General features: G+C 65.5%; 41 protein-coding genes and 2 rRNA genes. 6 read left to right on the top strand and 37 right to left on the bottom strand.

The genetic code is table 11. The features are described 5' to 3' along the window. The 10 genes from ACMUOY_RS15845 to ACMUOY_RS15800 all read right to left on the bottom strand — a co-directional run. Positions 1-281 (bottom strand): DsbA family protein (locus ACMUOY_RS15845; RefSeq protein ID WP_413893702.1); only part of this gene is annotated, 281 nt, incomplete at its 3' end. Then, entirely contained in the window at positions 278-424 is a 147-nt protein-coding gene (locus ACMUOY_RS15840; protein WP_413893701.1) for a DUF1289 domain-containing protein, read from the bottom strand. The genes ACMUOY_RS15845 and ACMUOY_RS15840, both read right to left, overlap by 4 nt. 86 nt (positions 425-510) lie before the next feature. Continuing rightward, entirely contained in the window at positions 511-1,017 is a 507-nt protein-coding gene (locus tag ACMUOY_RS15835; protein WP_413893705.1) for a YbaK/EbsC family protein, read from the bottom strand. Further along, positions 1,017-1,925: a hydroxymethylglutaryl-CoA lyase gene (locus ACMUOY_RS15830; protein WP_413893700.1), complete on the bottom strand. Its 909-nt coding sequence runs from the start codon at positions 1,923-1,925 to the stop codon at positions 1,017-1,019. Before ACMUOY_RS15830 ends, ACMUOY_RS15835 begins: the two co-directional genes overlap by 1 nt. A gap of 38 nt (positions 1,926-1,963) precedes the next feature. Further along, entirely contained in the window at positions 1,964-2,884 is a 921-nt protein-coding gene (locus ACMUOY_RS15825) for a 2-hydroxyacid dehydrogenase (RefSeq protein WP_413893699.1), read from the bottom strand. A gap of 67 nt (positions 2,885-2,951) precedes the next feature. Further along, positions 2,952-4,985, bottom strand: coding sequence for an acetyl/propionyl/methylcrotonyl-CoA carboxylase subunit alpha (locus tag ACMUOY_RS15820; RefSeq protein ID WP_413893698.1), 2,034 nt, complete (start codon positions 4,983-4,985; stop codon positions 2,952-2,954). After that, complete coding sequence (locus tag ACMUOY_RS15815; protein ID WP_413893697.1) at positions 4,985-5,704, bottom strand: DUF4126 domain-containing protein; 720 nt, start codon at positions 5,702-5,704, stop codon at positions 4,985-4,987. Before ACMUOY_RS15815 ends, ACMUOY_RS15820 begins: the two co-directional genes overlap by 1 nt. 27 nt (positions 5,705-5,731) lie before the next feature. Next, complete coding sequence (locus ACMUOY_RS15810) at positions 5,732-6,523, bottom strand: enoyl-CoA hydratase/isomerase family protein (RefSeq protein WP_413893696.1); 792 nt, start codon at positions 6,521-6,523, stop codon at positions 5,732-5,734. A gap of 14 nt (positions 6,524-6,537) precedes the next feature. Then, positions 6,538-7,677 (bottom strand): acyl-CoA dehydrogenase family protein, encoded by a 1,140-nt coding sequence (locus ACMUOY_RS15805; protein ID WP_413893695.1) that lies wholly within the window; start codon positions 7,675-7,677, stop codon positions 6,538-6,540. A gap of 8 nt (positions 7,678-7,685) precedes the next feature. Beyond that, entirely contained in the window at positions 7,686-9,293 is a 1,608-nt protein-coding gene (locus tag ACMUOY_RS15800) for a carboxyl transferase domain-containing protein (protein WP_413893694.1), read from the bottom strand. Between the two features lie 181 nt (positions 9,294-9,474). Here ACMUOY_RS15800 and ACMUOY_RS15795 point away from each other — a divergent pair, with 181 nt between their 5' ends. Together ACMUOY_RS15795 and ACMUOY_RS15790 are read left to right on the top strand one after the other, a co-directional pair. Beyond that, complete coding sequence (locus ACMUOY_RS15795) at positions 9,475-10,464, top strand: AraC family transcriptional regulator (RefSeq protein ID WP_413893704.1); 990 nt, start codon at positions 9,475-9,477, stop codon at positions 10,462-10,464. Positions 10,465-10,486: 22 nt separating this feature from the next. After that, on the top strand, positions 10,487-11,161 hold the full coding sequence (locus ACMUOY_RS15790) for a glutathione S-transferase family protein (protein ID WP_413893693.1): 675 nt from the start codon (positions 10,487-10,489) through the stop codon (positions 11,159-11,161). 235 nt (positions 11,162-11,396) lie between these two features. Here ACMUOY_RS15790 and ACMUOY_RS15785 read toward each other — a convergent pair whose 3' ends face one another. From ACMUOY_RS15785 to ACMUOY_RS15760, 6 genes are all read right to left on the bottom strand, one after another. Next, positions 11,397-12,056, bottom strand: a complete 660-nt coding sequence (locus ACMUOY_RS15785; RefSeq protein WP_413893692.1) for an HAD family hydrolase — start codon at positions 12,054-12,056, stop codon at positions 11,397-11,399. 51 nt (positions 12,057-12,107) lie between these two features. After that, entirely contained in the window at positions 12,108-12,521 is a 414-nt protein-coding gene (locus tag ACMUOY_RS15780) for a YchJ family protein (RefSeq protein WP_413893691.1), read from the bottom strand. 10 nt (positions 12,522-12,531) lie between these two features. Beyond that, positions 12,532-12,957 carry a rhodanese-like domain-containing protein gene (locus tag ACMUOY_RS15775; protein WP_413893690.1) on the bottom strand — a complete coding sequence of 142 codons (426 nt, stop codon included), beginning with the start codon at positions 12,955-12,957 and terminating at the stop codon, positions 12,532-12,534. 88 nt (positions 12,958-13,045) lie between these two features. After that, the gene (locus tag ACMUOY_RS15770) at positions 13,046-13,486 is read right to left on the bottom strand and encodes a hypothetical protein (RefSeq protein ID WP_413893689.1); all 441 of its coding nucleotides are present in this window, start codon (positions 13,484-13,486) and stop codon (positions 13,046-13,048) included. Then, the gene (locus ACMUOY_RS15765; protein ID WP_413893688.1) at positions 13,483-15,048 is read right to left on the bottom strand and encodes a DUF3482 domain-containing protein; all 1,566 of its coding nucleotides are present in this window, start codon (positions 15,046-15,048) and stop codon (positions 13,483-13,485) included. Before ACMUOY_RS15765 ends, ACMUOY_RS15770 begins: the two co-directional genes overlap by 4 nt. Next, positions 15,041-16,510: a DUF2868 domain-containing protein gene (locus ACMUOY_RS15760; RefSeq protein ID WP_413893687.1), complete on the bottom strand. Its 1,470-nt coding sequence runs from the start codon at positions 16,508-16,510 to the stop codon at positions 15,041-15,043. The genes ACMUOY_RS15765 and ACMUOY_RS15760 overlap by 8 nt, the downstream gene beginning before the upstream one ends. Positions 16,511-16,687: 177 nt before the next feature. Between ACMUOY_RS15760 and ACMUOY_RS15755 the strand changes: the two genes are divergently transcribed. Continuing rightward, positions 16,688-17,083 carry a hypothetical protein gene (locus ACMUOY_RS15755; protein WP_413893686.1) on the top strand — a complete coding sequence of 132 codons (396 nt, stop codon included), beginning with the start codon at positions 16,688-16,690 and terminating at the stop codon, positions 17,081-17,083. Positions 17,084-17,219: 136 nt separating this feature from the next. On the opposite strand, the gene ACMUOY_RS15750 is transcribed toward ACMUOY_RS15755, so the two are convergent. From ACMUOY_RS15750 to ACMUOY_RS15675, 16 genes are all read right to left on the bottom strand, one after another. Then, on the bottom strand, positions 17,220-18,347 hold the full coding sequence (locus tag ACMUOY_RS15750) for an acyl-CoA dehydrogenase family protein (RefSeq protein WP_413893685.1): 1,128 nt from the start codon (positions 18,345-18,347) through the stop codon (positions 17,220-17,222). Positions 18,348-18,382: 35 nt separating this feature from the next. Continuing rightward, the gene (locus ACMUOY_RS15745; RefSeq protein ID WP_413893684.1) at positions 18,383-19,063 is read right to left on the bottom strand and encodes an SDR family oxidoreductase; all 681 of its coding nucleotides are present in this window, start codon (positions 19,061-19,063) and stop codon (positions 18,383-18,385) included. A 64-nt stretch (positions 19,064-19,127) separates the two neighbouring features. Continuing rightward, positions 19,128-20,309, bottom strand: coding sequence for an acetyl-CoA C-acyltransferase (locus ACMUOY_RS15740; RefSeq protein ID WP_413893683.1), 1,182 nt, complete (start codon positions 20,307-20,309; stop codon positions 19,128-19,130). Between the two features lie 91 nt (positions 20,310-20,400). Continuing rightward, a complete protein-coding gene (aceK, locus tag ACMUOY_RS15735; RefSeq protein WP_413893682.1) occupies positions 20,401-22,248 on the bottom strand; it encodes a bifunctional isocitrate dehydrogenase kinase/phosphatase in 1,848 nt (615 codons plus the stop codon). A gap of 16 nt (positions 22,249-22,264) precedes the next feature. Continuing rightward, positions 22,265-22,930 (bottom strand): carbonate dehydratase, encoded by a 666-nt coding sequence (gene can / locus ACMUOY_RS15730; RefSeq protein ID WP_413893681.1) that lies wholly within the window; start codon positions 22,928-22,930, stop codon positions 22,265-22,267. Between the two features lie 70 nt (positions 22,931-23,000). Continuing rightward, positions 23,001-24,182 (bottom strand): isovaleryl-CoA dehydrogenase, encoded by a 1,182-nt coding sequence (locus tag ACMUOY_RS15725; protein ID WP_413893680.1) that lies wholly within the window; start codon positions 24,180-24,182, stop codon positions 23,001-23,003. A gap of 81 nt (positions 24,183-24,263) precedes the next feature. After that, positions 24,264-24,689, bottom strand: a complete 426-nt coding sequence (locus ACMUOY_RS15720; protein WP_413893679.1) for a PaaI family thioesterase — start codon at positions 24,687-24,689, stop codon at positions 24,264-24,266. Further along, positions 24,686-25,123 carry a MerR family transcriptional regulator gene (locus tag ACMUOY_RS15715; RefSeq protein WP_413893678.1) on the bottom strand — a complete coding sequence of 146 codons (438 nt, stop codon included), beginning with the start codon at positions 25,121-25,123 and terminating at the stop codon, positions 24,686-24,688. The genes ACMUOY_RS15720 and ACMUOY_RS15715 overlap by 4 nt, the downstream gene beginning before the upstream one ends. A 223-nt stretch (positions 25,124-25,346) precedes the next feature. Continuing rightward, a complete protein-coding gene (locus ACMUOY_RS15710) occupies positions 25,347-26,303 on the bottom strand; it encodes a M48 family metallopeptidase (RefSeq protein ID WP_413893677.1) in 957 nt (318 codons plus the stop codon). Positions 26,304-26,395: 92 nt separating this feature from the next. Then, complete coding sequence (gmhB, locus tag ACMUOY_RS15705; protein WP_413893676.1) at positions 26,396-26,950, bottom strand: HAD family hydrolase; 555 nt, start codon at positions 26,948-26,950, stop codon at positions 26,396-26,398. Positions 26,951-27,053: 103 nt separating this feature from the next. Further along, entirely contained in the window at positions 27,054-29,183 is a 2,130-nt protein-coding gene (gene glyS / locus ACMUOY_RS15700; protein ID WP_413893675.1) for a glycine--tRNA ligase subunit beta, read from the bottom strand. 17 nt (positions 29,184-29,200) lie between these two features. Then, entirely contained in the window at positions 29,201-30,130 is a 930-nt protein-coding gene (gene glyQ / locus ACMUOY_RS15695; protein WP_413893674.1) for a glycine--tRNA ligase subunit alpha, read from the bottom strand. 130 nt (positions 30,131-30,260) lie between these two features. Further along, positions 30,261-31,868 (bottom strand): apolipoprotein N-acyltransferase, encoded by a 1,608-nt coding sequence (gene lnt / locus ACMUOY_RS15690; protein WP_413893673.1) that lies wholly within the window; start codon positions 31,866-31,868, stop codon positions 30,261-30,263. 15 nt (positions 31,869-31,883) lie between these two features. Beyond that, entirely contained in the window at positions 31,884-32,762 is an 879-nt protein-coding gene (locus ACMUOY_RS15685) for an HlyC/CorC family transporter (RefSeq protein ID WP_413893672.1), read from the bottom strand. A 122-nt stretch (positions 32,763-32,884) separates the two neighbouring features. Further along, positions 32,885-33,634, bottom strand: coding sequence for a GNAT family N-acetyltransferase (locus tag ACMUOY_RS15680; protein ID WP_413893671.1), 750 nt, complete (start codon positions 33,632-33,634; stop codon positions 32,885-32,887). 228 nt (positions 33,635-33,862) lie between these two features. Beyond that, the gene (locus ACMUOY_RS15675; protein ID WP_413893670.1) at positions 33,863-34,339 is read right to left on the bottom strand and encodes an Lrp/AsnC family transcriptional regulator; all 477 of its coding nucleotides are present in this window, start codon (positions 34,337-34,339) and stop codon (positions 33,863-33,865) included. 111 nt (positions 34,340-34,450) lie between these two features. Here ACMUOY_RS15675 and hppD point away from each other — a divergent pair, with 111 nt between their 5' ends. After that, positions 34,451-35,569, top strand: coding sequence for a 4-hydroxyphenylpyruvate dioxygenase family protein (gene hppD / locus ACMUOY_RS15670; RefSeq protein ID WP_413893669.1), 1,119 nt, complete (start codon positions 34,451-34,453; stop codon positions 35,567-35,569). Positions 35,570-35,593: 24 nt separating this feature from the next. On the opposite strand, the gene ACMUOY_RS15665 is transcribed toward hppD, so the two are convergent. From ACMUOY_RS15665 to ACMUOY_RS15655, 3 genes are all read right to left on the bottom strand, one after another. Further along, positions 35,594-38,980, bottom strand: a complete 3,387-nt coding sequence (locus tag ACMUOY_RS15665; protein ID WP_413893668.1) for a response regulator — start codon at positions 38,978-38,980, stop codon at positions 35,594-35,596. Between the two features lie 16 nt (positions 38,981-38,996). Then, complete coding sequence (locus ACMUOY_RS15660) at positions 38,997-40,097, bottom strand: response regulator (protein WP_413893703.1); 1,101 nt, start codon at positions 40,095-40,097, stop codon at positions 38,997-38,999. A 112-nt stretch (positions 40,098-40,209) separates the two neighbouring features. Next, positions 40,210-41,112 carry an esterase/lipase family protein gene (locus tag ACMUOY_RS15655; protein ID WP_413893667.1) on the bottom strand — a complete coding sequence of 301 codons (903 nt, stop codon included), beginning with the start codon at positions 41,110-41,112 and terminating at the stop codon, positions 40,210-40,212. A gap of 251 nt (positions 41,113-41,363) precedes the next feature. Between ACMUOY_RS15655 and ACMUOY_RS15650 the strand changes: the two genes are divergently transcribed. Both ACMUOY_RS15650 and ACMUOY_RS15645 read left to right on the top strand, forming a co-directional pair. Continuing rightward, positions 41,364-42,110: an FFLEELY motif protein gene (locus ACMUOY_RS15650; protein WP_413893666.1), complete on the top strand. Its 747-nt coding sequence runs from the start codon at positions 41,364-41,366 to the stop codon at positions 42,108-42,110. A 43-nt stretch (positions 42,111-42,153) separates the two neighbouring features. After that, positions 42,154-43,836, top strand: a complete 1,683-nt coding sequence (locus ACMUOY_RS15645; RefSeq protein ID WP_413893665.1) for an AMP-binding protein — start codon at positions 42,154-42,156, stop codon at positions 43,834-43,836. Between the two features lie 78 nt (positions 43,837-43,914). On the opposite strand, the gene rrf is transcribed toward ACMUOY_RS15645, so the two are convergent. Together rrf and ACMUOY_RS15635 are read right to left on the bottom strand one after the other, a co-directional pair. Further along, positions 43,915-44,027, bottom strand: a 5S ribosomal RNA gene (rrf, locus tag ACMUOY_RS15640). A gap of 115 nt (positions 44,028-44,142) precedes the next feature. After that, a 23S ribosomal RNA gene (locus ACMUOY_RS15635) occupies positions 44,143-44,469 on the bottom strand; the annotation flags it as partial.

Genomic DNA, 44,469 nt, shown 5'->3' with positions numbered 1-44,469 from the left:
GCCAGGCGAAGCAGGCCAAGCGGGTTGAACGGGTGGCTCGCCGGCAGTTGCAGCGCCACGCCGTGCACGTGGGCCTGCCACGCGACCTGGCGGTAGGTCCAGTCCCGCTTCGATGCGATTTCCGCGGGGCCCAGTTGCCCATGATGTTTGAGCAGGGCCGCAAACAGCACCGGCTTGTGCGTCACCCGGTAGCTGATGCCCTTCAGTGCCTCGGGCAGCTTTTCGAACGCCAGATAGGCGTAGGGCGAGATGAAGTCCAGATAGAACTCGATGTGTTTCATGGCAGGGTTTCCTGGCGGGCGGCAACCCGCTGGCCGATCAGCGTCCAGACGGCGCGCTTGCTGCTTTCCGGCATCGTGCTCCAGCGGGCAATTTCGTCGAGTGTGCGCAGGCACCCTTCGCACAGGCCGCTGACAGCGTCCATGCGACAAACCGAAACGCACGGCGAAGGCACATTTTCGGCACTTCCCATCGCCAAATGGACCTTGTCTGCTATCGTTTTCAAATCATTCACGCGGCAAGCACCGGTTGATCCACGTCGGCCACGGGCGCGCCGGTCAGCGCCACCAGATCCTGCGGACGCAGCTTGAAGACGCCATGGGGATGGCCGGCGGCCGCCCAGATTTCCTCGAACCGGAACAGCTCCCGGTCGATCAGCGTCACCGGCGGGCTGGCATGGCCTATCGGCGAAACGCCCCCGATCGCAAACCCGGTTTTCAAGCGGACAAAGTCAGCGTCGGCGCGACCGACCTTGCCCACCAGCGCTTCGACCTTCTTCTCGTCCACGCGCCGGTCGCCGGAGGTGATCACCAGCACGGCCGCATCGTCGGACCTGCGCCGAAAGATGATGCTCTTGGCAATCTGGCCGACGCCCACGCCCAGCGCGTCGGCGGCCTGCTGCGCGGTGCGCGCGGCGTCATCCAGCATCACCGGCCCATGCGGGTGCCCCGCCGCCTGCAGGGCGACGGCCACCCTCTGCACGCCCTCCGGCAGGGACTTCAATTCCGAGCCGCACATCATGCCGCGCGCTTGTTCAGGATCGCCGTGGCCGCCCGCGAATTCGGCTTGCGCTCCAGGAAACCGCTGATGAACGCGCCCGCATCCACCAGCAAGTCCAGATCGATGCCGGTCTCGACACCCATGCCGTGCAACATGAACACCACGTCCTCGGACGCCACGTTGCCGGTGGCACCCTTGGCATAAGGGCAGCCGCCCAAGCCGGCCACCGACGTGTCGAACTGCCACACCCCCAGCTGGAGCGCCATCAGCGTGTTTGCCAGCGCCTGGCCGTAGGTATCGTGGAAGTGGCCTGAAACGTCGTCCACGCCGTAATGCTGCAGCGTGGCCTCGATGGCGCGCGCCACTTTCAGCGGCGTGCCCACGCCGATGGTGTCCGCCACGCCGATGTGCTGCACGCCGATGCCCTTCATGAGAGCGGCCAGGTAGCCCACGCGCTCGGGGGCGATCTCACCCTCGTAGGGACAGCCGACCGTGCACGACATGGCGCCGCGCACGAAGATGCCCGCCGCGCGCGCCGCCGCCACCACCGGCGCAAAGCGCTCGATGCTCTCGGCGATCGAACAGTTGATGTTGCGCTGGCTGAAGGCCTCGCTCGCCGCGCCGAAGACCACAATTTCGTCCGGCTTGGACTTCAGCGCCGCCTCGAAGCCGGTCATGTTCGGCGTCAGCACCGAGTAGCGCACGCCGCTCTGGCGCTGGATGCCCGCCATGACCTCGGCGTTGTCCGCCATCTGCGGCACCCATTTCGGCGACACGAAGCTCGTGACCTCGATCTCTGTCAGACCGGCCGCCTGAAGCCGGTGCACGAGCTCGATCTTGACGGCCGCCGGCACTGGCTGCTTTTCGTTCTGAAGGCCGTCGCGCGGGCCGACATCGACCAGTTTGACGCGGGAAGGGATGTTCATTTCGGTTTCCTCAAGGCTCGGTCGGCGCGGCGATGCCCTCAATAGCCGCGCACGGGGTCAACGATACCGGCAATCGGCTCGCCCTGTTCCAGCGCCCGGATCTTGCCCGCAATCTGGGCGATGCTTTCGTCCCGCAGGGTCCGCGCCGAGGTGTGGGGCGTGACCGTCATTCCGGGGTGAGTCCAGAACGGATGTCCGGCCGGCAGCGGCTCGGTGCGGAACACATCCAGCGTGGCCCCCGCCAGATGGCCTTCGTCCAGCAGCGCCAGCAGGTCTTCGTCCACCAGATGGGCGCCGCGCGCCACGTTGATCACATAGCCGCCAGGCTGCAGGCGCGACAGCGTGTCGCGGTTGAGGATGTCCTGCGTGTCCGGCGTCAGCGGCAGCAGGTTGACCAGCACGCGGCTGGCCGCCAGGAAGTCGTTGAAGCCCTCCCGGCCCGAAAAGCCGCGCACACCATCCAGCGCCTTGGGGCTTCGGCTCCAGCCGTTGACCGGAAACTCGAACACCCGCAGCGCCTGGGCCACCCGTGACCCCAGCACACCCAGCCCCATCACGCCGACCGCAAAATCAGCCCGGCTTCGCGGCTTGCGGTACGACCAGCGGCCCTGCCGCACGTCGGCCTCGTAGCCATCGAACTCGCGATAGTGCCGGATCACCGCGTGGCAGACGTATTCGGCCATCTGCACCGACATGCCGGCATCGTCCAGGCGCACCACCCGCGCCGTCGGCGGCAGGCGGAGTTTCAGCAGCGCATCAACTCCGGCGCCGATGTTGAACACGGCCCTGAGCCCTGGCTGCTCATCCAGGAAGGCCTGAGGCGGCGCCCAAACCACCGCATAGTCCGCAGCCGGCGCACCGGGCTCCCAGACGGCCACGTCAGCAGCGGGCAGCGCCGCCCGAAGGCCAGCGATCCAGGGCTCCGGCTTGGTGCCGGCACAGCAGAATAAGAGCTTCATGCCTGAATTCTGGCAGCGCGCCCGGCCGTCGGCATCCCACCGGCCATGCGACAACGGGCCGGCGCGCTCAAGCGACGGCGAGCTTCAGGAGCTCCGCTCCCTCGGCCACCTGGTCGCCCGGCGCGTACAGCAGCTCAACCACCGTGCCGTCGGCCGGCGCGGCGATGGTGTGCTCCATCTTCATGGCGTCCATCACCGCCAGCGGCTGGCCTGCCTTGACCTTGTCGCCCGCTTTCACCGAGAACGACACTACCTTGCCCGGCATCGGCGCGGTCAGGCGTCCGCCTTCCACCGCCGCCTCACCGGCATGGGCCAGCGCGTCGATCTCCACGATCTGTGTAGCACCCAGGTCGCAGAAGACATGCACGGTTTCGCCCCGCTGCCAGGTCTGCACGGTCTGGCGCTGGCCGGCAAAACGCAGGTCGATGCGCCCGCCCTCCACCGCCGCGAACTGCAGGGGGCCGCTGACTTCGCCCACCGTCAGCACGAGCACGCCGTCGTGCCCACTGACCAACTGGGCGATCAGGCCCTCGCCCTTGAATTCAAAGTCAAACCGGCGCGTGGCCACGCCGTGCGAGCGCCAGCTGTCGCGGCGGCTGAACGGATCGGCGCCCTCGCCCGCGCGCTCGGCCAGCAGCGTCTGCGCCACGGCGGCCGCCACCGCCAGCGGCAGCCCGACCTTCTCCTGCTTGAACAGGACATCCGCCTCACGCGGGATCAGCGCCGTGTCCAGATCGGCCTGGCTGAACGAGCGGCTGCCCACCACATGGCGCAGGAACTGCACGTTGGTTGCCAGGCCCACGATGCGCGTGGCGGCCAGCGCGGCGTCCATCCGGGCCAGGGCCTGCTCGCGGGTGTCGCCGTGCACGATCAGCTTGGCCACCATCGAGTCGTAGAACGGGCTGATGACATCGCCCTCGCGCACGCCGGAATCCACGCGCACGTCCTGCCCGCCGCGCGCCGCATTCTCGCCACCGACGAAGGGCGGCAGGAACTCCACAGACTCCGGCAGGCGGTACACCTGCAAAGTGCCCGTGGCCGGCAGGAAGTTGTTGTCGGGGTTCTCGGCGCAGATGCGCGCCTCGATCGCATGGCCATGGATCCTCAGCTGGTCCTGCGCCAGCGGCAACGGCTCGCCGGCGGCCACGCGCAGCTGCCACTCCACCAGGTCCTGGCCGGTGATGGCCTCGGTCACGGGGTGTTCCACCTGCAGCCGGGTGTTCATTTCCATGAAGAAGAAGTTCATCGAGCCGTCCTCGCGCTGCTCGACGATGAACTCCACCGTGCCCGCACCGACATATTTCACGGCACGCGCCGCCGCCACCGCGGCCAGGCCCATCTGGGCGCGCATCTCCGGGCTCAGACCGGGCGCCGGTGCCTCTTCCAGCACCTTCTGGTGGCGGCGTTGCACCGAGCAGTCGCGCTCGAACAGGTAGACGTAGTTGCCCTGCGTGTCCCCGAACACCTGGATTTCGATGTGGCGCGGGCGCAGTACGTATTTCTCGATCAGCACCGCCTCGTCGCCGAAGCTGTTCTTTGCCTCGCGCTGGCAGCTCGCGAGGGCCGCCAGAAAGTCCTCGGCCTTGTCCACCGCGCGCATGCCCTTGCCACCGCCGCCCGCGCTGGCCTTGATCAGCACCGGGTAGCCAATGCGGTCGGCCTCGGCCTGAAGCAACGCGGTGTCCTGGTTGGCCCCGTGGTAGCCCGGCACCAGCGGCACGCCGGCGCGCTCCATGAGTTGCTTGGACTCGGCCTTCAGGCCCATGTCCTTGATGGCCGACGGCGGCGGGCCAATGAAGACCAGACCCGCCTCGCCACAGGCACGTGCGAAGTCCTCGTTTTCGCTGAGGAATCCGTAGCCGGGATGAATCGCCTGCGCGCCGGTGGCCTGGGCGGCCTCGATGATGCGTTCCCAGCGCAGGTAGCTGTCTTTCGGCGCATTGCCGCCGATATGGACCGATTCGTCACAGGCCGCCACATGCTTGGCATGGGCGTCGGCGTCGGAGTACACGGCCACGGTGCGGATGGCCATGCGGCGCGCGGTGGCGGCCACACGGCAGGCGATCTCGCCACGGTTTGCAATCAGGATTTTGTTGAACATCAGACAGCCTTTGGAGAACCGGAAAGAAAAACGGACAGGCGGCGCCAGGCCGCCCGCAGGAACTTGAACAGGGTGACGGTGACCCACGCCATCAGCACCAAGGCGATCAGCAAAGCGACGCCGAAGACAAAGGGATGGGTCACGGCCAGCCATACGGCGCCAACCACCAGCCCGTCCTCGATCAGGCTGGCCAGCAGATTGGAGAAAGGCTCAGGCGAGGTGTTGATGGCCGCGCGAGTCGTGGTCTTGGCGGCCTGGCTGGTCGCTGCCAGCGTGCCACCCAGCAGCGCCGCGATGGTGGCCGCGGTGGCGCCATCGGCACCCAGAGCCCCGGCCGCCAGGGCCGCGCCCGCCGGAATGCGGATCACGCTCTGCATCAGGTCCCAGAGCGAGTCCACACCGGGAATCTTGTCGGCAAAGAACTCGACGCACAGCAGCACGCCGCTGGCGATCAGCAGGGCCGGATGCTGCAAGACTGCCAGACCCGGCGGCAGCGCGATCCAGCCCGCCTGCCCGGCGGCGCCAACCAGAAACACCACCGCATACAGGCGAAAGCCGCTGGCCCAGCCCAGCGCCGCCGCCAGCGCAAGCAGACTGGGCAGGTCCATGGCGCCGCTGACCTGGGTGCCCGCCGCGGCGATCGAACCGGCCGCGCGGTCATCCAGGTGGATGCCGATGCCGTGCAGCCCCTGAACGATGCTGTGCCAGAGAGGTTCCACGGCGCGCTCTCGTGTGATGCCGGCGGCTCAGGCCACCAGCCAGTTCGGCTTGCGCTTGTTCAGGAAGGACTGCACGCCTTCCCGTCCTTCGTCGCTGGCGCGGATGTCCGCGATGCGGTGCGCGGTCTCGGCACGCAGCACGTCATCCAGCGGGCGGGCCGCCACGTCGCGGACCAGCCGCTTGCAGGCGCGCACCGCGGCGGGGCCGTTGTCCACCAGAGCAAAAACGATGTTTGCCACACGGGCATCCAGTTCCTCCGGGCTGCACAGCTCATGCACGAAGCCCATCGCCTGGGCCTGTGCGGCACTGAAACGCTCCGCCGTGGTGAAGTACCGGCGCGAGGCCTGTTCGCCCATGGCGCGCACCACATAGGGCCCGATGGTCGCGGGCAGCAGGCCCAGGCGCGCCTCGGACAGGCAGAAGGTCACGTTGTCGCAGGCCAGCAGCACGTCGCAGACCGAGGCCAGGCCCATGCCGCCGGCATAGCAGTCGCCGTGCACACGCCCGACGACAGGCACCGGGCACTGGTCCAGCGTCCACAGCATGTCGGCCAATTTCTGCGCGTCAGCGCGGTTTTCCTCCCAGCTGTAGTCGGCCATGGCGCGCATCCAGTTCAGGTCCGCGCCGGCGCAGAAGGCCTTGCCGTGGCCAGCCAGTAGCACCACGCGCAGGTCCGCGTCCTGGTTCAGGCGCGCGAAGGCCTCGGTCAGCGCGGCGATCACGCCGTCATTGAAGGCGTTGCGCACATCGGGGCGGTTGAGCCAGACCTCGGCCACATGGGGCGACGGCCGGCGGATGTCGAGAACAGGTTCACTCATGGTGTTGATCCGCTTCAGTAACGTTTGGCGACTTCTTCCAGCATGACTTCGGTGGCGCCCCCTCCGATGCCCAGCACCCGCGCGTCGCGCCACAGGCGCTCGATCGCGGTCTCGCGGATAAAGCCCATGCCGCCATGGAACTGCTGGCAGGTCTGCACCACTTCGTTGACGAGTTCACCGGTGAGCGCCTTGAGCATCGAGACGTCCTGCACGATGTCGTGGCCCTGGGTGACCCGCCAGGCGCAGTGGTACATGAAGGCGCGTGCCGCGCGGGTTTTCGCGTCCAGCATCGAAATGCGCTGGCGGATGGTCTGCTGGTTCCACAGCGGCCCGCCAAAAGCCTGGCGCTGGCGCACGTAGTCCAGCGTCAACCGGATCGCCTGCGTGCAATGGCCCACGGCCATGGCCGCCAGCGCGATGCGCTCGGTCTGGAAGTTCTTCATCACCGAGTAGAAGCCCTTGCCCTCCTCGCCCAGCAGGTTGCCAGCCGGGATGCGCACGTTGTCGAAGATCAGCTCGGCGGTGTCGGACGACAGCCAGCCCGTCTTCTTCAGCGCGCGCCCCACGGTGAACCCCGGCGTGCCTTTCTCGACGATGAACATCGACATGTCGCGCTTGCCGGCGCCTGTCTTGGCGGCCACGAAATACAGGTTGGCGTGCACCCCGTTGGTGATGAACATCTTGGTGCCGTTGAGCACCCATTCGTCCCCCTCCCGCCGCGCCGAGGTGCGGATGCCCGCCACGTCAGAGCCGGCGCCAGGTTCGGTGATGCCCACCGCGGTGATCCGCTCGCCGGCGATCACCCTCTGCAGGTACTTCGCCTTCTGCGCCTCGTTGCCGGCGTGGTGCAGGTGCGGGCTGGCCATGTCGGTGTGCACCAGCACGGTGATGATGAAGCCGGCGAACGTGGACTGGCTCAGCGCTTCCGCAAACACCAGGTTAGTCAGCGCGTCCGCGTCGCCACCGCCATAGCGGCCCTCGTACATCAGCCCGAACAGGCCGGCCTGGCCCATGCGGCGCAGCACCTCGCGCGGCACGAAGCCCTGCTCCTCCCAGGCCGCGGCGTGCGGCTCGACCTCCCGCGCCAGGAAACGTGCCACCTGATCCCGCAGCAGTTCGTGCTCGGGGGTGGTGTAGATGGACTCGGCGATCATGGCGCGCCTTACATCCGGAACACGCCGAACTTCGGCTCGCCGATCGGCGCGTTGAGCGCGGCTGACAGGCCCAGCGCCAGCACACGGCGGGTGTCGGCCGGGTCGATCACGCCATCGTCCCAGAGGCGGGCGCTGGCGAAATAAGGATGCGACTGGTGGGCAAACTGGTCCAGCAGGGGCTGCTTGAACGCGGCTTCTTCCTCGGCGCTCCAGTTGCCGCCCTTGGCCTCGATACCGTCGCGCCGCACCGTGGCCAGCACGCTGGCGGCCTGCTCGCCGCCCATCACCGAGATGCGCGCGTTCGGCCACATCCACAGGAAACGCGGCGAATAGGCGCGGCCGCACATGCCGTAGTTGCCGGCCCCGAAGCTGCCGCCGATGATGATGGTGAACTTGGGCACGCTCGCGGTGGCCACGGCCGTGACCATCTTGGCGCCATGGCGCGCGATGCCTTCGCTTTCGTACTTGCGCCCGACCATGAAGCCGGTGATGTTCTGCAGGAACACCAGCGGGATTTTCCTCTGGCAGCACAGCTCGATGAAGTGCGCGCCCTTCTGCGCGCTCTCGGAAAACAGGATGCCGTTGTTGGCGATGATGCCCACCGGCATGCCTTCGATGCGGGCAAAGCCGGTGATCAGCGTGGTGCCGAAGCGGGCCTTGAACTCGTCGAAATCGCTGTCATCGACGATGCGGGCGATGATCTCGCGCACGTCGAAGGGTTTGCGCGCGTCGGTCGGGATCACGCCGTACAGCTCCTGTGCGGCATGGCGCGGCGCTACTGGCTCGTGGGTGGCGATCGGCGGCACCTTGCGCGCATTGAGGTTCTTCACGGTCTGACGGGCCAACGCCAGCGCATGCAGGTCGTTCTGCGCCAGGTGGTCGGCCACGCCGGACAGGCGGGTGTGCACGTCGCCGCCGCCCAGGTCTTCGGCGCTGACGATCTCGCCCGTGGCGGCCTTCACCAGCGGCGGGCCACCCAGGAAGATCGTGCCCTGGTTCTTCACGATGATGGTCTCGTCGCTCATCGCCGGCACGTAGGCGCCGCCGGCGGTGCACGAACCCATGACCACCGCGATCTGCGCAATGCCCTGCGCGCTCATGTTGGCCTGGTTGTAGAAGATGCGGCCGAAATGGTCGCGGTCCGGGAAGACTTCGTCCTGGTTCGGCAGGTTGGCGCCCCCGGAGTCCACCAGGTAGATGCAGGGCAGGCGGTTCTGCTGGGCGATCTCCTGCGCCCGCAGGTGCTTCTTCACCGTCATCGGGTAGTAGGTGCCGCCCTTCACCGTGGCGTCGTTGCAGACGATCATGCAGTCCACACCACTCACGCGGCCGATGCCGGCCACGATGCCGGCGCCCGGCGCGTCGTTGTTGTACATGTTCAGCGCGGCCAGCGGCGCCAGTTCCAGGAACGGCGTGCCAGGGTCCAGCAGCATCTGCACCCGGTCGCGCGGCAGCAGCTTGCCGCGTCCGGTGTGGCGATTGCGGGCCACCGTGCCGCCGCCTTCGGCGACTTTCGCGAGTTGCACCCGCAGGTCGTCGACCATGGCGCGCATGGCAGCGGCGTTGGCCTGGAAATCGGCGGATCGGGCGTTGAGTTTGCTTTCCAGAACGGGCATGTTCATCCTCTTGTGGTGGCGCTCCATCATGGCGCCAGGGTGCAAGCATAGGAACAGGGATTCCCCGGTGGGGGTCGTTGAGGTTGCAAATCCTGCCACGCTGTGGCAGTCTTGCCCGGTGCCTGTGCGTTCCTTCACCATCACCGATGCCCCACCCACTGCGGGTGCCGCGGTGACCCCCATTGCTTTTGCGAGCACCATCGTGGCTGCCTACCAGCGCGCCGGCCGCGACCCAGGCAACGCGCTGCAGCTGGCACAGATTCCGCCAGCACGGCTCATCGAAGCCGACGGCCGCATGACGGCGCGCCAGATGGAGGTGCTGTCCGGCGCGGCCATGCAGGAGCTTGATGATGAGGGCCTGGGCGCGTTTTCCCGCCGCCTGCCCTGGGGCAGCTACGGCATGCTGGCGCGCGCGTCGCTCAGCGCGCCCGACTTGGGCGTGGCGCTCAAGCGCTGGTGTCGCCACCACGGCCTGCTGACCGGCGACATCCGGTTGAGCGTGGTGAGCGCCGGCGCGCAGGCCGCCATCGTGATCGACGAGCACGCCGACCTCGGCGCCGCGCGCGAGTTCACGCTGGTGCACGTGCTGCGCAACATCCACGGTCTGGCTTGCTGGTACGTGGATTCGCGCATTCCACTGCAGGAGGCCCGCTTTCCGTTCCCGGCGCCGCCTTATGCCGAGGTCTTCCCGATCCTGTTCACTCCGGCGGTCAGTTTTGGCACCCAGCGGGCCGAACTGCACTTTGACGCGCGCTACCTGGCGCTGCCATTGCGCCGTGACGAAGCGGCCCTGTCGCAGATGCTGCAGCGCGCCTTGCCACTGACGGTTCTGCAATACCGGCGCGACCGCCTGCTGGTGCAGCGGGTGCGCCAGGCCCTGTCCGCGCAGCCGCTGCAGACCCACAGCGCCGAGGCGCTGGCGGCGCTGCTGGCCGTGTCGTCGCGAACGCTGCACCGCCAGCTGAAGGACGAGGGCGCCACCCTGCAAGGCCTGAAGGACGAGGTGCGCCGCGCCCGCGCCACCGAGTTGCTGCTGCGCACCAACCGCCCGATCAAACAGGTAGCCGCGGCGGCCGGCTTTCTGAACGAAAAGAGCTTCATCCGCGCCTTTCGCGGCTGGACGGGACAGAGCCCGGCCGAGTTCCGCCAGCAGGCGATGCCCCCGGCCTGAACGGCCGCCTACACTCGGCGCCATGATCACCCTGCACCACTGTGTCAGCGCCCGCTCGTTTCGCCCCCTTTGGCTGCTCGAAGAACTGGGCCTGCCCTACACCCTGCGCATGCTGCCGTTTCCGCCGCGCGTGCACGCCCGGCATTTCCTGGCCGACAACCCGCTGGGCACGGTGCCGCTGCTCGTGGACGGGGCGGTGCGTTTGACCGAATCGGCCGCCATCTGCCAGTACCTGGCGGCACGCCACAGCCCGGGCAACCTGGATGTTCCGGTGGCCGACCCGGCTTATGGCGCGTACCTGAACTGGCTGCACATGAGCGACGCCACGCTCACCTTCCCGCAGACGCTGGTGCTGCGCTACACCCACATGGAGCCGCCGGATCGCCTGTCGCCGCAGGTGGCCACCGACTACGCCCGCTGGTTCCTGGCGCGGCTGCGCGCGGTGGATGGCACCTTGCAGCAGCAGGATTTCCTATGCGCTGGGCGCTTCACTGCGGCCGATGTCGCCGTGGGCTACGCACTGTTGCTGGCCGAGCACCTCGGCCTGGCAAAGCAGTTTCCCGAAGCGGTCACTCACTACTGGCAGCGCCTGCAGACCCGTGATGCCTTCCAGCGCGCGCTGACGACCCAGCACCTGGCCGCGCTGGACCAAGGCGTACCGACGACGCCGGCGCCCGACGTGCGGCCGCTCGCCTGAGCCCGGCCAAAAAACTCCTGAATCCATAGCGTCTTGTGTCCCATCGGCACTGGGATGGTGCCTTTTTGGCTCGATTTTTCGCGACCCGAGCCTGCCTCCGGCGTTTGATCCCCAGCTTCTGTGGACAAGTCTGTGCAGGTCCCCCGGGACAAGCCGCCAAAGCCCCATCCGGCGCGGCCTGCGACGCGGTGCCTGCCAAACAGGCAAGTCCGATCCTGCGGCCGGCGGCGAAGGCTCAGCCGGTGGCCAGCAGCGCGGCCAGCTCCCCCATGTGGCCGAGCAGCCGGGTGGCACCGGCCGCCTCCAAGGCGCTCGCCTGCGCAGGCACGGTACACAGGGCCCAGACCGTGGCGCCTGCCGCGACGCCGGCCGTCACGCCGGTGGGCGTGTCCTCCACCACCAGGCAGTGCGCGCCGGCGGCGCCCAGGTGGTCGGCGGCGGCCAGGTACACATCGGGCGCGGGCTTGGAGCGCGGCATCTCGTGGCCGCTGAACACCCGGCCGTCGAAATACGGCAGCAGCCCGACCTGGGCCAGCTGCATCTCCACCTTGAATCGGTCCGCCCCGGACGCGCAGGCGATGCGCCCGTCCACGCGGGCATGGGCCGCCGCCACGGCCTCGTGCGCGCCGTCGATCGCGGCCAGCCCCTCGCGCAGGGCCAGGTTGCGCCGTTCGTAGAAGGCGGACAGCCAGTCGTCGGTCAGCGGCCGGCCGGTGCGCGCCGCGATGAGGGCGCGCTCGTCGCGCACCGCCTTGCCAACAAAGGTGGCCATGCATTCCGCCAGCGTCATCGCCCAGCCGGCCTCCTCGAGCATGTCGCGCAGCACGCCGTTGACGATGGGCTCGCTGTCCACCAGCACGCCGTCGCAATCGAACAGGATGGCTTCAAATTTCATAGCTGTCGATGACCGATAGACGATGGGAAAGAGCCATTTCAACTCAAAACGTCACCCGAGCAGGTCGCCATCGAGGTACAGCCAGCGCGCCACGCCATCGACGGGTTCGCGCACAAAGCGGCTGCGCTCGTGCAGGCGCACCGCGCGCCCGCCCACGCGGTGGCGCGCGACAAACTCGACCTCGGCCGTGTCGGCCCCGGTAACGCGGTGGCCACGCACCTCCAGGCCCAGCCACTTCGCGCCGGGCTCGAAATCCAGCGCCGCCGGGCGGTGCGCCGGATGCCAGGTGGCCAGGAGGTAGCCGGCCCGCTGCCGCACGAAGGCGGTGTAGCGCGAACGCATCAGGTGTTCGGCGTCGGGCACCGGGAGGTCGCCATCAAGGTAGCGCCCACAACAGGCGGCGTAGGGCACGGCGCGCCCTTTGGCATCGGTACGGCCACAGGGGCAGGCGTCGGGCACGCTCACCGCAGGCCGCTCACTTGGCCGGGTGCCGGCGGGCGCGGTGCGCCTCGTAGTTCTCCACCGGCGCGGCCTGCTTCACCCATTCGGCGAAGCCACCGTCGATGTGGGCCACGTTGGTCATGCCCATGTCCTTCAGCGCCTTGGCCGCCAGTGCACTGCGCCAGCCGGCGCCGCAGAACAGGATGTACTCCCGGCCCTCGTCGCCGAACACCGGCTTGTAATAGGGCGAAGCCGGGTCCACCCAGAACTCCAGCATGCCGCGTGGCGCATTGATGCAGCCGGGCACCGTGCCTTCGCGCTCCAGTTCGCGCACATCGCGGATGTCGACGATCTGCACAGTAGGGTCGTCCAGCCGCGCGCGGACCTGTTCGACGCTGTAGGTGGTGATCTGCGCATTCGCCTCATCGACGAGCTGGCGGAAGCCTTTGGTGATCGGCATGGGAGTCTCCTGATTTTTCGGTGTGTGGGCACAGATTTTCACCCACGCGGGCGCAGGTGCGTGGGTCTCGTTGAAAGAGGTCTTGCGGCTACGGGCGATCGCGATCGATGACGCCCACCACGATACCCGCCACGACCGCCGGCGGCACCAGCCACTTCATCTTGGCCACCCAGGCCGCGCCCATGCCGGCGGCGGCGCCCGGAAACAGCACGGCCAGCACGCCGGCGACTACAGCGCCCGCCGCCAGCCCGGCCAGCGCCCCCACCACCGGGCTGCCCGTGCGGGCTGCCCAATAGCCGGCAAAAGCCCCCAGCACCGACGACGCCGCCGCCAGGGCCACGACGACCGAGGCCGTCAAAAGAAACACGACCGGCGCCAGCAGATCCATCGCGCCGGTGTCGGCCGTTCGCGTCCCGCCCGAGCGCGGCTCCAGCGCATACCAGACGGCCGCCAGGCACACGAAAACGACTCCATGGACCAGCGCCCCGAAGCGCACGCCCGGAACTTGAAGCCAGCGTTGCAGATTCATGATGACGACTTTTCCTTTATTGGCAGATTCAACTGCGCGGCCGACTTGCCTGCGCCGAACCGCTCTTCTGGCAGGACTGTTCTGGACTCTGGATAAAGATGCCGCAGCACCTCTCGCAAGAAATGGCGGACCTCGGTCTCGCATTCCCCTTCTTCACGCTGCGAACTCGCAGGCGCGCCAACCTTGGCCCACAACCGCTTCAGCCTTTCACCGTCACGCTGGAGCACCTCGTTTGCAGCAATGGTCCAGTTCGTGGGATCTTCCTTGCGGCGCCACTGGCCCTGACCGCGTCCGAAATGCGCGATGGAGATATACAACATCACCGACTTTCCAAATGCTTCTGTCAGCGATTCACCGCTCCAGCCGACCATCTTCATGTTCTTGTGGGTGTAGACGTTGTAGCCCTTGGCCAGCGCCGCAGCTCCCATCGCGCCCAGAACACCGCCGACCAAAGCACCCGAGCCCAGTGTCAAGCCACCGGTGAGCAGATCAGCGCCGAGACCCGTAAGGATCCCCGAAATCACCCCACCGACAAGGGCAGAACTCCCTCCGTCCACGGGCTTATCGGTCACCAGCTTGGCATCTGCAGTTTCCACGATCTCCGAAGCAGACACGCCGTCCAGTCGGTTAATGGCAATCAGCTTGTCAGTCACAGCCTTGGTTCCTTCGGCATAACGTTGCGCCAATCCCTGCATCGCCACTTCAAACGGGGTCATATCCTTGGACTTGCCCCACGGGATGGATTTCCGCAAAGAAGTCCAGACGTCTTTTATCCCTTCAAACCAGCCAGCTTCAAGTTCTACCTTATCCGTCGCCAGGCGCAGCAAGTAAGCCGATAGGGCTGACACCGACGCATCGAAACGATTCGAATAGCTTTGACCGAGCACGGCCTCCAGCTTGCTGTAGGTTGCTCTTTCCGTTTCAGGCAGAACATGGCTGATTTCGCGATAAAGCGCCAACTCTTGCAGCCAGCAGCGCGTGTAGGCATCTAGGCGCAGCACACTCCTTACTGCCGGGAATCCCGACAAATGACGTTGCCACTCATTGACTCGCTCGACCTCCGACGCTTGGCTCTGCAGTCCAACGCCCTGGTTGAAGATGGCCAGTACCGGTTTGCCCACCCAGGCCATTATTTCCAGTTCAGGCGCCACGTACACCGCATCGACGGGTCGCTCCAGCAGGCTCACGGGATAGAGAATCACGCTCGCCCGTGTCCGAAGATCAAGGACAAGGCGCTGACCGCGCCACAGTTTCTGGTTGAAGGCGCGGTCCCAACACTCTCGAATCGCCCAGGCGACCCAGCGATGTCGCTGCCGGAACCGTCTGGCCAGGCGGAAGCTGTCGCCGAACCCCGGGGTGTCCCACAACCGCAAGGCGCCGGCGGTTCGATCGACGACCAGATCGTACGAAGTCACGGCTTTGGTTACGTCCGGCGCGTCCTCGATCTCGCCGACGTCCTTGCCCAGCAACGTGCGAATCAGCGTTGTCTTGCCGACGTTGGTATGCGCCACCAGGAAGATGCCAAACTCAGGCAGGTGTGGCGCGGCAGCGGATTCAGTCATCTTGGTTCAGCCGGTTGTCCAGCGTTTTCAGGTCGTCTTCTGCGGCCTTGTGGAGATCCAGAAACAGTGGCTTGAACTTTAGTCTGTCCAGAATTTGCCGCCACTGATTGCAGCGTTGCCGAAAACGTTCGGGATCATCCTGGCGATAGGCACCCGTGTCCACGATGGGGACGACAGGTGTTCCGTCTTCGATGCTCTTGCGCAATCGCTGCAACAGGGCACCGTGCGCGTCGGCCTCCGCCGTTGCCGCCAGATTGAAGATCACGATGACGGCAACGTGGCCTTCGCGTTTGACCGTCTTCTTCCAGTCCGTGGCGTCTTCGCCCATCAGGACGGCTTGCTCGACGGTGATGTCCACCGCCAGGCCATAGATGCGTTCCAGCATGGCGCCGAGATTGCTGCGCAGCGCCGGGGACAACTCATACCGGAACGGTACGACCGAAACACCGATGCGTTGACCGCGCCAAGCGGCGCGCAGCGTGGTGAAGTAGGCGCCATTCATGGGCAAAGGGAAATCGCGGCACATCCGCCAGCGGGAGAAGGCGTTCAGTGCGACAAGGTAGAGCCGTGGGATGATGACCCAGGCCAACACGGAAGCAACGTACAGATAGAGCCACTTATATGCAACCTCTTCGTTGCTCAGAGGCAAGCGCCAGCTGTTTATGTGTTGGGCATCAGGTATCGGGATGTTTGTCAGCCAAGCTCCGGGCGCAAGGACACGACTGACGACACAATGCATAGACGTGCCATTTATCCAGGGGTAGGTGGTTGCCCAGCCCATCCGGATTTCCTTGCCGAAGCCTTGGGCGATTAGGCCGACCATCGCACCGGCTGTAAAAAACAACGATGCCATGCTCGCCACCATTTTGAGACGAGCCTCGTTAATAGGACCCGATAGCTGGCTCCAGGTTTCCTTGAAGCTGGTGACCCAAGGTGTCCGACGCACTTTGTCGAACCCGAGAGACTCAGAGGCGCGCAGTCTCCCGAACAATTCAATCAATGGGCCGGTCGGCTTTTTGTGGCCCTTGAAAAGGTGCAAAATCCATTGGAAAAAAAACCAACCGAAGAAAAACAAGTTCCACCCAATTAGCGCCAACACAGCCGGTTGAATGACGTGCATGTACCCGTAAACGTAGCCGGGCATGAGCAATGTTCCCAAGAGGTGCGCGCAGAATCCGGCAAGGATTGCGATCGCAAATATTGCCTGGCCGGCAACCAAGGGCCACTTTGGTGCTTGAAGGTTGAAGGCCCGATCAGGTGATCGACGGTTAATTTCCTCCAGCGCCCATTGCGCCCTGCGGGCGACGAACTCGGTAAAGGATGCTCTTGTGCCCACCAAATCCCTGGCGGCGCGGGTCGCTTCCTTGGCATCGCTGGCTGACCAGACGGACCCATTGTTTGGCGTCTGTTCGAGAACGCGAACAAGGGTGACCTGCTGCGCTTGATGTTCAGTCAACGGCATACTTGGACGCCCTGGAAGGAATGGCAAGTTTGGTGAGGCACTCGAGAACTTCGTGTGAGAGAAAGATCTGAGGAGAGGCCTCCATTCTGGCGCACAAAGTCATCTTCTAGCGCTCTTGGGCTGGTGTTTTGCCAAGCAGATGAGTACAGTAAATGCGTCGTCCGTCGAAAGGGAAATATGAGCAAGATTCTTGTCTACCTGCTGGCAATTGCGGGCTCCCATATCGCCAGCGCTGCAGTCTGCGATTACGCACCGAGCAAACTTGTAGGCGCTCCCGTCGCGGGCTCAGTCGCCACGGGTGCCGGTGCTGCGGCGGCGGTTGGCGTAGGTATGAAAGCGGCCGGTTTGTACGCCATTACCAATGGGGTTACCGGCGCTGCGATGCTTGGGTCTACTGCGGCGGGCGCCTCAGCAGCCGGGACGGCAGGGATCTTGGCGGGTACCGCTGGCACCATTGGCAGCGTCGGGGCCGTCCTTCTGTCGCCGTTCGTCATCATTCCTGCAGCAATAACGGCAGGAGCCATCGTTACCTATGAAGGTGGCTGCTATTTGGCCGAAAAAGACAAGAAATAACGCAGTCTTGCAGCCAGCCACCGGGTCTCGCTCGGGGAAATGAGTCTGAGGTTAATGTAGCCGAAGCTGTTTGAGTGACTAAAAATCATCCACTCAACGGTTGGTTTTCAACCATCAATCGCAGGACTTCCGCCCCTCACAGCCCCCGCTGGATGATGATCTTCTGCACGTCGGACGTGCCTTCGTAGATCTGGCACACCCGCACGTCGCGGTAGATGCGCTCGACCGGGAAGTCGCTCACGTAGCCGTAGCCACCCAGGGTCTGGATGGCGGCGCTGCAGATGGCCTCGGCGGTTTCGCTGGCGAAGAGCTTGGCCATCGCGGCTTCCTTCAGGCAGGGGCGGCCGGCGTCGCGCAGGCTGGCGGCGTGCCAGATCAGCTGACGCGCAGCCTCCAGCCGCGTGGCGCACTCGGCCAGGCGAAAGCCCACCGCCTGGTGGTTGAAGATGGCGGTGCCGAAGCTCTGGCGATCCTTGGCGTAGGCGATGGCCACATCGAGCGCGCTGCGGGCCATGCCCACGCTTTGCGCGGCGATGCCGATGCGCCCGCCTTCCAGCGCCGACAGCGCGATCTTGTAGCCTTCGCCTTCCGCGCCGATCAGGTTCTCCACCGGGATGCGGCAGTTGTCGAAGTTGATCTGTGCGGTATCGCTGCTGTGCTGGCCCAGCTTGTCTTCGAGCCGCGCCACCACGTAGCCGGGCGCGCTGGTGGGCACGAAGAAGGCGCTCATGCCTTTCTTGCCCGCGCCCTTGTCGGTGACGGCGATGACGATCGCCACGTCGCCGTTCTGGCCGCTGGTGATGAACTGCTTGACGCCGTTGATGACGTAGCCATCGCCCTCCTTCACCGCCGTGGTGCGCAAGGCCGAAGCGTCACTGCCCACGTGCGGCTCGGTGAGACAGAAGGCGCCGAGCAGCTCGCCCTGTGCCAGCGGGGTCAGCCACTGCTGCTTCTGGGCCTCGTTGCCGTAGCGCATCAGGATGGCGTTGACCGGGCAGTTGGTCACGCTGATGGCGGTGCTGGTGCCACCGTCACCCGCGGCGATTTCTTCGAGCACCAGCGCCAGCGTCAGGTAGTCGAGGTGCGCGCCGCCGTATTCCTCGGGCACGCAGATGCCGTAGGCGCCGAGTGCTGCCAGGCCCCGGTGCACATCCTTCGGGAAGTGGTGTTCCTTGTCCCACCGGGCGGCGTTCGGCCACAGCTCTTCCTGGGCAAACGCGCGCACCGCGTCGCGGATCATTTCCTGGTCTTGGGTCAGCAGCATGGAGTTACTTTCGTCTGGTGGTGGATGGGGGACGCCTACCAGCCCAGGTAAGGCGTGCCGTCGTGTTGCAGGAAACGGCCACGGTCGGCCGGGGTCAGGGCATCCAGCGTGCGGATCATGGTGCGCACGCTGTCGGTCACGCCCAAGGGCGCACCGGCGCCACCCATGTCGGTCTGCACCCAGCCGGGGTGCATCGCCACCATCGTCACTCCGGGGTAGCTGGGCTGGGCGGAGGCCACCGCCATGTTGAGCGCGGCCTTGCTGACGCGGTACAGCCAGCAGTCGCTGCTGGCGACGGTGCCGATCTGCCCCATCACGCTGGAGAGGAAGACAAAGCGGCCGCCCCGGCCCTGGCTGGCCGCGGCCACCAGCGGCGCTACCTGCGGGATGACCTGCATCGCGCCGAGCACGTTGGCGTGCATGACGCGGTCGAACTCGGGCTGGGTGGGCGGCTCGGTGGCGCTGCCACGGCTCATGACACCGGCCACGTACAGCGCGATGTCGATGGCCTCGCCATCGAGCTGCCAGGCCAGGCCGCTCACGCTGGCGGGCTGGGCCACGTCCACCTTCAGCACCTGCGCGCCCAGGGCCTGCAGCTGCTGCCGCGCCGGGTCGTCACGCACGGTGGCAATGACCCGCGCGCCGCCCGCAAGGTACTGCCGGACGAACTCCAGGCCGATGCCGCGCGAGGCGCCAATGACCAGAACGGTGCTCATGAGCGAACTATTGAATCAAAACATGACCATCCAAGCGTGGAATGGCCACAATTTGCTATCAATATCAAAGCAGTTCCAGCGCCACAGCAGTGGCTTCGCCGCCGCCGATGCACAGCGTGGCCAGGCCTTTCTTGAGGCCGCGGGCCTTCAGCGCGTGGATCAGCGTGACCATGATGCGCGCACCACTCGCGCCGATCGGGTGGCCCAGCGCGCAGGCGCCGCCGTTGACGTTGACGATCTCGTGCGAGAGGTTCAGCTCCTTCATCAGCGCCATCGGCACCACGGCAAAGGCCTCGTTGACTTCCCACAGGTCCACGTCGGCCACGCTCCAGCCGGCCTTGGCCAGCGCCTTCTGCGTGGCGCCCACGGGGGCGGTGGCAAACCATTCGGGTTCCTGCGCGTGCACCGCGTGGCTGACGATGCGCGCCAGCGGCTTGAGGCCGAGCTTGGTAGCGGTGGCGGCGGTCATCATCACCAGGGCGGCGGCGCCGTCGTTGATCGAGCTGCTGGAGGCAGCGGTGATGGTGCCGTCCTTCTTGAACGCGGGTTTGAGCGTGGGGATCTTGTCCAGCTTGACCTTGCCGGGACCTTCGTCGATGGAGACCACGGTGTCCCCGCCGCGGCCCTTGACTGTCACCGGCGCGATCTCCGCCGCGAAGGCGCCGGTCTCGGTGGCGGCCTTGGCGCGCTGCACGCTGGCGGTGGCGAAAGCGTCCTGCTCGGCGCGGGTGAAGCTGTACTTGGCGGCGCAGTCTTCGCCGAATGTGCCCATGGAGCGGCCCGGCTCGTAGGCGTCTTCGAGGCCGTCAAGCATCATGTGGTCGAAGATGCGGTCGTGGCCGATGCGGTAGCCGGCGCGCGCCTTGGGCAGAAGGTAAGGCGCGTTGGTCATGCTCTCCATGCCGCCAGCCACCACCACGTCCGCGCTGCCCGACAGCAGCATGTCGTGGGCAAACATGGCCGCGCGCATGCCGGAGCCGCACATCTTGCTCAAGGTGACGGCGCCGGCGCTCTTGGGCAGGCCGCCCTTGAAGCCGGCCTGGCGCGCCGGGGCCTGCCCCTGCCCGGCCATCAGGCAGTTGCCGAAGATCACTTCATCGACCAGAGCGGGCTGGATGCCGGCGCGCTCGACCGCGGCCTTGATGGCCGCACCGCCGAGGTCGTGCGCGGCGAGGGAGGCGAAGTCGCCCTGGAAACTGCCCATGGGGGTGCGGGCAGCGCTGACGATCACGATGGAATCACTCATTTCAGGTCCTTTCAGTCAAATTTTCAGAAAAAATGGCACCTTCCCGGCGTGGGATGGTCATGGTCAGCTATCAAAACAGAAGTTCTTCCTTTCAGATCGAGGCCGCCAGCTGGGCGTCGGTGGGCAGCGGGCGAAAGCGCTTGTGCTGTTCGTAGGGAAACACATCGTAGACATGGCCTTCGCGGATGCGCGCCTGGTGGCTTTGCCAGAAGACCACGTCCAGCAGGTCGGCATGGTGCTGCATGAACACCTCCCGCACGCGCGGATTGCCCAGCAGGAAAGGCCCGAAGGTCTCGGGGAACACATCCTTGGGGCCGACGCTGTACCAGATCTCGCCGCTCATCTCGTCCTCCTCGTTGCGCGGCGCGGGGACCCGGCGGAAGTTGCAGTCGGTGATGTACTCGATCTCGTCATAGTCGTAGAACACCACCTTGCCGTGGCGCGTGATGCCGAAGTTCTTCCAGAGCATGTCGCCCGGGAAGATGTTGGCCGCCACCAGGTCCTTGATCGCGTTGCCGTATTCGACGACGGCATGTTCGATCTGCGCCTGGGCGCGGCGCAATGCGCCGTCGGGGGCGCCAATGCCGGGACGCAGCACGTCGAAGGCTTCCTGCAGGTAGATGTTGAGCGGAATCATGCGCCGCTCGATGTAGAGGTGCTTGAGGATCAGCTCGGTCTGGCCGTCGCCGTCACGGTCGGAAATTTCCAGCTGGCTGGGCGCAAATTTCTGAAGCTCGGCGACCAGCTCGGGCTCGAAGCGGTCGAACGGGAAAGCCACCTCGGAAAACTCCAGCGTGTCGGCCATGCGGCCCACGCGGTCGTGCTGCTTCACGAGCAGGTATTTGCCGCGGATCTGCTCGCGCGAGGTGTCCTTTTGCGACGGATAGAAGTCCTTGATGACCTTGAACACGAAGGGGAAGCTCGGCAGGTCGAACACCAGCATGACCATGCCCTTGATGCCGGGCGCGATGCGGAAGCGGTCGGTGCTGTGGCGCAGGTGCGAGAGAAAGTCGCGGTAGAACAGCGTCTTGCCCTGCTTGGCCAGGCCCAGCGCGTTGTAGAACTCGGCGCGCGGCTTGCGCGGCATCAGGCTGCGCAGGAACTGCACGTAGGCCGACGGAATCTCCATGTCGACCATGAAGTAGGCGCGCGCGAAGCTGAACAGGATCAGCAGCTCGTCCTCGCCATCGAGCAGCGCATCGATCACGAGCTTGCCCGAGGGCGCATGCAGGATGGGCAATGCGAACGGCAACTCCTGAAAGCCGTTGATGACCTTGCCCACCACATACGCACCCTTGTTGCGGTAGAACAGGCTGGACAGCACCTGAATCTGGAAGTTGGCGCGCAGGTGCCCGTGGTCGAACAGGCCCATCAGCGCCTCGTGCACGAAAAGGGTGTCGCGCTCGAAATCATCGAAATCGACACGCAGGCCGAAGTCACGCACCATGCGCCGGATCTCGGCGAGGATGGTGTCGCGGCGCGGGTAGTAGGCGCGGTAGGTGGCGCCGCGGGCCGGGTCCTCGGGCTCGATGTACTCGGTGCTGATGGCCGGACGCACGAAGATGAAGTCGTTCTGGAAATAGCTGCGGTGCAGGATCTTGGTCGTCACCGAGTTGAAGAAGGTTTCGGCCAGCTCGGGCTGGCGATGGTCGACCAGCATGCCGATGTACAGCAGCTTGACCTGTTGCCACACCTCCATGGGCTGCTCGGCGGCCTTGAACTCACGCTCAAGCCGCCGCGAGCATTCGCGCACGCGCAGGTCGTAGAACTCGATGCGCTCGCGCTGGCCGCGCTGCTGGCCGTGCCAGTCCGATGTCTCGAAGCGGTGGCGTGCGCGCGCCGACTCGGTGCGAAACAGCTGGTAATGCCGGTTGAACCCGTCGATCATGGCCCGGGCGATGTCCCCGGCCAGCGGCGAATCGAGTTTCTGCAGCAGCATGGACGGCCGGGCGTGGTCAGGGGCGGATGGCGGCCGCCCGGGGATAGCGCTTGAGCGCGTTGCGGAACGTTTCGACCACGGACTCTGCACGGGCCATCGACACCCCAAGGTCCTTGAGCAGGCCGTCCGACAGGCCGTAGACCAGACCATGCACGGCCACGTTCTGGCCACGCGCCCAGGCGTCCTGCAGGACCGTGCTGGTGGCCACATGCCCGACCTGCTCGATCACGTTCACGTCGATCAGCGCGTCTTCCTGGGCCTGGGGGTCCAGGTGGTCCAGCCGTTTGCGGTGGCGCAGGCGCACGTCACTGACGTGGCGCAGCCAGTTGTCCACCAGCCCCACCCGCGTGCCACGCAGGGCCGCACGCACACCGCCGCAGCCGTAGTGGCCCACCACCATGATGTGCTCCACCTTGAGGTGGTCCACGGCGAACTGGATCACCGACAGCGCGTTCAAGTCCGAGGGCACCACCACGTTGGCCACGTTGCGGTGCACGAACACTTCGCCCGGCTCCAGCCCGGTGATCTGGTTGGCCGGCACCCGGCTGTCCGAGCAGCCGATCCACAGGTATTTGGGTGTCTGCTGTTGCGCCAGGTCGCTGAAGAAGTTGGGGCGTTGCTGCACCATCTGGGTGGCCCAGGCGCGGTTGTTGTCGATGAGGAGCTGGATATTGGAGGTCATGCGCGCATGGTAGCGAAAGGCCGGCCCCGCCGGGGTCGACGGGATGCCAGGCCCAAGGTCGGGGCGGGTCTTACATCGTCTCGCCGAACAGCTCGCGGCCGATCAGCATGCGGCGGATCTCGCTGGTGCCGGCGCCGATCTCGTAGAGCTTGGCGTCGCGCCACAAGCGGCCCAGCGGGTACTCGTTGATGTAACCGTTGCCGCCAAAGATCTGCACGCCCTCGCCCGCCATCCAGGTGGCTTTCTCGGCGCACCAAAGGATGACGCTGGCGCAGTCCTTGCGCACCTGGCGCACGTGCTCGGTGCCCAACAGGTCCAGATTCTTGGCCACGGTGTAAGCAAAGCTGCGCCCCGCCTGCAGGACGGTGTACATGTCGGCCACCTTGCCCTGGATGAGCTGGAACTCGCCGATGCTCTGGCCGAACTGCTTGCGGTCGTGGATGTAGGGGATCACGTTGTCCATCACCGCCTGCATGATGCCCAGCGGACCGCCGGTGAGCACGGCGCGCTCGTAGTCCAGGCCGCTCATCAGCACCCTGGCGCCGCTGTTGAGGCCGCCCAGGATGTTCTCGGCCGGCACTTCCACGTTCTGGAATACCAGCTCGCCGGTGTGGCTGCCGCGCATGCCGAGCTTGTCGAGCTTCTGCGCGATGGAAAAGCCCTTCATGCCCTTCTCGATCAGGAAGGCCGTGACGCCGCGCGCGCCGAGCTCGGGCTCGCTCTTGGCATAGACCACCAGGGTGTCGGCGTCGGGGCCGTTGGTGATCCACATCTTGCTGCCGTTGAGCAGGTAGTAGCCGCCCTTGTCCTCGGCCTTCAGTTTCATGCTGATGACGTCGGAACCAGCGCCGGGCTCGCTCATGGCCAGCGCGCCCACGTGCTCGCCGCTGATCAGCTTGGGCAGGTACTTCTGCTTCTGCGCCTCGGTGCCGTTGCGGTTGATCTGGTTCACGCACAGATTGCTGTGCGCGCCGTAGGACAGGCCCACCGAGGCGCTGGCGCGACTGATCTCCTCCATGGCCACCATGTGGGCGAGGTAGCCCATGTTGGCGCCACCGTACTGCTCGGGCACGGTGATGCCCAGCACGCCGAGCTCGCCCATCTTGCGCCAGCAGTCCATCGGGAACTGGTCGTCGCGGTCGATTTCGAAGGCGCGCGGGGCGATCTCCGCCTGGGCGAATTCGCGCACCGCATCGCGCAGCGCGTCGATGTCTTCGCCAAGCTGGAAGTTGAGTCCGGGCAGGTTGGTCATGAGGGTCTCCTTTTCAAAATAGTCGGCTGGATGGGGACAGCGCCATGCGCCCGCGCGCGGATGGCGCTGTCCCGCAGGGTTTCAATAATTCTTGGGCACCGGAACCAGGGTCTGCTGCATCACGGCGCAGGGCGAGGTCTTGCCCTCGTCGTCCACATGCACCACCTCGGCGGTGGTCACGATGATGCGTTTGCCACCCTTGACCACGCGGCCGGTGGCGCGCAATTCGCCGCCCTTGAAGCTTCCCAGGAAGTTGATCTTGTATTCCACCGTCACCACTTCCGATCCCTCGGGTGTGACGGTCAGGGCGGCGTAGCCGCCTGCGATGTCGGCCACGGCCCCCATGGCGCCGCCATGAAAGCCGTCCTGCTGCTGCGTGACCTTGTCCGAATAGGGCAGCACCAGCTCGACCAACCCGTGCTCGACCTTGACCAGGCGCGCATCGAGGTGCTGCATCATGCCCTGGCGCTCGAAACTTTTCTGCACGCGCTCGAAGATGGCGGTCATGGCGCAACCCCGGCCAGCTTGCCGGCGGCGCCAGCGGGCAATGCGGCCTTGTCGGTCCGCGCCAGCAGCGCGCGGGCCTCTTTTTCGTGCACCTTCACCTCGTCGAGATTGGCCTGCACCTCGGCCAGTTGCTCCTCGAGCTGCTGGCGGTGCGCCGCCAGCACGACCAGGAACTTGCGCAGCTGCGGGCCGGTGTCGCGCGGGCTGTCGTACATGTCGATCAGCTCCTTGGCCTCCGACAGGGACAGACCGAGCCGTTTGGCGCGCAAGGTCAGCTTCAGGCGCGTGCGGTCACGCGGGGTGTACACCCGGCTGCGCCCGCCGGGACCGGAGCGTCCGGGCTGCAGCAGGCCCATGTCCTCATAGAAACGGATCGCCCGCGTCGTCAGGTCAAATTCCCGCGCGAGATCACTGATGCTGTAAGTGGTGGCCATGCCAGCGTTCCGGAGAAGGGGTCAACAAGGTGCCTGCCGCGCCAACCTGCACTGCCTGGATCGGCCGCGCATGGTTGACGTTTACGTAAACGTCAATTATGGACGAAAATCTGCGGGCCCTGAAACCGACCTCAACCTCGACGAATCTCCTGCCATCACCGCCTCTCCCGCCGGACGGTTGCGCCGCTTGCCAATGCGGTGCCAACGGGCATCGGTTGACGCGCTACCAGTTCGGAACCGGCTGGCGCTTGAGTTCGACGCGCAACGCGCCATAGTCGGGCAGGACCGACTCCACCGTGTCCCAGAAGCGCGGGCTGTGGTCCATCACGCGCAGATGGCTCAGTTCGTGGGCCACCACATAGTCGATCACCGCCGGACGGAAATGCACCAGCCGCCAGTTCAGGCGGATCGAACCATCCGCGCTGGCGCTGCCCCAGCGGGTGCCAGCGTTGGACAGGCTCAACTTCTTCCAGCGCACCCCGAGCTGCGGTGCGAAGTGGTCGAGTCGCTCGATGAAACAGCGGTGAGCCTGACGCATCAGCCAGGCCTGCACCGCGTCGCGGATCTGCGGTGCCGTGGCACCATGCGGCAAGGCGACAAGCAACACCCGGCCCGCCTCATCCGCGTGAAGCTGCGCACCGGCCGCCTTGAAGCCGTGGCGCGGATCCAGCACCAGCCGCACGGGCTCACCAAGGTAGGGAATCGCCGCGCCGTCGCGCCACTCGATGCGCGCGGACTCGACGCGCCCCAGGCGTTCACGCGCCTCGCCGAGCTTGCGCACGATCCAGCCGGCCTTCTCCAGCAACGCAGCATCCACTTCGTGCAACGGCACCCAGGCCGGCGCGCGCACAGCCAGACCATCGGGCCCGATCGAAAAACCGATGGTGCGCCGCTTGCCGCGGCGGAACTCGTAGCTGACATGGGTGCTGCCCAGGGCGATGGCCCGGTTGGCGCGCGGATGGACAAAGCGCTGCGGCGCCAGCAGGTGCTCCAGGGACGCGCCCGGCACCGCGCCAGACGCTGCAGTATCAATAGCGTTCAACGACCATTCGACGCTGGGACGTGCCGTATTTTCTGCAGAATCCGGCCCCACACCCGGCGTTCGGCCGGGGCTGGGGCGCTGCGCCACCGCTGGCGCTGCGCCAAACAGATCCAGCGTGAACTGAAGCAAAGGGCGCATCACGCACGGCCCCCATGATGTACCAGCCGTCGCAGCAGCCGGCGCGCAAGCGGCGTCCGGAAAGACTGCGGGCGCGACCGGTCCTGCACGCCTCAACGCCCCTGGCGTGCGATCAGGTGGCTGGCAAACGCGCCCAGGTCGGCATGGACCTGCGTGCCCCTTGGGAACCCGTCTGGCAAGGGATGGCCGGCCAGTACCGCAGCCTTGCCGGTGAGCACCAGGTGCGGTTCGCAGCCCGCGGCCTGTGCGGCCAGCAGATGCTCCAGGTTGTCACCGCAGGCGGCCACGCCGTGCAGGTCAAGTCCGTAGCGCTCGCCGATCTGCTCGAACAGCCCCGCAAGCGGCTTGCGGCAGGTGCAACTGTCGTCGGCGGTATGGGGGCAGAAGAAGACGGCATCGACCCGCGCGCCCACCGCCGCCAGCATCTTGTGCATGCGGGAATGGATGGTGTTGAGCGTGGCCACGTCGATCAGGCCGCGCCCCAGGCCGGGCTGGTTGGAGGCGACCGCGACATGAAAGCCCGCGTGATTCAGTCGCGCAATGGCATCGAGTGCGCCGGGCAACGGGGTCCAGTCCTCCGGCGACGTGATGAACGGGTCGCCGTCATGGTTGATCGTGCCGTCGCGCTCAAGGATGACCAGTTTCATGGTGCGCTCCAGCATAGCCTGCGGCCTGCCGCCGGGCCGCCCCAAGGCAGGCCAGCCCCCTCGGGAGGCAGCGACGACATGCCATGCGGGGCGGTCCATGGCTTCAGGCGAGGCGCGACAGGTCGGCCACGCGGTTCATCGCGTCGTGCAGGCACTTGAGCAGGCCCTGGCGGTTCAGGCGCAGGTCCATCTCTTCGGCATTGACCATGACGTCGTCGAAGAAGGCGTCGACCGCGGAATGCAGCACCGCCAGGGTCTGCAGCGAGGTGGTGTAGTCGCCGCTTTCGAACTGCGCATTGGCCTCGGGCACGAAACGCTGCATGGCGGCAAACAGCTGCTGTTCGGCGGGCTCCTGCAGCAGTTTCGGGTTGACATGGGCGTCGACGTCGCCGGCCTTCTTCAGGATGTTGCCGATGCGCTTGTTGGCCGCGGCCAGCGCCGGACTTTCCGGTAGCGCGGCAAAGGCCCGCACGGCCGCCAGCAGCCGGCCGACCTGCCCCAGGCGCTGCGGGCGCAGGGCCAGAACCGCATCGACCTCCTGCGCGCTGTAACCCTGCTCGCGCAGCGAGCCGGCCAGACGATCGTAGATGAAGTCGGTCAGCGCCGGGGAGGCGTCGGCAATTCTGTCGCCGAAGGCTGGCACTGCCCCCGCGACCAGCGCGCCCAAGTCCAGCGGCAGGTCTTTCTCGGTCAGCATGCGGATCACGCCCAGCGCATGGCGGCGCAGCGCGAACGGGTCCTTGTCGCCGCTGGGCAGGTTGCCGATGCCGAACATGCCCACCAGCGTTTCCATCTTGTCGGCCAGTGCCACCGCCACGCCCACAGCGTTGCGTGGCAGCTCGTCGCCGGCGAAGCGCGGCTTGTAGTGGTCTTCGATGGCGAAGGCGATGTCTTCGGACAGGCCGTCATGGCGCGCGTAATAGCCGCCCATGATGCCCTGCAGCTCGGGGAACTCGCCCACCATGTCGGTCAGCAGATCGGTCTTGGCCAGACGCGCGGCGGTGTCGGCCGCCTGCGCCAGGGTTTCACCGCCCAGCTGCTGGCCGATGACGCGGGCGATGGCGCGCACGCGCGCCATGCGCTCGCCCTGGGTGCCGAGCTTGTTGTGGTACACCACCTTGTCCAGCCCCGTCACGCGCGACTCCAGCGTTTTCTTGCGGTCCTGATCGAAGAAGAACTTGGCGTCGGCCAGGCGCGGGCGCACCACGCGCTCGTTACCGCCGGTCACGGCGCTGGCGTCCGCCGGGCTGATGTTGCTGACCACCAGGAACTGGTTGGTGAGCTTTCCGGCCGCATCCAGCAGCGGGAAGTATTTCTGGTTGGCCTTCATGGTCAGGATCAGGCACTCCTGCGGCACGTCGAGGAACTGCGCCTCGAAGGTGCAGACGAGCACGTTCGGGCGTTCGACCAGCGCGGTCACCTCGTCGAGCAAGGCGTCGTCCTCGATCGGCCGGCAGCCGCCGCCCACCTGTTCGGCCGCCGCGGCCAGCTGGCGTCCGATCTCGGCGCGGCGTGCATCGAAGGAGGCGATCACGGCGCCGTCGCGCGCCAGCGTGTCGGCGTACGCGTCAGCGTTGGCAATCACCACCGGCGAGACCGCGGCCTCGAAACGATGGCCTTGCGTGGTGTGGCCCGCGCTCAGGCCCAGCGCCTTGACCGGCACCACGGTGGTGCCGTGCAGCGCCACCAGGCTGTGCGCGGGGCGCACGAAGTTCACGCTGCTCCAGCCGGGCAACTCGCAGTCGGTCTCGAGCTGGTAGCTCATGACCTTGGGGATCGGCAACTTGGCAATGGCTTCGTCGAGGGCCTTCTGCAGCCCGACGTCCAGCGTGGCGCCAGTGACCAGGCTGTCGTAGAACAATGCTTCGGCCTTGCCGTCGGGGGCTCGCTTGAGCGAGGCGGCCAGCGTCGCCGGGTCGGTCACATCGGCGCCGAGCGCACCCAGCTTCTTCAGCAGGGCCGCGGTCGGATGGCCGGCGGCGTCCAGGCCCACGGCCACGGGCATCAGTTTTTGTTGCACGGCCTTGTCCTCGGCCTTGAGCCAGACGTGGCTGATGTGCGCGGCCAGGCGGCGCGGGGAAGCATAGGGCGTGACGACGGTATCGGCCGAGGTCAGGCCCTGGACCATGAGTTGATCGGCGAGCACGCCGGCAAAGGATTCGCCGAGCTTCTTCAACGCCTTGGGCGGCAGCTCTTCCACGAAGAGTTCGACAAGCAGGTTCTGGGTGGTCATGTTCTGGTTCTCCCGGCTCAGGCGGCCTTTTTCTGTTCGGCCTTGGCCAGATCGGCCAGCACCTCGTCGCTCCAGGCCTTGGGCGCCATCGGGAATCCGAGGCGAGCCCGGCTGTCCAGATAGCTGCGGGCCACTTTGCGCGCCAGATCCCGGATGCGGCCGATGTAGGCGGCGCGCTCCGTCACGCTGATGGCGCCGCGCGCGTCCAGCAGGTTGAAGCTGTGGGCGGCCTTGAGCACCTGTTCGTAGGCCGGCAGCGCCAGTTGCTGCTCCATCAGGTACTTGGCCTGCTTCTCGTGCGCGCCGAACGCGGTGAACAGGAAGTCGGCGTCGGAGTGCTCGAAGTTGTAGGCCGACTGCTCCTTCTCGTTCTGCAGGTAGACGTCGCCATAGCTCATGCTGTCCGTCCACTTAAGGTTGTAGACGTTGTCCACGCCCTGCAGGTACATGGCCAGGCGTTCCAGGCCGTAGGTGATCTCGCCGGTAATCGGCCGGCAGTCAATGCCGCCAACCTGCTGGAAGTAGGTGAACTGCGTGACTTCCATGCCGTTGAGCCAGACCTCCCAGCCCAGCCCCCAGGCGCCCAGCGTGGGGTTCTCCCAGTCGTCCTCGACGAAGCGGATGTCGTTCTTCTTCAGATCAAAACCCAGTGCCTCCAGGCTGCCAAGGTACAGCTCCAGGATGTTCGAGGGCGCTGGCTTGAGCACCACCTGGTACTGGTAGTAGTGCTGCAGGCGGTTGGGGTTCTCGCCGTAGCGACCGTCCTTGGGCCGGCGGCTGGGCTGCACATAGGCGGCCTTCCAGGGTTCGGGGCCGAGCGCGCGCAAAAAGGTGGCGGTGTGGCTGGTCCCGGCGCCAACTTCCATGTCGTAAGGCTGCAGCAGCGCGCAGCCCTGGGCGTCCCAGTAGGACTGCAGCTTGAGGATGATTTGTTGGAAGGTGAGCATGGGCAAAAGGATCCAGGGAAGGCGCCCCCCGGGGCCGGTCGGGCAGGCAGGTTCGCACGCGGGCTGCGAAAACCCCTGATTTTACGGGGCGCAGGGTCAGCCGGCCGCTGGGGACCCGACCGCTGCCGCCTCAGCCGTGCTGGCGCCGGTTCTGCCAGGCCGCGAAGGTCAGCACGAGCGCGGCAAGGCCCCAGAACGGCCACAGGCCCAGGCGCGCCACCCAGGTGGCAAAAGGCGTGTTGCCGCTGCGTCCTTGCACCACGCCTTCCAGCACGCCGCGGGTGAGCCGGGGCAGACGGGCGGTAACCTCGCCCTGGTGGTCGATGATGACCGTGGGCCCGGTGTTGGTGGCCCTCAGCATCGGGCGCTCGAACTCCAGCGCACGCATGCGCGAGATCTGCAGGTGCTGGTCGATGGCCACACTGTCGCCGAACCAGGCGATGTTGCTGACGTTGACAAGAAGGGTCGGCGCTCGCCCGGCGTCCGCAAAGCGCGCGCCCAGCTCCTCGCCGAAGAGGTCTTCGTAGCAGATGTTGGGCGCCAGGCGCTGGCCCTTGAAATCGAACGAGGGCTGCGCCAGTGCCCCGCGACGGAATTCGCCCAGCGGGATGTTCATCATGTCGAGGAACCACTGGAAGAAGGGGGGAACAAATTCGCCAAAGGGAACCAGATGGTGCTTGTCGTAGCGGTAAACCTCCGACTGGCCCGGTTTCAGCCCCACCACCGCGTTGGTATAGCCGTCGCGGGCGTTGCCCAGCGGGATGCCGATCAGCGCGGCGCGGTCATTGCGGGTGTAGCGCTCCTGCAGCGCGTCCCAGTAACCCGGCGGCAGCTGACGCGGTAGCAGGGGCAGCGCGGTTTCGGGGGCGACCGTCAGCAGGGCACGACTGTCCCTGAGCGCGCCGCCGTACCAGCGCAGCGCGTCGGCGACGCCGGTGCCCGGCTGGAATTTTTCATCCTGGGGGATATTGCCCTGCAGCAAGGCCACATCCAGCGCGCCACTGCTGTGCGTGAACGACGGCATCGCCCATCGGGCACCCAAGGGCAGGATCAGGGCGACCGCAACCAGCGCCGCCGCGCGCCGCAGCCGTCCCTGGGAGATCAACACCAGGCCCGGCAACATGAAGGCGGCCCAGGCCGCCACCGCGCCGACGCCATAGACGCCCAGCCACGGGGCATAGTTCGCCAGCGGTCCGGCGGTGTGGGCATAACCGCCCGCGCCCCAGGGAAAACCGGTGAACCAGCGGCCCCGTGCCAACTCGGCCAGGGTCCAGGCCGATGCAAAACAGATAGCTGCCCACATCCATCTGACGCTGGGAAAGCCGGAAAAAAGCTTGAAAAACACGGCGCAGGCCGCCGCGTAATACAGCGAAAGGGCCCCGGCCAGGGCCAGCACCGCCACGACGGCCAGCGCGGCCGGCAGCCCGCCATAGGTGTGCATGGAAATGAAGAGCCACCAGAAGGTGCCACTGAGCCAGGCGGTGGCAAACACCCAGCCCAGCCAGGCCGCGCCGCGCCATCCCGTCTGCCAGGGTGGGCGGCGCTCCGCATCGCTCCAGGTGCTGCTGCTCCAGGAAGCCAGGTGGCCCGCGCAGCCATTGAGCTGCCAGCCCAGCACTGACAGGCTCAGGATCTGCAGCCACCAGAGGGGCTGGCCACTGCCAGGGAGGGCGATCGAGGCAGCCTGCGCCAGGCCGGCCAGCAGAACCGATGCCGTGGGCAGCAGGCGCGCGCGCATCAGGGCGCGGACGCCTCAGCGCGCCGTGGCCGGCAACCCGGCCACCGGCGACACCTTGAACCAGCGCACCGCACCGCCACGGGTGTGCTGCACCGTGAAACTCAGGCCGGCCAGCACATGGTGTTCCCCGCGCTTGGGCACATGACCCATCTTGTGGGCGATCAGCCCGCCGATCGTGTCGAAATCCTGGTCCGCATCGGCGCTGGAGATGCGCACGCCGAAAGCCTCCTCGATGCGCTCGATCGCGGTGTCGCCGCTGACGCGGAAACTGCGGTCGGGCAGGCCGAAGATGTCGCCGTCGTCCTCGGCCACGTCGAACTCGTCCTCGATCTCGCCGACAATCTGCTCCAGCACGTCTTCGATCGTGATCAGGCCCGCGGTGCGGCCGAACTCGTCGATCACGATGGCCAGGTGGTTGCGGTTGCCGCGGAAGTCGCGCAACAGGTCGTTCAGGCCCTTGCTTTCCGGCACGAAGACGGCCGGGCGCAGCAGGGCGCGAATATTGAGTTCCGGCGCGCGTTGCAGCTTGAGCAGATCCTTGGCCATCAGGATGCCGATGATGTTCTCCCGATCGCCCTCGAACACGGGGAAACGCGAGTGCGCGGTGTCGATCACCAGGTGCAGCAAGGCGTCGTAGGGCGAAGCGATGTCGATCAGGTCCATGCGCGGCGCAGCCACCATGACATCGCCGGCCGTCATGTCCGCCATGCGGATCACGCCTTCGAGCATCGCGCGGCTCTCGGCGTTGATCACCTTGTTGTCCTCCGCCTCGACCAGCGCCTCGATCAGTTCCTCGGGCGAATCCGGTCCGGGATGGATGAATTCAGCCAGCTTCTGCAGGAAGGAGCGCTTGTCTTCGCGCTCGGCAGGACGGGCGGGGTGAGGATCTGACACAGCCGGGAAGTGCAGGACGTGCGGTGGTTTAGGAATCGCAAGGATAGCGGAAACCGTGCCGAGGACATGCGGCACCGCCCGGTGCTCGCCAAGCAGCCGCCCGACGCGCGTCGGGCGTGCGCTCAGTCCTGCGCGGAATGCGGCGCCGTACGAGCCCCCTCGTCGGCCGCTTTGGGACGGACGATCAGGTCGTGCAGGCGCTTGCTCTGGGACTTGACCAGGTAGTCGGCCTCGGCGAACTGCTGCTCGACCAATTCGCTCACATGGGTGTCCAGGTTGGCGGGTGAAAGACTCAGGTGCGCCTCGCTCTCGCTGCCGTCGCGTACCACGGTGGCGCCGGCCTTGCGGGCAATGCCCAGCATGGTGGTGTTTTCCGTCAGAGCGTGGATGAAGATCATCGTCACGCCTTGGTTGCGCGCATGCATCATCGCACGGTCGAACAGCCGCGCGCCATAGCCGCGCCCCCGTGCGTGCGGCAGCACCGACACACCGAACTCGGCGCAGGAGGCGCGTCGCGGGTCCACCGCATAGGCCAGATGCGCCATGGCGATCAGTTCGAGCTTGCGGTTGTAGATGCCAAAGATGTCATCGCGGTCAAAGTCGAGCCCGCTGACATAGCGGCGGATGTGCTCGTCAGTGGCCGCGTAACCGAAGCGCAGGTAACGGTCTTGCGGCTCCAGGTGCAACAGGTGGCGGGCCACACGTTCCCGCTCGGACGGGCCGATCGCGCGGATGGGAACCAGTGAGAGCGCATGGTGATGCGCTGCAGGCGTCGGCTCTGCATGCGGTGTGGTGTCCGGAGCGCTCGGGTGACGAAACAGTTCACGACCGGCTTCGAGGGACGCTTTCAGGAGGTCTATGGGTTGAACCATGGTGTCAATATAAGGGTTTTCCCTAGTTCATGCACTCCAAAACCATGCGGGCCAGCGCACAGACGGTACCTCTGAAACCATTTTTCATAAGAAATCGACCATCGTCCAGCACGAAATCGTGCTTTCTTGCTATCTTTTCAGGACTGATTCGATCTGGCGAAGCCCGTTCTGGCACGCCGCATTGTGGTTTTCATGCCGCAGATCCAGAGTGCCGCACCGCAGCGCGGCTCAGCCCAAGGGCACGGCCGTGGTCGATTTGACCCGCTCCATGACAAAACTGGTCCTGCAATCCTGCACGCTGGGGTGCTTGAGCAGGGTGTCCATCATGAAGCGGGAATAGGCGGCCATGTCCGCCACCACCAGGCGCAGCAGGAAATCCATTTCACCCGTCAGCGCCGAGCATTCCACGACTTCGGGCCAGGCCTGGACGCTGGCGCGAAACAGGTCCATCGGGGTTCGCTTGGCGCTCTCGGCACGCTTTTCCAGCTGCACGTTGATGTAAGCCGTCAGCCCCAGCCCCACAGCCTCGGGTTTGACCAGGGCGACGTAGCGGTCGATGACGCCCGCTGCTTCCAGCCGCTTGACGCGGCGCAACACCGCACTGGGCGAAAGCCCGACCGTGGCGGCAATTTCGTCGTAGGTGGCGCGGCCTTCCGACTGGAGGTTGCGAAGGATCTGCCGATCCAGCTTGTCAAGTGCTTCCATTTGACGAATTTTGCACTTTACGCGCGTCAAGCGCCATCACAGCGCCGCAGTTTGCAGAAAACGTGACGCTTTGCGACGCTACAGTCTGCACACACCCACAGGAGACAAACCATGAGCCTTTCGAGTACACCCCCCACTCCTGCCGCCACCCCATGGGACAACCCGATGGGCACCGACGGTTTCGAATTCATCGAATACGCCGCACCCGATCCCCAGGCGATGGGCGAACTGTTCGAGCGCATGGGCTTCAAGGCCATCGCGAAGCACCGCCACAAGGCGGTGACGCTGTACCGCCAGGGCGGCATCAACTTCATCCTCAACGCCGAACCCGACTCCTTTGCTCAGCGCTTCGCCCGCCTGCACGGCCCCAGCATCTGTGCCATTGCCTTCCGGGTGCAGGACGCCAAGGCAGCCTACGAGCGCGCGTTGTCCCTGGGCGCGTGGGGCTACGCGGGGCAAGCCGCGCCGGGCGAGCTGAACATCCCGGCCATCAAGGGCATCGGCGACTCGATCATCTATTTCATCGACCGCTGGCGCGGCAAGAACGGTGCCAAAGACGGCGACATCGGCAACATCGGCTTCTACGACGTCGACTTTGAACCCCTGCCGGGTGCCGAGCTGAACCCCGCTGGCTATGGCATGACGGTGATCGACCACCTGACGCACAACGTGCACCGCGGCCGCATGGGCGAGTGGGCGGGCTTTTACGAGCGACTTTTCAATTTCCGCGAGGTGCGCTACTTCGACCTTGAAGGCCAGCAGACCGGCATCAAGAGCAAGGCCATGACCAGCCCCTGCGGCAAGATCCGCATCCCGATCAACGAAGAGGGCAACGACAAGGCCGGGCAGGTCCAGGAGTATCTGGACCGCTACCACGGCGAGGGCATCCAGCACATTGCGCTGGCCAGCGACAACCTGTACGACACGGTGGACGCACTGCAGCTGGGTGGCATGACGCTGCTGACCACCAGCGACACCTACTACGAGTTGCTCGACAAGCGCATTCCCGGCCACGGCGAAGACCTGGAGGCGCTGCGCCAGCGCAACATCCTGGTGGATGGCACCCCGAGCGAGCTGCTGCTGCAGATCTTCAGCGAGAACCAGCTGGGTCCGATCTTTTTCGAGTTCATTCAGCGCAAGGGCAACGAAGGTTTCGGCGAAGGCAACTTCAAGGCTTTGTTCGAAACCATGGAGCTGGACCAGATGCGCCGTGGCGTGCTGAAAGCCTGAGGCCATCCGCGGCCCGCAGCTCGGTCACACCCAGTTCGCGAGCACGGCCTGGGTCGCAGACCAGAGCTCGTGCAGCCGCTCCAGGCGCGCCGCCGCATCCGGCGGCACACCCTGACGGGCGTCCTCTTCCAGCTGGTTGCTGGCGGACTGCAGTGCCGATGCGCCAATGTTGCCCGAGGCGCCCTTGAGCGCGTGGGCGGCCGCCGCCAGCGCGGGTGCGTCGTAGGCCGCGAGGGCGGCTTCGATGGCGGCCAGCCGCCGTGGGGCCTCAACGACGAACATGCCGATCACCTCGCGTGTCAACGAAAGGTCCTCGTCATCGAACTCCCGAAACTCCTCAAGTCGCCCGAAATCCATCAGAGGCGCTGAAGCAGGATCTGCCAGCGGCGCCAGGATGACCGCTTCCGCCCGACGGTCCGTCGTCCCCGGGGCCGGCGTGTGCGGCCCAGGCACCCATCGTTCCAGTGCCAGCGCCAGGGAAGCGACATGCAGGGGTTTGGTCAGGTAGTCCACCATGCCGGCGGCCAGACAGCGGGCCTGATCCTCGGGCAGTGCGGCCGCAGTCAGCGCGATCACCGGCGGCGCCTTGTCGCCCCAGGCGTCCAGAATCTGGCGCGTGGCATCGAGTCCATCGACATCCGGCATGTTGACGTCCATGAGGATGGCGCCGAAGGGCCGCGCCTGGGTCAACGAACGGCCAACCGCAGCAACCGCTTCACGGCCGTCGACGGCCGTCTCGAAGTCGTAGCCCAGCTTGCGCAGCATGGCCGTGGCCACCTTGAGATTCACGGCATTGTCGTCCGCCACCATGACGGTCACGTTGCGCCGCGGGTCTGCGGCAGGCCGTGAAATGGCCTTCTGCACGACATGATCCGAAGAGATGCAGCGCGCGAGGGTGAGGCAGAGCTGTGCCTGCCGGGCAGGCTTGAGCAGCCGGGCATCGAACAGGTGGGCGCTTTCGTCTCCCGACGGCATGAAGCCGGAACTGAGCAGAACCAGCGGTATGTCGCGCCACGCAGGCCCGGCGCGCAACGCGCGCGCCAGTGCCACGCCGTCCATTTCCGGCATATGCATGTCGGTGATGATCACATCGGGCAACCAGCCGGACCGCATCGCCTCTGCCGAATCCTGTACGCCGCGGCTCGCCAGCCACGTGAGTGCGTCGCCGCCCGAATCCGCACTGGCCACCTCCATGCCCCAGAGTTCCAGCTGCCGTCGAAGGATGCGCACATTCGTCGGATGATCGTCGACGATCAGCGCGCGACTGCCCCGCAGCACGCTCGCACCTGATTCCGAGACCGTTGCAGGGAGCGTCGTCGCACAGGCAGCCATGGTGAACCAGAAGGTGGAGCCCTTGCCCAATTCGCTCTCCACGCCGATGCGTCCCCCCATCAATTCGACCAGACGCAGGCAGATGGCCAGACCGAGGCCGGTTCCCCCGTACTTGCGTGTGGTCGAGGCATCGACCTGACTGAAGGCCTCGAACAAGGAGCCGACCCGGTCGGGGGGGATGCCGATACCGCTATCCTGGACGCGGAACTCGATCACGGCGCGTCCCTCGGGGTCGGGCCCTTCAAGCTGGCGGGCGTGCACCGTGACTTCACCCCGGGCGGTGAACTTGACCGCGTTGTTGACCAGATTGATGAGGATCTGCCGCAATCGGGTCACATCACCCACCACGGCCGCCGGCACGGCGCCGGGACCGGCCGCGGGCATGTCGATGATGAGTTCAAGCCCTTTTTCTCGGGCGCGTGGCGCCGCGATATCGCATGCTTCTTCCACAGCGTTGCGCAGGTCGAACGGTTCCGACTCCAGTTCGAGCTTGCCCGACTCGATCTTGGAGAAGTCCAGGATGTCGTTGATCACCGAGAGCAGCTGGTCGCTGGAGATGCGGATCGTCTGGAGGTAGTCGCGCTGCTCGGCATCCAGCGAGGTCTCGGCCAGCAAGGTACTCATGCCCACCACACCGTTGAGCGGCGTGCGGATCTCATGGCTCATGGTCGCCAGGAAGGCGGCCTTGGCCCTGGCCGCCGCCAGCGCCTCTTCGCGCGAAGCGCTCAGTTCCGCTGTGCGTTGCGCAACGCGGGCTTCCAGTGTGTTGTTGGCCTCCTGCAAGGCCAATGCATCGGATCGAACCTGCTCGCGAAAGCCCTGCAGCAGCACGGCACTGTCATGCAGCACTTGCGACAATGCGCGCACCTCGCGGATGTGGGTCCTGTGGTCGATCACCGGCACCTCCCCGCGACCGAGCTGACCGGCCGCTTCGCTCAGCCGGTTCAGCCGCTGCCCGATGCCGCGTGCGATCAACCACGCCAGCAAGGTGCCCAGCAGAACCAGCGCGCCGATCAGAGCGAGCGAAACGCTTCGCGCATGCATCAGGCCCGCGGTGAAATCACTTTCGGGAGCCGCCACCACCAGGGTCCAGCGCAGTCCCAGGCTCTCGCCGAACGGACGCTGGACCATGAGCATGGTTTCGCCCGAGGCGGTCGTGCGCAACACTGCCTGGCTGCTGGCCACCACGTCGCTGCGACGCTGCGCCTGCAGCGCCTGCAGCGCCTGCAGCGCCGAAAAACTGGCTCGGATGAGGGCGTTGCTGCTCTCGGAGGGGCTGCGCCGTTCGGTCCGCCCCCCGCCGACATCCACAAAGAGCGCGTCGCCGGCCGAACTGGCCACCAGCGCGCCGCGCTCATCGACCACAAACGCCGCCCCATGGGCACTGATGCGCTGGGTGCGCAATCGATCGGCGAGTTGCTTCAGATGCAGATCCACGCCAAACACCCCCGCGACGCCGCCATCGATGTCATACACGGGCTGTGACAGGCTGACGAACAGCTGGCGGCTCTCCATAGAAACGCGAACCGGCGAGAAGACCCGACCCTTGGCGTCGGCGGCACCTGCGTACCAGACCCGTGTTCGCGGTTCGAAGTTGTCCGTTTCGAAGGCAAGCGGCCGCCCGCGCTCCCCCGGCCGGCCCGAAAGAAAGAACTGCCGGCCGACCCCGTCGGCTTCACGGCGCGCGACCTTGACGCCTTCGGGCGTGGCCTCCATACCAAGGTAGGCGCCGAGCAAAGTGCCCAGATAGACGCTCGGCACATCCTGCGTCTGGTGAACCAGCGCAAATGCCATCGCTTCGAAGTGTGCCGGATGGCGCAGCCACTCACGGGCTTGCGCTTCCTCCGCTGGCGTCATGCGAACGGACACCAGGCCGTTCAAGATCACATGGGCCTGACGCATGTGGTCTTCGGTCGCAAGCTGGATCCGTTCTGCGACCTGGGTGAGCAATCCCTGCGCCATCTCTTCGACCGAGCTTGTGCTCGCGCGTGTCAACAACCACGCGGCCAGCAGCGCCGGCACCAGGGCCAACAGGGAAAGGCTGAACCCTAAGATCCTGCGCAACGAATACAACTGCACCGGGTTCTCTCCCGTGTCAGCGGGTCAAGGCCAGCACTTCCGCTGCTTCCAGTGATGCAGACCTGCCGGGCAACTGCAGCACGGCACGCTGCCCGATCTCCACCGCGCCGGCAACAGCGCGCAGCATGCTGAGGCTGGCCGCAATAGACCAACCCAGCCTCAAGGCCTGCTTCTGCAGCAGCATGGTGGCGGTCACCACGTCACCGACGGGCAGGAGTTGTGCCGAAGCGTCGTGAAGGGGATCCTGAAGGTGGGCCAGCGTGACCGCCCCGCTGTGCAGCGCCACATTCACCTCAAAACGTGGCAAAGCCCGCGCCGGGAAATGCTCGTCGATGTATTGGCGGATGCCACGAGCGGCATCCGCCAGGCCAAGCGCCGCACGGACCGCGCGAAGGCCGTGGCTGACCGAACGCGTATTGGCAGCGTCCACGAATACAGCCAGCAAACCTTCACCGATGAATTGCATGTGGCGTGCACCAAAAAGGTAGACCGTGTCTCCGGCGCTGCCGTAAAAGCGCTTGACCAGCTCCGCGAGTTCCTGCCCGCTGAGCCGCTCGGAGACCGCGGCATAGTTCGGTATGTCGACAAACAACACCGTCGCCTCGACGAATCGTTCATCCGCCGCGCTGCCGTCACCGCTGGGCCACCGTTCGCTCAAGGCCTTGGCCAGCCGTCGCTCGTACAACCTGGACAGCTCTCGGGTCTGCACCTCCAATGCAGTGCGCACAGCCACATCCACGGCCATGTCCTGCACGGCCGTCTGCATGCTGCGCCTGTGGAGCTGTGCGTTGACCGCCTCACGCAGTTCGCCGGGGCGAAACGGCTTGGTGATGTAGTCGTCGGCGCCCGTGGTCATGCCGATGCGCATATGCACCCGCTCCTGCAAGGAGGTCAGAAGGATGACCGGAATCCCTGTCAGGCGCGGTTCGCGGCGTACCGCCGCGAGCATCTCGAACCCATTGAGGCCAGGCATCTGGACATCGCTGATGATCAGGTCTGGCGGATGCGCCTCCACGAGGGCTAGGCCCTTCGCGCCATCCTCCGCAGATACGACTTCATGCCCTTCCTTGCGGAGCACGGACGCGATCAGCGTACGGGTGCCCGCATCGTCTTCCATCACCACAATCAAGGCCATTTGTTTTTCCCTTCAGCCCGGCACTGCGCCCCGGGCACGCCGGTGGCATCGCGCCCGCAGCATACCCCGAGCAAAGGGCAGCGCCCTTCCCGCCTCATGATGCCCGAATGCCTTCTAGGCAGCAGCGCATGACTTCCGGGTCCAGTGCCAGCTCAACATGCGCGAGGCCAGAGGCCAACCGGTTGTCGGCGCCCGCCAGGGTCGCCGTCGATGCCGGGAAGACAACGTTGTCGCAATTGCTGTACCAGCTCGTGAAACGCGTGAAGCGGTGGGCTGGTTCTCCGGCCTCTAACTGTCGGACCCAGGCGCCCCGATGGCGCATCTGTCGCCCGTTGGCCACGCGAACGAAACGCGCCAGCCAGGTACCGCTATTCGGCGTGCCCAGGGTGATGACGCGAAGAATCCGCTGGTCCGCAGCCGGCCCAGCCGAACGCAACCACGCGCGAACGGCGAGTCCGCCCATGCTGTGGCAGATCACCACAGGCGGTCGACCGGTTGCGGCTGTCACCCGCGACACGGCGACGTCAACTTGGGATGCGTAGTGATCGATCGAACCGAGCACCGGCTCCAGATTGATCGCGGAAAACGCTCGCCCCTCTTTGCGCAGGATCTTGAGCCAAGGCGTCCAAATCCCACGATTGCAGAAGAACCCATGGACAAACACCACACCGGTCTGTCCCGTGACGGCGACCGGCAGGAAGTCCGGGACCGTGCGTTGGCCAAAGGGCATCCACCAGCCAAAGACCTTCAGCGCAGTCCACAATTCGCGGCTCCAGGCAATGACCCAGTTCCGGACCTTGGCGCGTGGCGCCGGATCGGCCCGATTGACGACGGCCGCCAGGGCGAACTCCAGGGCCAGGACCGATGCGAGCGCCACTGGCGGGAACCAAAAGCCGGCCCAGGCAAGCCACCAAGCCTCTGCTCGAAAGTACCAGAGGCAGGCGCTGCCGACGGCAAACATGGCGAAAAGAATGCTTCGCAGCAGGTGGGCCAACATGTAACAGTCCCTTCGGTCGCAGCCACTTGAGGTTTCGTCAGTGGAACATTTCACGCGGTCCCACAGCGCGCGGAAGGACACAAGCTCTCCACGCAGGCCATGAACCTTCAACCCCCGATGGAGCCTCGCAAGGCGATCCAACGGATTCCGATGGCGACTCTCAGGCATTGTGCTGGGCCTGCCCCCCAATCGCCCCGCGGATAGAGTCTTTCACCTAGTTCGCAGCGTCAGGTTCGCTAGACTCATTCCCTATGGAAGCCGCCCAAATCATCCGGGATGCCGTTGCGCGCGTTTCGAATCTGAGGCGTGACTGCGCTCTGGATCCAACGCTCGCTGCCTCCGTCCACGCCGTCAAGGCCTTTCAGGCCCGTCGCTTTGCAGGCACGTATTCCGACCTGCTGGCGAGTGACACTTACCGTCATGCGGCCCGATTTTTCCTGGTGGAACTGTACAGCGACAAGGACTATTCTGACCGGGATGCGCAGTTCGGGCGCATCGCAGGTGGACTGCAAACGCTGTTTACAAAGCAAGTTGTCGCGACCGCCGTTTCCCTCGCACAGCTGCATCTTCTGACGGAAGAGCTGGACCACGCCATGGGCCTGGTCTGGCAGAAAGCGAGCATGCCTGAGAATGCATCGCCCGCTGAGCGGTACCTGGAGGCCTGGCGCAAGGTCGGTCATCAGAACGACCGTGGGCGCCAGTTGGCGACAGTGTTGACGATTGGCCGGGACCTGGCGCGATTGACCCGGTTGCCCGGGCTTCGCCTGGTGCTGCGGATGATGCGCAAGCCCGCGCATGCCGCAGGACTGGGTTCACTGCAGGAGTTCCTGGAATCCGGGTTTGACACCTTTGCGGGGATGTCCCACCAAACGCGCGGGGTGGAAACCTTCCTGTCGGTCATCGAGGAGCGGGAGGCGGAACTGATCGACCTGCTGTTCGATGGAACGCCTGTCACTTGCGTGACGAAACTGGATGCGATCTTAGGACAAGCCCGGTGATGGAGGCGCAACGGGACCGGCAGAATGGCCTGAAGGAGATTCCATGGACAAATTCTGGCTGAAAAGTTATCCCCCCGGCGTCCCACATGAAATCGACCCGGGACAGTACCGCTCCCTGACGCATCTGCTCGAGGAGTCCTTTCGCAAGAATGCCACGCGCCCGTTCTCGGTCTGCATGGACCGCTGGATGTCGTACCGCGAGCTCGACGACCTGTCTTGCGCTCTGGGTGCCTGGCTGCAAAGCCGGGGACTCGAGCCAGGGGCCCGCGTCGCGATCATGTTGCCCAATGTGCCTCAGTTTGCAGTGACCATGGCTGCCGTCCTGCGCGCCGGCTACACCTGTGTCAACGTGAATCCCCTTTACACGGGCCGCGAGCTCCAGCACCAATTGAAGGACTCTGGCGCGTCCGCGATTGTGATTCTCGAAAACTTTGCGACCACCCTCGAAGAGGTCATCGCACAGACACCGGTGAAGCACGTCGTGGTCACCGCGATGGGCGATCTGTTGGGCTTCTGGTACGGGCAATGGATCACTTTCGCGGTCCGCCACCTGGCCAAGATGGTACCCGCCTACAAGCTCCCATTGAGCGACGGACGTACGGTGACGACGTTCCGACGGGCGGTGGCCGAAGGGACCGGAATGAAATTGCAGTCCAGCACGGCCTCGCTGGATTCGGTTGCGTTCCTGCAATACACCGGCGGCACCACCGGCCTCTCCAAAGGTGCCGTGCTGACCCATCGCAATATCGTGGCCGCCATCCTTCAGGCTGAGGCCTGGTTCACCCCGGCGCTCCAGCGTGTAGGCGACGTCAGCAAGACGAACAGCATTGCCGCGCTTCCGCTGTATCACATCTTTGCACTGACCCTGTGCCTGCTGTGCATCCGCTGGGGAGCGCATATGACGCTGATACCCAACCCGAGAGACTTCACGAAGTTCATCGAAGTACTGAAACAGCGCCCCTTCCATATGCTTCCGGCCGTGAATACGCTATTCAATGCATTGCTGACGCACCCGCAGTTCAAAACCATTGATTTCTCCCATCTCTGCGTATCGCAGGCGGGCGGCATGGCCGCATCGGAAGGCACGGCCCGGCATTGGATCGATGCCACGGGCTGCCCGATGATCGAGGGATGGGGTATGAGCGAAACCTGCGCAATCGGCACGAACAATCCGGTGACCAACAAGGAATTCACGGGGTCCATCGGCCTGCCTCTGCCTGGTATCGATCTTGCGATCAAAGATGAAGAGGGTCGCTCTCTGCCGCCCGGCGAGTCAGGAGAGATCTGCATCCGCGGACCCAACGTCATGACCGGCTACTACCGGCAGCCAGCGGAAACGGCAGCCGCCTTCACCTCCGACGGTTTCATGCGAACGGGCGATATCGGTGTCATGGATGCACGGGGCTACACGAAGATCATTGACCGGAAGAAGGACATGATCATCGTCAGCGGATTCAACGTCTTTCCGAACGAATTGGAAAACGTAATCTCGCTGTGTTCCGGAGTCGTCGAATGTGCCGCCGTCGGGATCCCCGATGAAAAGCAGGGCGAAGCGATTAAGGTGTTCGTCGTCAAGAACGACCCTTTGCTGACCGAAGAAGATGTCGCGAAGTACTGCCACGAACAGCTGACAGGCTACAAGCGTCCAAAATACATCGAGTTCCGGGACGAATTACCCAAATCAAACGTTGGCAAAATTCTCCGGCGCGAGTTGCGTCAGCACTGATAGCACATGCTGTGACGTAAAGTGGGCTGAACCAAAGAAAACGCCCAGTCGAATGACTGGGCGTATCTTGCTGTAAGAGCCTGACGATGACCTACTTTCACACGGGAACCCGCACTATCATCGGCGCGGAGGCGTTTCACTGTCCTGTTCGGGATGGGAAGGAGTGGGACCACCTCGCTATGGTCATCAGGCATAACTTGTTGTTGTTCTGACGAGGTCAGGACAACGAATTCATAGAGCCAATCAGCTTTTATCTTTTGACTGCGTCACTTGGCATAACAGCCTTGATCGAACGATCAAAGTTATAGGGTCAAGTCGCACGAGCAATTAGTATCGGTTAGCTTAACGCATTACTGCGCTTCCACACCCGACCTATCAACGTCCTGGTCTTGAACGACTCTTCAGGGGGCTCAAGGCCCCGGCAGATCTCATCTTGAAACGAGTTTCCCGCTTAGATGCTTTCAGCGGTTATCTCTTCCACACTTAGCTACTCGGCAATGCCACTGGCGTGACAACCGATACACCAGAGGTGTGTCCACTCCGGTCCTCTCGTACTAGGAGCAGGCTTCCTCAAATCTGCAGCGCCCACGGAAGATAGGGACCAAACTGTCTCACGACGTTTTAAACCCAGCT

Origin of the sequence: Candidatus Skiveiella danica, from assembly GCF_022705245.1 — a bacterium.
GTDB lineage: Bacteria > Pseudomonadota > Gammaproteobacteria > Burkholderiales > Burkholderiaceae_C > Skiveiella > Skiveiella danica.
This window is presented reverse-complemented; position numbering and strand designations above follow the sequence as displayed.

Excerpts from the sequence above, each read along its gene's own strand:
- ACMUOY_RS15840 (WP_413893701.1), bottom strand. The coding sequence starts at position 424 with ATGGACGCTGTCAGCGGCCTGTGCGAAGGGTGCCTGCGCACACTCGAC.
- ACMUOY_RS15835 (WP_413893705.1), bottom strand. The coding sequence starts at position 1,017 with ATGTGCGGCTCGGAATTGAAGTCCCTGCCGGAGGGCGTGCAGAGGGTG.
- ACMUOY_RS15830 (WP_413893700.1), bottom strand. The coding sequence starts at position 1,925 with ATGAACATCCCTTCCCGCGTCAAACTGGTCGATGTCGGCCCGCGCGAC.
- ACMUOY_RS15825 (WP_413893699.1), bottom strand. The coding sequence starts at position 2,884 with ATGAAGCTCTTATTCTGCTGTGCCGGCACCAAGCCGGAGCCCTGGATC.
- ACMUOY_RS15820 (WP_413893698.1), bottom strand. The coding sequence starts at position 4,985 with ATGTTCAACAAAATCCTGATTGCAAACCGTGGCGAGATCGCCTGCCGT.
- ACMUOY_RS15810 (WP_413893696.1), bottom strand. The coding sequence starts at position 6,523 with ATGAGTGAACCTGTTCTCGACATCCGCCGGCCGTCGCCCCATGTGGCC.
- ACMUOY_RS15805 (WP_413893695.1), bottom strand. The coding sequence starts at position 7,677 with ATGATCGCCGAGTCCATCTACACCACCCCCGAGCACGAACTGCTGCGG.
- ACMUOY_RS15800 (WP_413893694.1), bottom strand. The coding sequence starts at position 9,293 with ATGCCCGTTCTGGAAAGCAAACTCAACGCCCGATCCGCCGATTTCCAG.
- ACMUOY_RS15790 (WP_413893693.1), top strand. The coding sequence starts at position 10,487 with ATGATCACCCTGCACCACTGTGTCAGCGCCCGCTCGTTTCGCCCCCTT.
- ACMUOY_RS15785 (WP_413893692.1), bottom strand. The coding sequence starts at position 12,056 with ATGAAATTTGAAGCCATCCTGTTCGATTGCGACGGCGTGCTGGTGGAC.
- ACMUOY_RS15775 (WP_413893690.1), bottom strand. The coding sequence starts at position 12,957 with ATGCCGATCACCAAAGGCTTCCGCCAGCTCGTCGATGAGGCGAATGCG.
- ACMUOY_RS15770 (WP_413893689.1), bottom strand. The coding sequence starts at position 13,486 with ATGAATCTGCAACGCTGGCTTCAAGTTCCGGGCGTGCGCTTCGGGGCG.
- ACMUOY_RS15765 (WP_413893688.1), bottom strand. The coding sequence starts at position 15,048 with ATGACTGAATCCGCTGCCGCGCCACACCTGCCTGAGTTTGGCATCTTC.
- ACMUOY_RS15760 (WP_413893687.1), bottom strand. The coding sequence starts at position 16,510 with ATGCCGTTGACTGAACATCAAGCGCAGCAGGTCACCCTTGTTCGCGTT.
- ACMUOY_RS15755 (WP_413893686.1), top strand. The coding sequence starts at position 16,688 with ATGAGCAAGATTCTTGTCTACCTGCTGGCAATTGCGGGCTCCCATATC.
- ACMUOY_RS15750 (WP_413893685.1), bottom strand. The coding sequence starts at position 18,347 with ATGCTGCTGACCCAAGACCAGGAAATGATCCGCGACGCGGTGCGCGCG.
- ACMUOY_RS15745 (WP_413893684.1), bottom strand. The coding sequence starts at position 19,063 with ATGAGCACCGTTCTGGTCATTGGCGCCTCGCGCGGCATCGGCCTGGAG.
- ACMUOY_RS15740 (WP_413893683.1), bottom strand. The coding sequence starts at position 20,309 with ATGAGTGATTCCATCGTGATCGTCAGCGCTGCCCGCACCCCCATGGGC.
- aceK (WP_413893682.1), bottom strand. The coding sequence starts at position 22,248 with ATGCTGCTGCAGAAACTCGATTCGCCGCTGGCCGGGGACATCGCCCGG.
- can (WP_413893681.1), bottom strand. The coding sequence starts at position 22,930 with ATGACCTCCAATATCCAGCTCCTCATCGACAACAACCGCGCCTGGGCC.
- ACMUOY_RS15725 (WP_413893680.1), bottom strand. The coding sequence starts at position 24,182 with ATGACCAACCTGCCCGGACTCAACTTCCAGCTTGGCGAAGACATCGAC.
- ACMUOY_RS15720 (WP_413893679.1), bottom strand. The coding sequence starts at position 24,689 with ATGACCGCCATCTTCGAGCGCGTGCAGAAAAGTTTCGAGCGCCAGGGC.
- ACMUOY_RS15715 (WP_413893678.1), bottom strand. The coding sequence starts at position 25,123 with ATGGCCACCACTTACAGCATCAGTGATCTCGCGCGGGAATTTGACCTG.
- ACMUOY_RS15710 (WP_413893677.1), bottom strand. The coding sequence starts at position 26,303 with ATGCGCCCTTTGCTTCAGTTCACGCTGGATCTGTTTGGCGCAGCGCCA.
- gmhB (WP_413893676.1), bottom strand. The coding sequence starts at position 26,950 with ATGAAACTGGTCATCCTTGAGCGCGACGGCACGATCAACCATGACGGC.
- glyS (WP_413893675.1), bottom strand. The coding sequence starts at position 29,183 with ATGACCACCCAGAACCTGCTTGTCGAACTCTTCGTGGAAGAGCTGCCG.
- glyQ (WP_413893674.1), bottom strand. The coding sequence starts at position 30,130 with ATGCTCACCTTCCAACAAATCATCCTCAAGCTGCAGTCCTACTGGGAC.
- lnt (WP_413893673.1), bottom strand. The coding sequence starts at position 31,868 with ATGCGCGCGCGCCTGCTGCCCACGGCATCGGTTCTGCTGGCCGGCCTG.
- ACMUOY_RS15680 (WP_413893671.1), bottom strand. The coding sequence starts at position 33,634 with ATGGTTCAACCCATAGACCTCCTGAAAGCGTCCCTCGAAGCCGGTCGT.
- ACMUOY_RS15675 (WP_413893670.1), bottom strand. The coding sequence starts at position 34,339 with ATGGAAGCACTTGACAAGCTGGATCGGCAGATCCTTCGCAACCTCCAG.
- hppD (WP_413893669.1), top strand. The coding sequence starts at position 34,451 with ATGAGCCTTTCGAGTACACCCCCCACTCCTGCCGCCACCCCATGGGAC.
- ACMUOY_RS15660 (WP_413893703.1), bottom strand. The coding sequence starts at position 40,097 with ATGGAAGACGATGCGGGCACCCGTACGCTGATCGCGTCCGTGCTCCGC.
- ACMUOY_RS15655 (WP_413893667.1), bottom strand. The coding sequence starts at position 41,112 with ATGTTGGCCCACCTGCTGCGAAGCATTCTTTTCGCCATGTTTGCCGTC.
- ACMUOY_RS15650 (WP_413893666.1), top strand. The coding sequence starts at position 41,364 with ATGGAAGCCGCCCAAATCATCCGGGATGCCGTTGCGCGCGTTTCGAAT.
- ACMUOY_RS15645 (WP_413893665.1), top strand. The coding sequence starts at position 42,154 with ATGGACAAATTCTGGCTGAAAAGTTATCCCCCCGGCGTCCCACATGAA.